The organism is Streptomyces sp. NPDC090045 (assembly GCF_044747975.1).
GTDB lineage: Bacteria > Actinomycetota > Actinomycetes > Streptomycetales > Streptomycetaceae > Streptomyces.
This window is the reverse complement of the sequence record NZ_JBIVFA010000012.1, coordinates 225325-282727: the sequence shown is the minus strand read 5'-3', so window position 1 is coordinate 282727 and position 57403 is coordinate 225325. Positions and strand designations below refer to the sequence as shown.

The 57403-nt window shown below is 73.0% G+C and carries 46 protein-coding genes and 1 pseudogene (1 of these 47 cut by a window edge); 27 read left to right on the top strand and 20 right to left on the bottom strand.

The genetic code is table 11. The annotated features are described in order from the left end of the window. The 4 genes from ACIPYQ_RS29110 to ACIPYQ_RS29095 all read right to left on the bottom strand — a co-directional run. A protein-coding gene (locus ACIPYQ_RS29110; protein ID WP_401256681.1) for an SDR family NAD(P)-dependent oxidoreductase crosses the window boundary here: on the bottom strand, positions 1-548 show its 5' portion. The gene continues 223 nt to the left of window position 1, outside the view; only the first 548 of its 771 coding nucleotides appear in the window; its start codon is at positions 546-548; the stop codon falls past the left edge of the window. A gap of 64 nt (positions 549-612) precedes the next feature. After that, positions 613-1407 carry an Fpg/Nei family DNA glycosylase gene (locus ACIPYQ_RS29105; protein WP_401256679.1) on the bottom strand — a complete coding sequence of 265 codons (795 nt, stop codon included), beginning with the start codon at positions 1405-1407 and terminating at the stop codon, positions 613-615. A 195-nt stretch (positions 1408-1602) separates the two neighbouring features. Next, positions 1603-2283: a hypothetical protein gene (locus ACIPYQ_RS29100; protein ID WP_401256677.1), complete on the bottom strand. Its 681-nt coding sequence runs from the start codon at positions 2281-2283 to the stop codon at positions 1603-1605. A 157-nt stretch (positions 2284-2440) separates the two neighbouring features. Beyond that, positions 2441-7030 carry an ATP-dependent helicase gene (locus tag ACIPYQ_RS29095; protein WP_401256675.1) on the bottom strand — a complete coding sequence of 1530 codons (4590 nt, stop codon included), beginning with the start codon at positions 7028-7030 and terminating at the stop codon, positions 2441-2443. A gap of 80 nt (positions 7031-7110) precedes the next feature. Here ACIPYQ_RS29095 and ACIPYQ_RS29090 point away from each other — a divergent pair, with 80 nt between their 5' ends. The 3 genes from ACIPYQ_RS29090 (at position 7111) to ACIPYQ_RS29080 (ending at position 9068) form a co-directional block, all read left to right on the top strand. Beyond that, positions 7111-7944 (top strand): AraC family transcriptional regulator, encoded by an 834-nt coding sequence (locus ACIPYQ_RS29090; RefSeq protein WP_401256673.1) that lies wholly within the window; start codon positions 7111-7113, stop codon positions 7942-7944. A gap of 111 nt (positions 7945-8055) precedes the next feature. Further along, the gene (locus tag ACIPYQ_RS29085; RefSeq protein WP_401256712.1) at positions 8056-8763 is read left to right on the top strand and encodes an AzlC family ABC transporter permease; all 708 of its coding nucleotides are present in this window, start codon (positions 8056-8058) and stop codon (positions 8761-8763) included. Beyond that, positions 8760-9068 carry an AzlD domain-containing protein gene (locus ACIPYQ_RS29080; RefSeq protein WP_030010743.1) on the top strand — a complete coding sequence of 103 codons (309 nt, stop codon included), beginning with the start codon at positions 8760-8762 and terminating at the stop codon, positions 9066-9068. The genes ACIPYQ_RS29085 and ACIPYQ_RS29080 overlap by 4 nt, the downstream gene beginning before the upstream one ends. Here ACIPYQ_RS29080 and ACIPYQ_RS29075 read toward each other — a convergent pair. Continuing rightward, on the bottom strand, positions 9037-10002 hold the full coding sequence (locus ACIPYQ_RS29075; RefSeq protein ID WP_401256670.1) for a hypothetical protein: 966 nt from the start codon (positions 10000-10002) through the stop codon (positions 9037-9039). The two genes, ACIPYQ_RS29080 and ACIPYQ_RS29075, sit on opposite strands and share 32 nt — an antisense overlap. A gap of 81 nt (positions 10003-10083) precedes the next feature. Here ACIPYQ_RS29075 and ACIPYQ_RS29070 point away from each other — a divergent pair, with 81 nt between their 5' ends. Together ACIPYQ_RS29070 and ACIPYQ_RS29065 are read left to right on the top strand one after the other, a co-directional pair. Then, entirely contained in the window at positions 10084-10278 is a 195-nt protein-coding gene (locus tag ACIPYQ_RS29070; RefSeq protein WP_030154244.1) for a DUF3046 domain-containing protein, read from the top strand. Between the two features lie 258 nt (positions 10279-10536). Next, a complete protein-coding gene (locus ACIPYQ_RS29065; RefSeq protein WP_361765529.1) occupies positions 10537-11655 on the top strand; it encodes an AI-2E family transporter in 1119 nt (372 codons plus the stop codon). Here ACIPYQ_RS29065 and ACIPYQ_RS29060 read toward each other — a convergent pair. Next, a complete protein-coding gene (locus ACIPYQ_RS29060; protein ID WP_401256668.1) occupies positions 11606-12364 on the bottom strand; it encodes a Clp protease N-terminal domain-containing protein in 759 nt (252 codons plus the stop codon). The two genes, ACIPYQ_RS29065 and ACIPYQ_RS29060, sit on opposite strands and share 50 nt — an antisense overlap. Positions 12365-12516: 152 nt before the next feature. On the opposite strand from ACIPYQ_RS29060, the gene ACIPYQ_RS29055 reads away from it, so the two are divergent. The 8 genes and pseudogenes from ACIPYQ_RS29055 to ACIPYQ_RS29020 all read left to right on the top strand — a co-directional run bounded on the left by ACIPYQ_RS29055 (position 12517) and on the right by ACIPYQ_RS29020 (position 21295). Beyond that, a complete protein-coding gene (locus ACIPYQ_RS29055; protein WP_401256666.1) occupies positions 12517-12975 on the top strand; it encodes a hypothetical protein in 459 nt (152 codons plus the stop codon). A gap of 141 nt (positions 12976-13116) precedes the next feature. Beyond that, on the top strand, positions 13117-13569 hold the full coding sequence (locus ACIPYQ_RS29050; protein WP_401256664.1) for an iron chaperone: 453 nt from the start codon (positions 13117-13119) through the stop codon (positions 13567-13569). A gap of 239 nt (positions 13570-13808) precedes the next feature. Beyond that, positions 13809-14918: a recombinase RecA gene (gene recA, locus ACIPYQ_RS29045; protein ID WP_401256662.1), complete on the top strand. Its 1110-nt coding sequence runs from the start codon at positions 13809-13811 to the stop codon at positions 14916-14918. Between the two features lie 3 nt (positions 14919-14921). Then, a complete protein-coding gene (recX, locus tag ACIPYQ_RS29040; RefSeq protein WP_361765498.1) occupies positions 14922-15488 on the top strand; it encodes a recombination regulator RecX in 567 nt (188 codons plus the stop codon). Between the two features lie 90 nt (positions 15489-15578). Continuing rightward, positions 15579-18143, top strand: coding sequence for an FtsX-like permease family protein (locus ACIPYQ_RS29035; RefSeq protein WP_401256710.1), 2565 nt, complete (start codon positions 15579-15581; stop codon positions 18141-18143). Between the two features lie 203 nt (positions 18144-18346). Beyond that, positions 18347-18565, top strand: coding sequence for a ferredoxin (locus ACIPYQ_RS29030; RefSeq protein ID WP_401256660.1), 219 nt, complete (start codon positions 18347-18349; stop codon positions 18563-18565). Next, positions 18562-19963: pseudogene (locus ACIPYQ_RS29025) on the top strand (NAD(P)/FAD-dependent oxidoreductase). The gene ACIPYQ_RS29030 and the pseudogene ACIPYQ_RS29025 overlap by 4 nt, the downstream one beginning before the upstream one ends. A gap of 60 nt (positions 19964-20023) precedes the next feature. Beyond that, the gene (locus ACIPYQ_RS29020; protein WP_401256658.1) at positions 20024-21295 is read left to right on the top strand and encodes a cytochrome P450; all 1272 of its coding nucleotides are present in this window, start codon (positions 20024-20026) and stop codon (positions 21293-21295) included. 10 nt (positions 21296-21305) lie between these two features. Here the strand turns inward: ACIPYQ_RS29020 and ACIPYQ_RS29015 are convergent, their stop codons facing one another. The 8 genes from ACIPYQ_RS29015 to ACIPYQ_RS28980 form a co-directional block, all read right to left on the bottom strand. Next, entirely contained in the window at positions 21306-21698 is a 393-nt protein-coding gene (locus tag ACIPYQ_RS29015) for a rhodanese-like domain-containing protein (RefSeq protein ID WP_401256708.1), read from the bottom strand. Beyond that, on the bottom strand, positions 21689-22237 hold the full coding sequence (locus ACIPYQ_RS29010; protein WP_362238017.1) for a cysteine dioxygenase: 549 nt from the start codon (positions 22235-22237) through the stop codon (positions 21689-21691). Before ACIPYQ_RS29010 ends, ACIPYQ_RS29015 begins: the two co-directional genes overlap by 10 nt. Before the next feature lie 78 nt (positions 22238-22315). Further along, the gene (locus tag ACIPYQ_RS29005) at positions 22316-22402 is read right to left on the bottom strand and encodes a putative leader peptide (protein WP_311318651.1); all 87 of its coding nucleotides are present in this window, start codon (positions 22400-22402) and stop codon (positions 22316-22318) included. Positions 22403-22434: 32 nt separating this feature from the next. Further along, positions 22435-24009 carry an FAD-dependent monooxygenase gene (locus tag ACIPYQ_RS29000; RefSeq protein WP_401256656.1) on the bottom strand — a complete coding sequence of 525 codons (1575 nt, stop codon included), beginning with the start codon at positions 24007-24009 and terminating at the stop codon, positions 22435-22437. A gap of 1910 nt (positions 24010-25919) precedes the next feature. Beyond that, the gene (locus tag ACIPYQ_RS28995; protein ID WP_401256654.1) at positions 25920-26816 is read right to left on the bottom strand and encodes an amino acid ABC transporter permease; all 897 of its coding nucleotides are present in this window, start codon (positions 26814-26816) and stop codon (positions 25920-25922) included. Further along, positions 26813-27487, bottom strand: coding sequence for an amino acid ABC transporter permease (locus ACIPYQ_RS28990; RefSeq protein ID WP_401256653.1), 675 nt, complete (start codon positions 27485-27487; stop codon positions 26813-26815). The genes ACIPYQ_RS28995 and ACIPYQ_RS28990 overlap by 4 nt, the downstream gene beginning before the upstream one ends. 83 nt (positions 27488-27570) lie before the next feature. After that, the gene (locus ACIPYQ_RS28985) at positions 27571-28422 is read right to left on the bottom strand and encodes a glutamate ABC transporter substrate-binding protein (protein ID WP_401256651.1); all 852 of its coding nucleotides are present in this window, start codon (positions 28420-28422) and stop codon (positions 27571-27573) included. Between the two features lie 118 nt (positions 28423-28540). Beyond that, positions 28541-29326, bottom strand: a complete 786-nt coding sequence (locus tag ACIPYQ_RS28980) for an amino acid ABC transporter ATP-binding protein (RefSeq protein ID WP_361761206.1) — start codon at positions 29324-29326, stop codon at positions 28541-28543. Between the two features lie 271 nt (positions 29327-29597). Between ACIPYQ_RS28980 and ACIPYQ_RS28975 the strand changes: the two genes are divergently transcribed. Continuing rightward, complete coding sequence (locus ACIPYQ_RS28975; protein ID WP_401256648.1) at positions 29598-30332, top strand: response regulator transcription factor; 735 nt, start codon at positions 29598-29600, stop codon at positions 30330-30332. Positions 30333-30344: 12 nt separating this feature from the next. Continuing rightward, positions 30345-31757: a HAMP domain-containing sensor histidine kinase gene (locus ACIPYQ_RS28970; RefSeq protein ID WP_361761200.1), complete on the top strand. Its 1413-nt coding sequence runs from the start codon at positions 30345-30347 to the stop codon at positions 31755-31757. A 22-nt stretch (positions 31758-31779) separates the two neighbouring features. Here ACIPYQ_RS28970 and ACIPYQ_RS28965 read toward each other — a convergent pair whose 3' ends face one another. Further along, on the bottom strand, positions 31780-33990 hold the full coding sequence (locus ACIPYQ_RS28965; protein ID WP_401256646.1) for an endo-beta-N-acetylglucosaminidase: 2211 nt from the start codon (positions 33988-33990) through the stop codon (positions 31780-31782). Between the two features lie 25 nt (positions 33991-34015). Then, a complete protein-coding gene (locus tag ACIPYQ_RS28960; protein WP_401256644.1) occupies positions 34016-35269 on the bottom strand; it encodes a glycosyl hydrolase in 1254 nt (417 codons plus the stop codon). 190 nt (positions 35270-35459) lie between these two features. Here ACIPYQ_RS28960 and ACIPYQ_RS28955 point away from each other — a divergent pair, with 190 nt between their 5' ends. Genes ACIPYQ_RS28955 through ACIPYQ_RS28945 form a run of 3 tightly spaced genes read left to right on the top strand, consistent with a single transcriptional unit; the run spans position 35460 to position 41857 of the window. Further along, positions 35460-39719 (top strand): NEW3 domain-containing protein, encoded by a 4260-nt coding sequence (locus tag ACIPYQ_RS28955; RefSeq protein ID WP_401256642.1) that lies wholly within the window; start codon positions 35460-35462, stop codon positions 39717-39719. An 8-nt stretch (positions 39720-39727) separates the two neighbouring features. Beyond that, positions 39728-40801 (top strand): LacI family DNA-binding transcriptional regulator, encoded by a 1074-nt coding sequence (locus tag ACIPYQ_RS28950; RefSeq protein ID WP_401256641.1) that lies wholly within the window; start codon positions 39728-39730, stop codon positions 40799-40801. A 21-nt stretch (positions 40802-40822) separates the two neighbouring features. Then, positions 40823-41857: an ROK family protein gene (locus tag ACIPYQ_RS28945; RefSeq protein WP_401256639.1), complete on the top strand. Its 1035-nt coding sequence runs from the start codon at positions 40823-40825 to the stop codon at positions 41855-41857. Between the two features lie 39 nt (positions 41858-41896). Here the strand turns inward: ACIPYQ_RS28945 and ACIPYQ_RS28940 are convergent, their stop codons facing one another. Continuing rightward, a complete protein-coding gene (locus ACIPYQ_RS28940) occupies positions 41897-42892 on the bottom strand; it encodes a TAXI family TRAP transporter solute-binding subunit (protein ID WP_401256637.1) in 996 nt (331 codons plus the stop codon). A gap of 141 nt (positions 42893-43033) precedes the next feature. On the opposite strand from ACIPYQ_RS28940, the gene miaB reads away from it, so the two are divergent. Together miaB and ACIPYQ_RS28930 are read left to right on the top strand one after the other, a co-directional pair. Then, on the top strand, positions 43034-44569 hold the full coding sequence (gene miaB / locus ACIPYQ_RS28935; protein WP_401256635.1) for a tRNA (N6-isopentenyl adenosine(37)-C2)-methylthiotransferase MiaB: 1536 nt from the start codon (positions 43034-43036) through the stop codon (positions 44567-44569). Positions 44570-44674: 105 nt separating this feature from the next. Next, positions 44675-45397, top strand: a complete 723-nt coding sequence (locus tag ACIPYQ_RS28930) for a hypothetical protein (RefSeq protein ID WP_361761179.1) — start codon at positions 44675-44677, stop codon at positions 45395-45397. Positions 45398-45483: 86 nt separating this feature from the next. Here the strand turns inward: ACIPYQ_RS28930 and ACIPYQ_RS28925 are convergent, their stop codons facing one another. Continuing rightward, positions 45484-45729 carry an antitoxin gene (locus ACIPYQ_RS28925; protein WP_327416787.1) on the bottom strand — a complete coding sequence of 82 codons (246 nt, stop codon included), beginning with the start codon at positions 45727-45729 and terminating at the stop codon, positions 45484-45486. Between the two features lie 23 nt (positions 45730-45752). Continuing rightward, positions 45753-45968, bottom strand: a complete 216-nt coding sequence (locus ACIPYQ_RS28920) for a gliding motility protein (protein ID WP_362234990.1) — start codon at positions 45966-45968, stop codon at positions 45753-45755. Between the two features lie 175 nt (positions 45969-46143). Here ACIPYQ_RS28920 and miaA point away from each other — a divergent pair, with 175 nt between their 5' ends. The 6 genes from miaA to hflX all read left to right on the top strand — a co-directional run bounded on the left by miaA (position 46144) and on the right by hflX (position 54090). Next, on the top strand, positions 46144-47082 hold the full coding sequence (gene miaA, locus ACIPYQ_RS28915; protein ID WP_401256632.1) for a tRNA (adenosine(37)-N6)-dimethylallyltransferase MiaA: 939 nt from the start codon (positions 46144-46146) through the stop codon (positions 47080-47082). Between the two features lie 126 nt (positions 47083-47208). Beyond that, on the top strand, positions 47209-47727 hold the full coding sequence (locus ACIPYQ_RS28910) for a hypothetical protein (protein WP_401256630.1): 519 nt from the start codon (positions 47209-47211) through the stop codon (positions 47725-47727). 72 nt (positions 47728-47799) lie between these two features. Continuing rightward, positions 47800-48675 (top strand): diaminopimelate epimerase, encoded by an 876-nt coding sequence (gene dapF / locus ACIPYQ_RS28905; protein WP_401256628.1) that lies wholly within the window; start codon positions 47800-47802, stop codon positions 48673-48675. A gap of 140 nt (positions 48676-48815) precedes the next feature. Beyond that, the gene (locus ACIPYQ_RS28900; protein WP_361761164.1) at positions 48816-50897 is read left to right on the top strand and encodes an HD domain-containing protein; all 2082 of its coding nucleotides are present in this window, start codon (positions 48816-48818) and stop codon (positions 50895-50897) included. Between the two features lie 99 nt (positions 50898-50996). Then, positions 50997-52445, top strand: a complete 1449-nt coding sequence (locus ACIPYQ_RS28895; protein WP_401256625.1) for a M1 family metallopeptidase — start codon at positions 50997-50999, stop codon at positions 52443-52445. 139 nt (positions 52446-52584) lie between these two features. Further along, positions 52585-54090, top strand: coding sequence for a GTPase HflX (gene hflX, locus ACIPYQ_RS28890; protein WP_401256624.1), 1506 nt, complete (start codon positions 52585-52587; stop codon positions 54088-54090). A gap of 140 nt (positions 54091-54230) precedes the next feature. Here the strand turns inward: hflX and ACIPYQ_RS28885 are convergent, their stop codons facing one another. Beyond that, positions 54231-55400: a trypsin-like serine peptidase gene (locus ACIPYQ_RS28885; RefSeq protein ID WP_401256622.1), complete on the bottom strand. Its 1170-nt coding sequence runs from the start codon at positions 55398-55400 to the stop codon at positions 54231-54233. A gap of 307 nt (positions 55401-55707) precedes the next feature. On the opposite strand from ACIPYQ_RS28885, the gene ACIPYQ_RS28880 reads away from it, so the two are divergent. Beyond that, a complete protein-coding gene (locus ACIPYQ_RS28880; protein WP_401256706.1) occupies positions 55708-57051 on the top strand; it encodes a diaminobutyrate--2-oxoglutarate transaminase family protein in 1344 nt (447 codons plus the stop codon). Positions 57052-57403 lie beyond the last annotated feature (352 nt).

Genomic DNA, 57403 nt, shown 5'->3' with positions numbered 1-57403 from the left:
ACCCGTATGCCGTGCGGGCCGGCCTCGGTGGCGAGGGTCTTGGTCAGCTGCACCACGGCGGCCTTGGCGGCGCTGTAGCAGAGCAGGCCGGGCTGGGCGGCGTCCACGGCCCCGGAGGCCATGGTGACGATGGAGCCGGGCCGGCTCGCCGCGATCATGCTGCGGGCGGCCTCCTGGCAGGTGCGCAGCACCCCCTTGAAATTGACGTCCAGGATCCGGTCGAGGTCCTCGTCGGTCGTCTCCAGGACGCTGCTGGTGTGCATGACCCCGGCGATGGCGGCCGTGATGTCGAGCGGGCCCGCCGCGGTGACGGCCGCCCGGAGCGCCGCCCGGTCGGTGACGTCGAGGGGATGGACGGTGGCGGCGCCGCCGGCCTTGGTGACGAGGGCGGCCGTCTCGGTGAGGCCCTGCTCGTCGCGGTCCGCGCAGTGGACGTGCGCGCCCGCCTCGGCGAGGAGGACGGCGGTGGCGCGGCCGATGCCGCTGGCCGCGCCGGTGACCAGGGCGGTGCGGCCGGTGAGGTCGTACGAGGCTGTGGGTGTGGGCATGCGGGGACGGTACGACCGGATCTGACGGAGCGTCAACCGGTGCGTCCTGTCGCCTGGACACCGCCTACGGCGTCGGGCCCGGCTGGCAGCGGGGGCACCAGTAGGTGGGGCGGTCGTCCTGGGGGGCTTCGCGGACGGGGGTGCCGCAGCGCAGGCACGGCCGGTGGGAGCGGCCGTAGACGAAGAGGTTCTGGCCCGGGCGGTGGCTGCCGGTGGTGTTGCGGGGGCCCGGCCGCTCGCCGGTGTTCGCGGACAGCAGCCGGTGGGCGGCGGCGGCCAGGCGGGGCAGGGTCGCCTCGGGGAGCGCGCCCACCGGTGTCCACGGGGTGACCCCGGCGAGGAAGCAGAGCTCGGCCTTGTAGATGTTGCCGACGCCGGCGAGGTTGCGCTGGTCGAGCAGGGCCTCGCCGAGGGGGCGCTCGGGGGCGGCGAGCAGGTTGGCGGCGGCTCGCGCGGCATCCCAGTCCGGGCCGAGGAGATCGGGGCCGAGATGGCCCACGGCCCGGTCCTCGTCCGCGGTGCGGAGCAGCTCCAGGACGGGGAGGCGGTAGCCGACGGCGGTGTGCTCGGCGGTGCCGAGGACGGCCCGGATCTCGTGGGCGGGGCCGCCGCGCCACTTCTCGCCTGCGGCGAAGACGTGCCAGGCACCGTCCATGCGGAGGTGGCTGTGCAGGGTGAGTCCGCCCTCGAAGCGGGTGAGGAGGTGTTTGCCGCGGGGGGTGACGTCGAGGGTCACGCGGCCGGTGAGGTCGGCGGTGGCGAAGCGGGGGACGCGGAGGTCGCTGCGGGTGAGTTCGCGGCCTGCCAGGGCGGCGTGGAGACGGGTCGCCGCGCGCCGGATGCTGTCGCCTTCGGGCATGGGGCCATTGTCGCCCGCCGCGGCCTGTGGGGGCCGGGGTTCGGGGAGGCCCGGGGCCCGGCGGGCCCGCAGGGCCGGGCGAACGGCGCGAGCCCCTGCGGCGAGGTGCATGCGGCCACAGGGGCTCTTCGGGTCAGGAGGGGCCCGAGGGGGTCGAGAGGTCAGAGGGGCCGGTCGGGCCGGCCGGGCCGCTCATCACTTCCAGACGAGACCCTTGTTCGGGTAGTTGTACGGGTTGCCCCAGTACTCGGCCGCGGAGACCTTCGTCTGGGCCGACGGGGCGAGGGCCACCACGCAGGTGGTCTGCGTCTGGCCGTTGACGAAGCCCTTCGGCAGCGACTCGGTCGGGCACTTCTCGAACTTTCCTATGACCGACAGGCGCTGGGCCTCGGTGCCGTCCCCGAGCAGGCCCTTGACCTGGGTCACGGACGAGTGAGACAGGTCCGTGGTGCCGGTGTTCTTGACCGAGTAGCGGATGTAGTACGGGATCATCCCCTTCACCTTGTCGCCGAGCTTGAGCACGTCCAGGTCGGCGGGGTCGCCCTGCTCGATCGCGGTGACCGTGAGGGCGATCTGGCCGCCCTTGTTGCTCCCGTAGCTGAACGGGATCTCCGCGGCCTCGCCGATCTTGAAGGTCTGGCCGGACTTCGCCGTGCCGTTCGCTCCGGCGGGGGCCTCGCTGCCGCCCGTGGTGGGGCTCGCCGATCCGGACGGGGCGGCGGGAGAAGCGGACGGGGCGCCGGCCGAGGCGGAACCGCTCGGCTGCGCGGGAGGCAGCTCCTCGTTGCCGTTCTTGCAGCCGGTCAGGGCCAGGGTGCCGGCGACCGCCAGAACGACCGCGCCGAGGGTGGTGGTACGCATGCTGATGGTGCTCACTCTTCTACTCCCCCATGACTGTGCATCGCCAATGCAATGCCTGTGATCATCTTGATAAAGGATGAGTAAGCGGCCGTGCCAGCCCAGGGGGCGGCCCACAACGGTTCTGTGACATGTCCAGGACGTAAGCGGAACAGTCGGTGACGATTTGCAATCGTCAGGAACGCAAGCGCAAACCCCTCGGAGTGGCGTGGAACCCGGCCGCCTCCAGGGCCCGGCCCAGCGGGGAGGTCAGGGCGGCGGCCGCGTTGATGCGTTCCACCGTGAGGGCCGGGAGGGTGCCCGCGCGTGAGGCCGCGGCCAGGGCGGCCGTGGCGGCCGCGAGCCGGGGATCCTCCGGCGGGGGCCAGGCCAGCAGGGTCTTGCCGCCGCGCTCCAGGTACAGGGTGAGCTCGCCGTCCACCAGGACCACCAGGGAGCCCGCCTTGCGGCCCGGCTTGTGGGTGGCCCCGGCGGGGGGCTCGGGCCAGGGCAGGGCCGCGCCGTACGCGTTCGCCGGGTCGGCGGCCGCCAGGACCACCGCGGCCAGCGGGGGCGGGGTCCGCTCCGCGGCCCGGAGGCGGTCCACCGCGCCGTCCATCGCGAACTGGGCGGCGCCCAGCCCCTCGACCACATAGCCCCGACGGGCCTGGCCGCTGTCCTCGAAGGCCGACAGGACGCGGTACACGGCGCTGAAGCCCCCTTCGACGCCCTCCGCCGCCACCGCGCCCCTGGTGACGACGCCGTGCCGGTCCAGCAGGGTGCGGGCCAGGGCGTGGGCCCGGCGGGTCGGGTCGGGAGCCTGGGACGGCAGCAGCGACCAGCGCCCGGAGACCGTGGGCGGGCCGGTACGGGACACGGTCGCGCTGAGCGTGCCGTACCGGCCGCGGGGGACCGTGCGCCGGGCCCGGTGGGCCGTCGCGCCCGCCGTGCGGCCCGACCCCAGCAGCGAGCGCAGCGGGGCCAGGGTGTCGTTGGTGAGCCGGCCCGACCAGGCCAGGTCCCACACCGCCTCGGAGAGGGCGATGTCGGAGACCTCGGGGAACTCGGCGCGGATCGACTGCGCGATCTGGCGGAAGAACAGGCCGTACCCGCCGCTCAGGGAGGCCAGGACCGCTTGGTGCAGCGGGCTCGGATCCAGCGGGTGCGGCGGCGGCAGGAGCAGCGGGGCCGCGTCCGCCAGATACAGGGAGATCCAGCCGTCCTTGCCCGGAAGCGCTCCCGCGCCCGCCCAGACCACTTCCCCGGCCGTGGTCAGCTCGTCCAGCAGGCCGGGGGAGTAGCCCGCCACCCGCGACGGGAGGATCAGCCGTTCCAGCGCCGAGGCCGGGACCGGGGCGCCCTGGAGCTGCTCGACCGCCCGGGCCAGGCCGTCGAGGCCGCGCAGGGCTCCGCCCAGGTGCTGCCACTGCGGCAGGAACGTGGCCAGCGAGGCCGGAGGCACGGGCTCCAGCTCCTGGCGGAGCGCGGCGAGGGAGCGGCGGCGGAGCCGGCGCAGCACCGTCGCGTCACACCATTCCTGGCCGATGCCCGCAGGGTGGAACTCGCCCTGGACCACCCGGCCGGCCGCCGCGAGCCGGTGCAGCGCGCCCTCGGTCACCGCGGTGCCCAGGCCGAAGCGGACGGCGACGGAGGCCGTGGTGAACGGACCGTGGGTGCGGGCGTACCGGGCGAGCAGGTCCCCGAGCGGGTCCTTGACCGGCTCGGTGAAGGCCTCCGGAACACCGACGGGGAGCGCCGTGCCGAGCGCGTCCCGCAGCCGGCCCGCGTCCTCGATCGCCGCCCAATGGTCCGCGCCGCCGATCCGGACCCGGATGGCGCGGCGGGCCGCGGCGAGCTCCTCGGCCCAGGCCGGCTCCGCCCCGCGCTCGGTCAGCTGGTCCTGCGTCAGCGGACCCAGCATGCGCAGCAGGTCGGCCACCGACTCGGGACCCTTGGCCCGCCGGTCCTCGGTCAGCCACTGGAGCTCCCGCTCCAGCTCCTCCAGCACCTGCGCGTCGAGGAGCTCGCGCAGCTCCGCCTGGCCGAGCAGCTCGGCCAGCAGCCGGGAGTCCAGCGACAGCGCGGCCGCCCTGCGCTCGGCGAGCGGGGAGTCGCCCTCGTAGAGGAACTGGGCGACGTACCCGAAGAGGAGGGAACGGGCGAAGGGGGAGGGCTCCGGGGTGGTGACCTCGACCAGCCGCACGCGGCGCGCCTCGATGTCCCCCATCAGCTCGGTCAGGCCGGGCACGTCGAAGACGTCCTGGAGGCATTCGCGTACGGCCTCCAGCACGATCGGGAAGGACCCGAACTCCGAAGCCACCTGGAGCAGTTGGGAGGCGCGCTGGCGCTGCTGCCACAGCGGGGTGCGCTTGCCCGGACTGCGCCTCGGCAGCAGCAGGGCGCGGGCCGCGCACTCGCGGAAGCGGGATGCGAAGAGCGCGGAGCCGCCGACCTGGTCGGTGACGATCTGCTGGACGTCGCCGTGGTCGAAGGCGACGTCGGCCGCGCCCAGCGGGGCCTGTTCGTCGTCGAACTCGAACGGCTGCGGAGCCGCCGGGTCGTGGTCCAGCAGGTCCATGGACAGCAGGTCCGCGTCCGGGAGGCGGAGCACGATGCCGTCGTCGGCGTGCATCACCTGGGCGTCCATGCCGTACTTCTCGGCGAGGCGGGCGCCCAGCGCGAGCGCCCACGGGGCGTGCACCTGGGCGCCGAAGGGGGAGTGGACCACGACCCGCCAGTCGCCCAGCTCGTCGCGGAAGCGCTCCACCACGATGGTCCGGTCGTCCGGGACGTGACCGCAGGCCTCCCGCTGTTCCGCGAGGTAGGCCAGCACGTTCTCCGCGGCCCAGGCGTCCAGGCCGGCGGCCAGCAGCCGCAGCCGGGCGTCCTCGTCGGTGAGGCCGCCGAGCTCGCGGAGGAACGCGCCGACCGCGCGCCCCAGTTCGAGCGGGCGGCCGAGCTGGTCGCCCTTCCAGAACGGCAGCCGGCCCGGCACCCCGGGGGCCGGGGTGACCAGGACGCGGTCGCGGGTGATGTCCTCGATCCGCCACGAGGTCGTGCCCAGCGTGAAGACGTCCCCGACGCGGGACTCGTAGACCATCTCCTCGTCGAGCTCGCCGACCCGGCCGCCGCCCTTCTTCGGGTCCGAGCCGGCCAGGAATACGCCGAAGAGACCACGGTCCGGGATGGTGCCGCCGGAGGTCACCGCGAGGCGCTGGGCCCCCGGCCGCCCGGTGACCGTCCCCGCCACCCGGTCCCAGACCACGCGCGGCCTCAGCTCGGCGAACGCGTCCGACGGGTAGCGGCCCGCCAGCATGTCCAGCACCGCCGTGAACGCCGACTCCGGCAGCGCGGCGAAGGGCGCCGCCCGCCGCACCAGGGCGAGCAGGTCGTCCAGCTGCCAGGTGTCCATCGCGACCATCGCGACCAGCTGCTGCGCCAGTACGTCCAGGGGGTTGGAGGGGACGCGGAGGGACTCGATCGCCCCCGTGCGCATCCGCTCGGTGACCACGGCCGCCTGCACCAGGTCGCCGCGGTACTTGGGGAAGACCACACCGGTGGAGACCGCGCCCACCTGGTGGCCGGCCCGGCCCACCCGCTGGAGCCCGGAGGCCACCGACGGCGGTGACTCCACCTGCACCACCAGGTCCACCGCGCCCATGTCGATGCCGAGCTCCAGGCTGGAGGTGGCGACCACGGCCGGCAGCCGGCCCGCCTTCAGGTCCTCCTCCACGATCGCCCGCTGCTCCTTGGACACCGAGCCGTGGTGCGCGCGGGCCAGCAGGGGCGGGGCGCCCAGGGCGGCGCCCGACTGGGCCATGATCTCGGCCGGGGGCGAACCCTCCGGCAGCCGCTCGCCCATCGCGCGCTCGTACGCGATCTCGTTGAGCCGGTTGCACAGACGCTCGGCGAGACGGCGGGAGTTGGCGAACACGATCGTCGAGCGGTGGGCCTGCACCAGGTCCGCGATCCGCTCCTCCACATGCGGCCAGATCGACGGCTTGTCCCCGCCCTCCCTGCCCTCGGTCGCCGGAGAGCCCCCCAACTCGCCCATGTCCTGCACCGGGACGACCACCGACAGGTCGAACTCCTTCGCGGACGGCGGCTGGACGATCTCCACCTTGCCGCGCGGCGCGAGGTACCGGGCCACCTCGTCCACCGGCCGGACCGTCGCCGACAGCCCGATCCGGCGCGCCGGGCGCGGCAGCAGCTCGTCCAGCCGCTCCAGGGAGAGGGCGAGGTGGGCGCCGCGCTTGGTCCCGGCGACCGCGTGCACCTCGTCCAGGATCACCGTCTCGATCCCGGCGAGGGCGTCCCGGGCGGCCGAGGTCAGCATCAGGAACAGCGACTCGGGCGTGGTGATCAGGATGTCCGGCGGCCGGGTGGCCAGCGCCCGCCGCTCCGCTGGCGGGGTGTCGCCGGAGCGGATCCCGACCCGGATGTCCGGCTCGGGCAGGCCGAGCCGGACGGACTCCTGGCGGATTCCCGTCAGCGGGCTGCGGAGATTGCGCTCCACGTCCACGGCCAGGGCCTTCAAGGGGGATACGTACAGGACGCGGCAGCGCTTCTTCGACTCGGCGGGCGGCGGGGTCGAGGCGAGCCGGTCGAGGGCGGCGAGGAACGCGGCCAGCGTCTTGCCGGAGCCGGTCGGCGCCACGACCAGCACGTCCGAACCCTCCCCGATCGCCCGCCAGGCACCCTCCTGGGCGGAGGTGGGCGTACGGAAGGCCCCCGTGAACCACGAGCGGGTCGCGGGGGAGAACGAGTCGAGCGCAGCGCCTGCCATGCCCCCATCGTGCACCCGGCCACTGACAACGTCCCGGACCTGGGGAAACGCCCGTCACGGGCGGAGCGCAGAATGGGGGGATGGGGACGGAAGAGGGCGGCCGGGAGTGGGCGCGGCACTGGCAGTACGCGGAACTGCCCGGGCTGGACCTGCTGCGCGCCCACTACGTACGCCACACCTTCCCGCGCCACGCGCACGACGGGTACGTCATCGCGGCCGTCACCGGCGGCATCGAGGAGGTCGGTCTGCCCGGCCACGTGGTGCGCGCCGGACCGGGCAGCGTGGTCCTGATCAACCCCGAGGTGCCGCACACCGCGCGCGCCGGGGTCCCCGAGGGCTGGGCGTACGCCACCCTCTACCCCTCCCGCGAGCTGATCACCGAGGTCGCCGAAGAGATCGGCACCCTGCGCGGCACCCTGGCCTTCACGGCCGACATGGTCACCGACCCGCACGGATCGCGGACCATCACCGAGGTGCACCGGGCCGCCGAGTCCGGGAACGCACTGGCCGCCGACACGCTGCTGCGGGGAGTCGTGGCCCGGATGCTCACCCGGCACGCGGGCCCGCTGCCGGCCCGTACGGTACGGCGCGCGGGCGCCGCCGACGCCGAACGGGCCCGGGCGGTGCTGGCGGAGCGGATGGCCGCCCCGCCGTCGCTGGAGCAGCTGGCGGCCGACCTCGGAACCAGCCCCTTCGCGCTGCTGCGGGCCTTCCGCGAGCAGTACGGGATGCCGCCGCACACCTGGCTGACCGACGCCCGGGTCCGCCAGGCCCGCCGGCTGCTCGACGCGGGCACCCCGCCGGCGGAGGCGGCCGTCACCGTCGGCTTCACCGACCAGCCGCACCTGAACCGGCACTTCACCCGCATCGTGGGGGTCCCCCCGGGCGCGTACCGGCGCGAACGGGCCGTCTAGCCTTCCGATCCTGCCGCGCCGGGGCCGACTGGGGGCCGACGGGTGCGCGCAAGAACGTACAAGACCATCCGTCCCGGCCCCGCGTAGTTTCGGGGCGTGGGAGAGAAGCAGCTGGTCACAGAGCCAGAGATACGAGAGACCGCAATACCCGACGGGCGGCCGCGGGCCGCCGTCATCCGCGACGCGCTCGGGGTCGGGGTGGCCGTCGGGCTGTCCGGGTTCGCCTTCGGGGTGACCGCCGCCGGGGCCGGCATCAGCACGCTCCAGGCCTGCGTGCTGAGCCTGCTGGTCTTCACCGGCGCCTCGCAGTTCGCCCTGGTCGGAGCGCTCGCGGCGGGCGGCAATCCGTTCACCGCCGCCGCCGGGGCCTTCTTCCTCGGCACCCGCAACGCCTTCTACGGGCTGCGCCTGTCACAGCTGCTCGCGCTGCCCCGCGCCGTACGGCCCTTCGCCGCCCACTGGGTGATCGACGAGACCACCGCCGTGGCGCTGGCCCAGCCCGACCGGAAGGCGGCCCGGCTCGGCTTCACCGTCACCGGGCTCACCCTCTACGCGCTGTGGAACCTGACCACCCTGCTCGGCGCGCTCGGCGCCGAGGCCATCGGGGACACCAGGGCGTGGGGGCTGGACGCCGCCGGGCCCGCCGTGTTCCTGGCCCTGCTCGCGCCGATGCTGAAGACCGGCACCGAGCGGGCCGTCGCCGCCCTCGCGCTCGTCCTCGGGCTCGGATTCCTGCCCGTGCTGCCCGCCGGGGTCCCCGTGCTGATCGCGGCCCTGGCCGCCCCCGTCGTGCTGTGGATGAAGGGACGCCGTCCGTGAACGTCTGGATCGCCATCGGACTGACCGTCGTCGGCTGCTACGCCGTCAAGCTCGCCGGGCTGCTCGTCCCCGCCGGGGCCCTGGAGCGGCCGCTGGTACGCCGGCTGGCCGCCCTGCTGCCGGTCGCGCTGCTCGCGGCGCTCACCGCCCAGCAGACCTTCAGCACCGGCTCCGCCCTCGTGGTCGACGCCCGCGCCGCCGGCCTCGCCGCCGCCGGGCTGGCGCTGCTGCTGCGGGCCCCGTTCCTCGTCGTGGTCGCGGCCGCCGTCGTCGTCACCGCGGGGGTACGGGCCCTGGGCGGCTGATCCCGGCCTGCAGGCGCCCGTACGCGCGCAGGGTCAGCAGGGCCTCCAGCGTCGTGATGGGCCGCCGCTCCAGCGAGCTCCCCGGCGCCCAGGCCTCGCGGCGGACCGGCCAGCCGCCGTCCCCCTGCTGCGCGGCGGCCAGGTGGTCCAGCGAGCGGCGCATCTCGTCGTCCGTGAACCAGCCGCGGGCCAGCGATTCGGGCCGCCGCGCGAAGTCGTGCGGGAAGAGGAGCTCGCCCGGTGCGTAGCCCGGGGCGGGCGGGTACTCCCCGCGCCGCCCCGGATCGAGCACCGCGAGCTTCTGCGCGCGCACCAGCCGGCCCAGCCGGTCCGCGGCCGCCGCCGCGCGCGCCCGGTCCGGGACGCCGTCGAGGAAGGCCACCGCGCTCTGGACCTCGTACGGATGCGAGTGGCGCAGGCTCTCGACCCGGTCCCAGCAGAAGTCGGTGGCCCTGAAGAGCCAGGCGTGCCAGACCCGGTTGCGGTGCAGCAGGCCGACGACCGGGCCCGTGGTCAGCAGCTCGCCGGGCGGGGCGTCGTACAGCGGGTGGTACGGGGCCGCCGGGTAGGCCCGCGGGGCCGGGGAGACCACCGGAAGGGCGCCGTCCGGGGTGGAGACCGAGGTCAGGTGGCGGCAGAGCCGCTCGATGCGCTGACCGGCACAGCGGCCCAGGCCGTCCAGCACGCGCAGCGCGTGCGCGGTGTGCAGGGGCTGGCTGAGCGGACCGCGCAGATCCGGATCGAGGGCGTGACCGTAGCCGCCGTCGCCGTTGAGGTACGAACCGAGGGCGGTGTCCACCGGGTCGGCGTCCCCGCCGAGGAAGTGGAACGCGAACCGCCGCTGCTCCAGCACGCGGGCCGTGAGCCAGATGAACTGCTCGGCGCGGGCCAGCGGGGTCTGCGACGTCTGCGAGGAAGCTTCGTCTCCGGGCATGCGTGCAACCTAGGACGCGGCGGTGCGGCCAGGAGGGGCGAACGCGGCCGGTGCACTCTCCCGGGGCGGGATACTGGGGGCATGCGGTTGACGATTTTCTGGGAGCGGATGGCCGAGCACTTCGGCGCGGGCTACGCCGACTCCTTCGCGCGGGACCACGTCATGACGGAGCTGGGCGGGCGGACCGTCCACCAGGCGCTGGACGCGGGCTGGGAGGCCAAGGACGTGTGGCGCGCGGTGTGTTCGGCGATGGACGTGCCGGCCTCGCTGCGCTGACCCCGGCGGGCACCGCTTCGTGGTTCGGGCGGGCCGTGGGACAGACTGGGCGGCGTGGCAGCCAGTGATGAGACGACGACCGACGACCAGACCGCCGACGTCCGGGGCGAGCGGCCGGGCAGCCGGTCGACGGCCCCCGATCCGGCTTCCGATGCGGCTTCCGATCGGGGTGCTGAAGACCCCGGGGGTGCGCAAGGTCCGGTAGCCCCGCAGGCCGGCCCCGGCGGTGCGGGGAGCCCCCCGGCCGGTGCGGCCCCGGTGGCCCCCGGCGGGGCGGAGGCACGGATGCCGCGCTGGCTGCCGCGCGCCGTGATCCTCGTCCTGGCCCTCGTCGCCTGCTTCCAGCTCGGCAGCTGGGCCTTCCACCAGCTCATCGGGCTGCTCGTCAACATCCTGATCGCGTTCTTCCTCGCGCTCGCGATCGAGCCGGCGGTGTCCGGGATGGCGGCCCGCGGGGTGCGCCGCGGGCTCGCCACCTTCGTGACGTTCCTTGCGGTGTTCGTCGTGACGGCCGGCTTCCTCGCGCTGCTCGGCTCGCTGCTCGCCGGGCAGATCGTCGCCATGGTCGAGGGCTTCCCGGGCTATCTCGACTCGGTGATCAAAGCGATCAACTCCACCTTCCACACCGAACTGTCCCGGCTGGAGATCCAGCAGAGCGTGCTGCGCTCCGACTGGCTGCGCAAGTACGTGCAGAACAGCGCGTCCGGCGTGCTCGACGTCTCCGCCACGGTGCTCGGCGGACTCTTCAAGCTGCTGACGATCGGGCTGTTCTCCTTCTACTTCGCCGCCGACGGACCGCGGCTGCGGCGCGCGCTGTGCTCCGTACTGCCGCCCGCGAAGCAGGCGGAGGTGCTGCGCGCCTGGGAGATCGCCGTCGCCAAGACGGGCGGCTACCTCTACTCGCGCGGGCTGATGGCGCTGATCTCCGGCATCGCCACCTACATCCTGCTGGCGGTGCTCGAGGTGCCGTACGCGCCCGCCCTCGCGATGTGGGTGGGGCTGGTCTCGCAGTTCGTCCCCACCATCGGCACCTACCTCGCGGGCGCGCTGCCGGTTCTGATCGCCTTCACCGTCGACCCCTGGTACGCGCTGTACGTCCTCGGTTTCGTGGTGGTCTACCAGCAGTTCGAGAACTACGTCCTGCAGCCCAAGCTGACCTCGAAGACCGTGGACATCCATCCGGCGGTCGCCTTCGGATCGGTCATCGCGGGCACCGCCCTGCTCGGCGCGGTCGGGGCGCTCATCGCGATCCCGGCCGTCGCCACGCTGCAGGCCTTCCTAGGCGCGTACGTGAAGCGCTACGCGCTGACGGAGGAGGCGGATTCCTCTACGGCGCATCCCCGGCGCCGCCGAGTACGTTGGCCACGGCTTCGGTGACGGTCGCCTCGGCGGCGGCCTTGGTCACGCCGAGGCCGCTCAGCAGGCCCTCGCCGTTCTCCAGTTCCAGGAGCGCGAGCAGGATGTGCTCGGTGCCGACGTAGTCGTGCCCCAGGCGCAGGGCCTCGCGGAAGGTGAGCTCCAGCGCCTTCTTCGCGGACGCGTCGAAGGGGATGAGGTCGGGGATCTCCGTCTGCGGCGGGGGCAGTACGGCGGCCGCGGCGGCGCGCACCTCGTCCGCCGTGACCCCCTGGGCGCCCAGGGCGAGTCCGGCGAAGCTCTCGGGCTCGGCCAGCAGGCCCAGCACCAGGTGGTCCGTGCGGATCTCGGTGCCGCCGGCGGCGCGGGCCTCGCTCTGCGCGGTCACGACGACGTTGCGGGCGCGGGCGGTGAAGCGGCCGAAGCCGGCGTTCGGGTCGAGCGCGGCGGCGCCCTCCTTGTCCGCCTTGGGGACGAAGCGCTTCTGGGCCGCCTGGCGAGTGACGCCCATGCTGCGGCCGATGTCGGTCCAGGAGGCGCCGGAGCGGCGGGCCTGGTCGACGAAGTGGCCGATGAGGTGGTCCGCGACGTCCCCGAGGGCCTCGGCGGCGACGACGGCGCCGCTGAGCTGCTCCAGGGGGTCGGTGTGCACCTTGTTGATGGCCTCGATCAGGTCGTCGAGGCGTACCGGATTGGTCATGCGAACGGGTTCCACGGATGGGTTCGTCATGAGCGCAACCGTAGGTTGACAGTCGCGCGAGTGTCAACCCTGGGTTGTCAGTCGCTGGGGGATTCGGTCGCGATCCGTCACGAAAGCGTCACGAGACGTACGGGACCGGGGCGGCCCCTGGCAGCATCGGCCGGACCGACTCAGGGGGTTCCATGCCGTTACCTGTGCGCGTCCTCGCGCCGACCGCCGTCACCGTTGCCGTCGCGGCCGCCGCCGCGCTGCTCGCGGGCTGCTCCCGGACCCCGGCCGAGGAGCTGGAGGACTGGTACTCCTCGGGAGGCGAGTCCCGGATCGAGAAGCTCAACGAGAGCGCGGGCCGGGTCAACGACGTGAGCATGCGCACGATCGACGTCCAAGGGCCCGCCTGTCAGGACCTGCTGAAAGCCGTCGCCGCGGCCGAGAAGCTCGGACCGGTCCCGCGCGAGGCCGCCCAGGGCTATTGGAAGGAGTCCCTGGACGGATTCAGGCGCGGCGCGGAGGAGTGCGTCGCCGGGGCCTCGAAGGGGGGCGAGCTCCAGACCTCCCGGGGCATCGTGGTGGTCCAGACCGAAGGCCTCCGCAAGCTGGTGAGCGCCGTGTCGATGATCAGGGCCGGGCTGTCGCAGAAGTGAGCGCCCCGCGGCAACCAGGCCTCGGGCGAACGCTGTTGAGCGATCTCTGCTTGTGGCGCTTCGGCAGGTGCCGTGTCGGTGGGCGGGGTTAGGGTCCCTCTCAAGGCGCGCGCATCGAGAACCTCACGGAGGAGATCCGGCATGAGCAAGACCGGCGGCAGCACGCACGAGGGATTCACGGCCGAGGAGCGGGCCGCGATGAAGGACCACGCCCAGGAGCTGAAGACGGCCGCGCGCCGCGGCTCGCGCGCGGACAAGGCGGCGGAGGCGGAGCGGGAGGTCCTCGCGAAGATCGCCGAGATGCAGGACTCGGACCGGATCATGGCCGAGCGCGTGCACGCCGTCATCACGGCCGCCGCCCCGGTCCTCGCGCCGAAGCTCTGGTACGGGATGCCCTCCTACGCCCTGGACGGCAAGGTCGTCTGTTTCTTCCAGAGCGCGGAGAAGTTCAAGGCGCGCTATGCGACCCTCGGCTTCAGCGACCTGGCCAAGCTGGACGAGGGCACGATGTGGGCGGCCGGCTTCGCCCTGACCGAGGTCACGGCCGAGGTGGAGGAGCGGATCACCGCGCTCGTCGAGCAGGCCGTGAGCTGACCCACTCGCCCCGAAGGATCCCGGGCCCGCGAAGCCCCCGCCCGGTCACCGGGCGGGGGCTTCGGCCCGCCCGCCGCGCCCCTGAGCGGTGGGGCGGGCGTGGCGCGCTTGACACGGAAATCGAACATCCATTCTGATGAGTTATCCACAGCCGAACCGGTCGTGGAGGCGCATTGTCAGTGGCAGGCATTAGCGTCAATGGCGTGAAGCGATCGACTCAAGCAAACCGGGTGGAACCCATGGCAGGCACCGACCGCGAGAAGGCTCTCGACGCCGCTCTCGCACAGATTGAACGGCAATTCGGCAAGGGTGCGGTCATGCGCCTCGGCGACAAGCCGAACGACCCCATCGAGGTCATCCCCACCGGGTCGACCGCGCTGGACATCGCGCTCGGCGTCGGCGGGCTGCCCCGCGGCCGCGTGATCGAGGTGTACGGGCCGGAGTCCTCCGGTAAGACGACCCTGACCCTGCACGCCGTGGCCAATGCGCAGAAGGCCGGCGGCACCGTCGCCTTCGTGGACGCCGAGCACGCGCTCGACCCCGAGTACGCCAAGGCCCTCGGCGTGGACACCGACAACCTCATCCTGTCGCAGCCGGACACCGGCGAGCAGGCGCTGGAGATCGTGGACATGCTCGTCCGCTCCGGTGCCCTCGACCTGATCGTCATCGACTCCGTGGCGGCCCTGGTGCCGCGCGCGGAGATCGAGGGTGAGATGGGCGACTCGCACGTCGGTCTCCAGGCCCGTCTGATGAGCCAGGCGCTCCGGAAGATCACCGGTGCGCTGAACCAGTCCAAGACCACCGCGATCTTCATCAACCAGCTCCGCGAGAAGATCGGTGTGATGTTCGGCTCGCCGGAGACCACCACCGGTGGCCGCGCGCTGAAGTTCTACGCCTCCGTACGCCTCGACATCCGCCGCATCGAGACCCTGAAGGACGGCACGGACGCGGTCGGTAACCGCACCCGCGTCAAGGTGGTCAAGAACAAGGTCGCGCCCCCGTTCAAGCAGGCCGAGTTCGACATCCTCTACGGCCAGGGCATCAGCCGCGAGGGCGGACTGATCGACATGGGCGTGGAGCACGGCTTCGTGCGCAAGGCCGGTGCCTGGTACACGTACGAGGGCGACCAGCTCGGCCAGGGCAAGGAGAACGCCCGTAACTTCCTGAAGGACAACCCGGATCTCGCCAACGAGATCGAGCGGAAGATCAAGGAGAAGCTGGGCGTGGGTGTCCGCAAGGACGCCGCCGCCGACGCCGCCGCCGCTGCCGCGCCCGCCGAGGCCACGGCCGTGCCCGCGCCCGCGTCGAAGGCCAAGACGACGGCCAAGGCCGCCGTGGCCAAGAGCTGACCCGTGCAGGAGCAGGAAGGGGGCGGCAGGAGCAGGCGCGGTCGTGAGGACCGCCAGGAACTGCCGCCCCAGAGCCCCGAGGAGCAGGCGCGGGCGATCTGCCTGCGCCTGCTCACGGGGAGCCCGCGCACCCGGCGCCAGCTCGCGGACGCCCTGCACAAGCGGGGCATCCCCGAGGAGGTGTCGCAGCAGGTCCTCTCCCGGTACGAGGAGGTGGGCCTGATCGACGACGCCGCCTTCGCCGGAGCCTGGGTCGAGTCCCGGCACCGCGGCCGGGGCCTGGCCCGCCGGGCGCTCGCCCAGGAGCTCCGGACCAAGGGGGTGCACGCGACCCTCGTGGAGGAGGCCCTGGAGCTGCTCGACTCCGAGCAGGAGGAGCAGACCGCCCGGGAGCTCGTGGAGCGCAAGCTCCGCGCCACCCGGGGCCTGGAGCGCGACAAGCGGATCCGGCGCCTCGCCGGAATGCTCGCCCGCAAGGGATACCCGGAGGGCATGGCCCTGCGGGTGGTCCGCCGTGCGCTGGAGGCGGAGGGCGAGGACGCCGACGAGCTCGGGTATCCGGGGGAGTGAGCCGCCGGGCCCGGGGTGGGGGTAGCCCCCGGGTACGGATGCCGGGGTACGCCAGTGTCAGGAGGCGTGCCCGCCAGCAGAGTTGACGGCATGATGCTGCGCTACGCCCTTCAGACGCTCCGGTACCGCAAAGCCGGTTTCCTCGGCGCCTTCGTCGCACTGCTGTGTGCGGCCGCCCTCGTCACCGCGTGCGGGACCCTCCTGGAAACGGGACTCCGCGGAAAGATCGGCACCGAGCGCTACGCATCCGCGCCGGTCCTCGTCTCCGCCGACCAGAACGTCCACGAGACGACGGTCAAGAAGAAGGGCGAGGGCGAGAAGGCCAGGACCAAGACCAAGCACAAGGCGAAGCCCGTCGCCGAGCGGGCCTGGCTCCCGGCCGCCACCGTGGACGCGGTCCGCGCCGTGCCCGGCGTCGAGCGGGCCGTGCCCGAGCTCACGTTCCAGGCCGTCCCGCTGGTCAAGGCCGCCGGCGAGCCCAAGCCCTCGTACGGACACGCCTGGGCCTCCGCCGCGCTGACCCCCTTCACGATCGCCGAGGGCCGTGCGCCCCGGAGCGGCGGCGAGATCGTCCTCGACCGGGCGCTGGCCGCCCGCGCGGGGCTGCGGCCCGGCTCCGAGCTCACCGTCCAGTCCACTGGCGAGCCCAGGACGTACCAGGTCACCGGCATCGCGACCACGCCCCGCGGCGACCTCGCCCAGCAGAGCGCGCTGTTCTTCAGCGACGACGAGGCCCGGCGGCTCGCAGCCCGCGACGGGCAGGTCAGCGCGATCGGGGTGCTGCCCGCGCCGGGCGTCGACGCCGGTGAACTCGCCGACCGGGTCGCGCAGGCGCTGAAGGGCACCACGGCGCAGGTCGGCACGGGGGACGAGCGCGGGCCGGTGGAATTCCTCGACGCCGCCGGCGCCCGGATCAAGCTGGTCTCCATGGGCGGCGCGATGGGCGGCACCTCGCTCCTCGTCGCGATCCTCGTGGTCGTCGGCACCTTCGCGCTCTCCGTCCAGCAGCGCCACCGCGAACTCGCCCTGCTGCGGGCCATCGCCGCCACCCCCGGGCAACTGCGGCGGATGATCGGGCGGGAAGCGCTGCTCGTCGGCCTGGCCGCCGGCCTCACGGGGGCGTTCGCGGGCCTGCCGCTCGCCGCCTGGCTGCACGGCCGGTTCGTCGACGCAGGCGTCGTCCCCGTGACCCTGGAGCGCACCGCCGGCATCTTCCCGATGTGCGCGGCCGTCGCGGCCAGCCTGCTCGGAGCCTGGGCCGCCGCGCGGATCACCGGGCGGCGGATCGCCCGGATCCGCCCGGCCGAGGCGCTCGCCGAAGCCGCCGCCGAGCGGCGCCGGCCCGGCTGGATCCGCAGCGTGGCCGGGGTGCTGCTGCTGGCCGGCGGTGCGGTCCTGATCGTCGTACTCGGCTCGCTGCGCACCGAGCCGGCGTCGACCCCCGTCACCTTCCTGGCCGTCGTGGTCCTCGCCGGGGCGGTCTCGCTGCTCGGCCCACTGCTCGTACGGGGCGCCGCCGCCCTGCTCGCCGGACCGCTGCGGCTGGCCGGTCCGGGCGGCCACCTGGCCACCGCCAACCTGCGCGGGAACGCCACCCGGATGGCCTCCGCCGTCACCCCGCTCGCCCTGCTGGTCGGTATGACCTGCACCGTCCTCTTCGTCACCCCGACCCTCGGAAACGCCGCCCGGGCGCAGGCCCGCGACGGGATCCGGGCCGACTGGGTGCTGGCCGCGCAGGGTCCCGGCATCACGCGGGAGGCCGCCGAGCGGATCCGGCGGACGCCGGGGGTCAGCGCGGCCACCGAGATCGTGCACACGTCGGTACGGGTGGGGCTGGCGAAGTACGCCGCGCAGGGCGTGACCCCGGCCGGTCTGACCCGGACCTGGGACCCCGAGGTCACCGGCGGGAGCCTTGACGGGTTCGGTGAGGGTGCCGTGGCGGTGAGCGAACTCGCCGCCGACCGGCTGGGGCTGAAGCCCGGGAGCCCGCTGAGCCTGACGCTGGGGGACGGGACGCCGGTCACGCTGACGGTCTCGGCCGTGTACGCGCGGGGGCTGGGCTTCGGGGATCTGACGCTGCCGCACGGGCTGGTGGCCGCGCACGCGGACAATCCGCTGGCGAGCAGTGTGCTGGTGGCGGCGGAGCCGGGGCCCGGGCCGGCGGCCGGGCGGGAGCGGCTGGCCGATGCCGTGCGGGGGTTCCCGGGGGTACGGGTGCTGTCCGCGGCGGAAGCCGACGAGGCGCTGGCGCAGCGGCAGGACGCGGGAGCGGAGATCAACCTGCTGGCCATGGGGCTGGTCCTGGCCTTCACCGCGATCGCCGTGGTGAACACGCTCGCGATGTCGACCGCCGAGCGGTTCCGGGAGTTCGCGATGCTGCGGCTGGCCGGGGCGAAGCGGCGGCAGGTGCTGCGGATGCTCCGGGCGGAGGCGCTCGCGGTGGTCCTGATCGGGGTGGTGCTCGGGTCGGGGATCGCGCTGGCCGTGCTGACCGCGTTCAGCGTGGGCATGACGGGGGCGGCGCCGGCGGTCCTGCCGGTGGCGTACGCGGTGGTGGTGGGGGCGGCCGGGCTGCTGGCCCTCCCGGCCACTTCCCTCCCGGGGAGGGTGGCGTTGCGGGTGGCTCCGGTGGAGGTGGCCACGGCCAAGGGCTAGGCGCACTCCGCCGAGGTGCGGGTTTGCGCTCGTCGGAAGGCGGGACGAGGATTTTTTTAGGGCGCGATGACCGGGGCAGGCCTCTCGCAGCCGACAGGCGTCACCGTCGAGGCAGCGAGGACGAGGGGCTTGAGAACCGCCGCACAGCTGCATGCCCGCGTCGCTGGTCGTCGTGGGGGAGGCGGAGCGGAAGGAGTCTGCCCATGCGGATCGTCGTGGACCTGAACCGATGCCAGGGATACGCACAGTGCGTCTACCTGGCTCACGAGGTCTTCAGGCTGAGTGGCCAGGAGGCACTCACCTATGAGCCGAACCCCGATGACGAGCGGCGCCTGCAGGTGGAGCGAGCTGCTGTGGCATGCCCGGTGCAGGCGATCGTGATCGACCGCCTGGACGGCGGGGAGCGGGGCGAGACGCCATGACCTTGCTGGCGACGGTGGCGGAGTTGGCGCGCGAGTTCAGGGCCAACGGCCGGATCGTCATCGTGGGGGCCTCGCTGGCCGGGCTGCGGGCCGCGGAAGCCCTGCGCGAGGAGGGCTTCACCGGTTCTCTGACCATCGTCGGGGACGAGCCGTACGAGCCCTACGACCGTCCCCCGCTGTCCAAGCAAGTACTCAAAGGCTGGGTGCCGGCCGACCACACCAAGCTGCCCCGCATGCGAGAAGTGGACGCGGACTGGCGCCTCGGGGTGGCTGCCACCGGGCTGGACCGGGTCACGAAGCAGGTGAGCCTGGCCGACGGCGGGCAGGTCGGGTACGACCGGTTGCTGATCGCCACGGGCACCCGCGCGCGACAGTGGCCGAACCCGACCGAGGCCGCCCTTCAGGGGGTCCACACGATCCGCTCGCGCGATGATGCCGCACAGCTGCAGAAGGCGCTGGCCGAGCCGCCGTCGCGGGTCCTGGTCATCGGCGCCGGGTTCATCGGCTCGGAGGTGGCCTCCGTCTGCCGGGAGCTCGACATTCCGGTCACCGTCGTCGAACGGGGTTCGGCGCCGTTGAGCGGCGCTCGGCGGGGTGATCGGGGAGATCGCCGCGCAGATGCAGCGCGATCACGGCGTGGACCTGCGCTGCGGGCTGGGCGTGTCATCGCTGGAGGGCGACTCCGGCGGACACGTGCGGCGTGCTCGGCTCTCGGACGCAGCCGTCGTCGACGCCGACGTGGTGGTGGCCTCGCTGGGGTCGATCCGCAACGTGGAATGGCTGGAGGGCTCCGGGCTGGCGGCAGGTTTCTGGGGCGTCGGGTGCGACGCCGGTGGCCGTGCCTTCGACATCAACGGCGTGGTCACCGACAGCATCTACGTGGCGGGGGACGTGGCGCGTGCGCCGCACGTACTGTACGAGTACCAGTTCCTCGCGATGGAGCACTGGGACAACGCGGTTCTCGGCGCCGAGGTGGCGGCGCACAACATGGTGAACCTCGAGCCCCACTATCGCCCGCATCTGCTGGTTCCCGGCTTCTGGTCCGGTCAGTTCGGCGTCAACATCAAGTCCGTCGGGGTGCCGTCCTTCGGTGACGAGATCGTCTTCACGCAGGGGTCCGTCGCGGAGCGCCGTTTCGCCGCCGCCTACGGTCACCGCGGCCGCATCGTCGCGGCCGTCACGTTCGATCACGGCAAGTGGCTCTCGTACTACGAGAAGCTGATCGAGCGATCCGGTCCGTTCCCGCCCCCGCCGCCGGGATGGGACCGGCCGCCCGACACGAAGCCGATGCCGGCCGAGTTCCCGGAACCCGGCGTCCCGACGGAGGTCCCCGACGTCGTCCTGACCGGCCACGCCCCGAGCGGGCGGACGGCCGAGTTCCGGCCTCGACAGCACTGACGCGCCCGCCGGCCGGGCGGGCGGGCGGACAGTACCGACAGGAAGAAGGAGGGGAGCCTCGTGGTCGAGGAAACCCCCTGGCAGCAGGCCCTCCGCTACGCCAACCGCGCCGATCCGTACCCCTTCTACGAAGAACTGCGCAAGACGCCGGTGGCGCGGCAGCCGGACGGAACCTACGTCGTCAGCACCTACCGGGAGATCGTCACGCTGCTGCACGACCCCCGGGTCAGTTCGGATCCGCGCAAGGGCCCCGCCGCCCCGGCCTCGGCCCAGGCGCAGGGCTCGGCGCAGGGCTCGGGCGACGGCTCGGGGGAGCCGGAGGCCGAGCCGAGCATCATCACCTGCGATCCACCCGAGCACGATCGCGATCGCCGGATGATGACGCCGCATTTCGTCGGCCCGCCCGATTCGCCCGACCGGATCTCCGACCTGGAGCCCGAGATCCGCCGCATCGTCGACGGCCTCCTGGAGCACATGCGGGGCAAGACCCGGATCGATGCCGTCGACGACTTCGCCTATCCCCTGCCGGTGACGGTGATCTGCAAGGTTCTGGGCGTGCCGCTGGAGGACGAGCCCCGCTTCCACCACTGGATCGAGACCGCCCTGGACGCCTGGGAGTACGGCCCCGAGACCGCCTCGGAGGATTTCCAGAGCCGGCTGGCCGGGGGCAATCAGGCCGTGCAGGAGTTCGGACGGTTCGCCGCCGAGCTGTACGACCGGTACGCCCGGCAGCCCGGCCCGGGCATGCTCTCGGCGATGGTGAACGAGGACGGACCGGAGGGACGGATGCCCAAGGGCCTGCTCACGAGCAATGCCCTGCTCCTGATCTTCGCCGGGCACGAGACCACGGTCAATCTCATCGCCCACGGCGTGCTCACCCTGCTGCGGCACCCCGACGCGCTCGAGCAGCTGCGCCGCCGGCCCGAGCTGATCGTGCCCGGGGTGGAGGAGCTGCTGCGCTTCGAGTCGTCGGTGCAGTTCTGGCCCACCCGCTCCGCCGTGGAGGACATCGACATCGCCGGCACCACCATCCCGAAGGGGGCGCCGATCTTCCTGGCGTACGGCTCGGCGAACCGCGACCCGGAACAGTTCACCGACCCCGACGAACTCGACCTCGAGCGCCGCGACAACCAGCACCTCGGCTTCAGCCAGGGCATCCACTTCTGCTTCGGCGCTCCGCTCGCGCGGCTCGAGGTCCAGAACGCGCTCGGCGAGTTCGTCCGCCGGGTGGAAAACCCTCGGCTCGTCGAGGATCCGCCGCCGTACCGGCGCAACCAGATCTTCCGCGGACCGCGGCACGTCCCGGTCGACATCGACGGCATCCGCGACTGAGGCCCGGGGGCTATTCGGCGACCGGGAGGCCCGCCGATCTCCAGGCCTGGAAGCCGCCGGTCAGGTCCGTCGCGCGGTGGAGGCCCAGGGCGTGGAGGGAGGCCGCGGCGAGGCTGGAGGCGTAGCCCTCGTTGCAGATCACCACCACCTGGAGGTCGTGGCTCGTGGCCTCGGGGGCGCGGTGGCTGCCGCGGGGGTCCAGGCGCCATTCCAGTTCATTGCGCTCGACCACCAGCGCCCCCGGGATCAGGCCGTCGCGCTCGCGCAGGGCCTGGTAGCGGATGTCCACCAGCAGGGCGCCGGCGCGGGAGGCGGCGTACGCCTCCTCCGGGCCGACGCGCGTGTAGCCCGCGCGGACCTGCTCCAGCAGCTCGTCGATGCCGACCGGGGCGCTCACTGCCAGTCCGCCGGACGCTCGACGTGCTCGAGGTGGAGCACCGGGCCGCTGCGGCTGTAGCGGCGGATCAGCGGGAGCGGCGGGTAGTACGCGTGCACCGAGACCGCGTGCTCGGTCGGGGACTCGTTGAGGACCTCGTGCACGTGGTGCTCCAGGAAGGCCCGCCCGGTGCCCGTGTCCAGCGTGCGGCGGCGGTCGACGTCGGGGGCCAGCTCCAGCGACCGCCAGCCCTCGGAGGGCAGCCGTACGGTCAGCGAGTGTTCGGTGAGCCGGCCGCGCGCGGTGGCGAACGCGCCCCGCGATTCGGCGTGGTCGTGCCAGCCCGTGCCGGTGCCCGGCGGCCAGCCGATCAACCAGGCCTCGCTGCCGCCCGGCCCCTCCAGCCGGATCCAGGTGCGCCCCTCGGGATCGAGCGGCAGCGAAGCCACGACGGCGGGGTCGGCGGCCGTGCGGAGGGCGAAGTCGAGGAGTTCGGCGGCCGTGGGGCCCCCGGCCGTCACGGGCTCAGGGGCGTACGGGCGTGCGGTGGACGCGGGTGCAGACATGAAGGGGGACCGTTCCTGGGTTCGCGGAGGTGCGCGCAGGCCGGTGGACGGCACGGGGCGCGCGGAGGGAAGGGCGAATCAACAGGAAGGGCGACACACGCAGCCCGCGTAGCGGAGCAGGTCCATATGGACCCTCCGCCACAGGCGTACGTCGTTGCCGGTCATTCGGCGAGTGAACCACGAGTCCGGGAGGACGGTCAATCGATCACCACGGTCGGTGTCGTCGAGGGCGCGGTCCGCCGGGGCGCGGGCGCACCCGCCCGGACCGAGTCCGCCGCCTCGTACAGTTCCGCCGGACGGACCCCCGCGAAGGTCGCCGCCAGGTGCCCGTCCGGCCGCACGAGCAGCACGGTGTGGGCCGGCGTCCCCGGGTACGAGTCCGCGACCAGCAGGTCGGTGCGGACCGGGAGGGCGCTGACCGCCGCGGCGAGCCGGGGCATCAGCCCGGCGCCGAGCCAGTGCCGCCGGTCCCAGACCCCGGTGCCAGGGGCGACCAGGACCACGAGCAGCCGGCCCTGCCCCAGCAGGTCCCGCAGCGGCACGGTCGACCCGTCGGGCGCGGTCACCGGCACGTTCGCCACGGGACCGCCCGGTTCGGTGGCCGTCGGCACCTCGCGTACGGCGACAGGCGGGGCGTACGTCGGCTCCGCGCCCAGCGGCCCGCGCCCCAGGTGGCCGTCGGTGAGGAGGGATTCGGCGGAGCGCGAGGCCCCGGGCAGATAGGTGCGCAGACCGCCGCCGGCCCGCAGCGTAGGCATCGCCTGGTCGGCCGCGCGCAGCCGGGAGGCGACCGCGGTGCGCCGCTCGCCCTCGTAGCTGTCGAGCAGCGCCTCGGACGCTCCCTGGTGCCAGGCCAGGGACAGCTTCCACGCGAGGTTCTCGGCGTCCCGGAGCCCTTCCTCGACTCCCTGGGTGCCGAGCGCGCCCAGCAGGTGCGCGGCGTCGCCGGCGAGGAAGGCGCGGCCGTCGCGCCAGCGCCGGGCGAGGCGGTGGTGCAGGGTGTGGACCCCGGTGTCGATGAGGTCGTACGGGGGAGTCCTGCCCCCGCACCACACCGCGAGGGTGTCCCGGATCAGGGTCACCAGCAGGTCGGGGGTCACCAGCTCCCCGCGGGCGGGGAGCAGCCAGTCCAGCCGCCACACCCCGTCGGGCAGCGGCCGCGAGGTGACCTCCTGCGGCGGGCTGCGGTGCAGCAGGGCCTCGCCCGGCCAGGGGAGTTCGGTGCGCAGTGCGGCCACGGCGTGCCGTTCCACGGCGGTGCGGCCCGGGAAGCGGATGCCGAGCAGTTTGCGCACCGTGGAGCGGGCGCCGTCGCAGCCGACCAGGTAACTCCCGCGCCACCAGGTGGTCTCGGCGCCCCGGGTGTGGGCGGTGACCCCGTTGCCGTCCTGTTCGACGGAGTCCACGCGGCTCTCGGTGACCAGCTGGACCAGCGGGTGCGCCGAGGCGGCGTCGCGCAGCCCGCGCGTCAGCGCGTGCTGCGGCACGTGCAGGGGGGCCGGGTGGTCCTCGAAGGTGATCCGCTGGGCGTCACGGCCGCGCCGCATGGTGCGCCAGGCGGCGAAGTACGCCCCCTCGTCGCGCAGCGTCGTACAGCCCAGCCGGTGGACCATGGCCGCCGTGTCGGCGTGCAGGACGACGGTACGGGCCGGGCGCGGTTCCTCCTTGCCGGGCCCTTCGTCGAGCACGACGGAGGGCACGCCCTGGCCGGCCAGGGCGAGGGCAAGGGACAGCCCGACGGGCCCGGCGCCGACGACGATCACCGGGTCCATGATGTGGCTCCCGATGTCCGGTATGTGATCACAGAACGTATGCAACCCACTGTAGGTGCCCGCGTCAAGTGACACTGGTCGCTGGAGTGGTAACTGGAATCGTAGACTCCGACAAGGGTGTTCTTCCATGCAGACCCGCACTCACGCGGACCGCCTGGCTACCGACGGGCCGGCTGCCCCGCATCGCTGGGGTTGCCGCCACTGGATGTGCCCTCCCCGTGATCTGCATGTTGGTGAGGTGCCCGCAGGCGCACCAGGTGCCGGATTGCCGCCGGGGCGAGCGTGGCCACGGTATGCGGCTCGATTGATTTCAGTCATCGAGCGGCTCGAATTCATGCGTTAAGCATTCCGGTCTCAATGTGGCTCGAATTCTCTAACTCGAAATCAGGCCATTTCGGCCGGAATTAATCCTTTCGTTTGTTTGTGTTGGGTGATTATGCCGCGTTTTGCCTCCTAATCTTGTTCACCCTGGGTGGTTTGAGGCTCAAGTAACCCTCAGAAGGTTGTTATCTCGCTTGCCCTGCTCCGGTGGGCGTGAAATTGTCGTGGTCATGCGGGGGGCGGGAAGTGCCCACCGCATGCAGGGGGAGTTCAAGGCTTCAGAAATGTCAGCCCCCTGCCGTCTGTCGGATGGAATATTGGGCGCTTGCCGCTCAAGGTGAAGGGTGAAGGAATTTGTTGAAGAGCACTCGCATTCGGCGGATCGCTGCCGCTCCGGCGCTTGGAGTCATGCTGGCTGGTCTCTTATCGCTCAGCGGTGGGGCGACGGCATCGGCTTCCGAGTCTGGCGCCACGGCACACCCCACTGGTTGCCTTGCGGAGAAGCCTGATGGGGATTGGGGGGCAGTCGCCAGGTGCAAGAACGCTAATGGCGGCTCCTATCAGGCTGTCGCCAACTGCAGGAGCACCGATACCGGAGAGGTGGAGCAGTTCTACGGCGATTGGAGGCAGGTCGGGTTCTCCTATGCTTACTGCCAGGGATCCTATCGTGCCATTTCTGCGGGACTTGTGTCCTCCCCGAGGAATAACACCTGAGAACGTCCGCGTCCAGATCGTTCACGAAAGGGTCAACGAAAATGAAGAAGGTTTACACGGCGCTGCTTGCCGGCGCGGCTATGGCATTTCTCGGACTTCAAGGCACGGCGACCGCGGCTCCCATGGGCTGGCCGGAAGGCTGTAGTAGCCTCCGGACTCCGGGTGGCGGCTGGATGGCAACGTGCGAACATCCCAATGGCGGACGTTTCAAGGCGACCATTACATGTGAGCGTTGGGATGGTAAGGGCATCGTCGAGCACGATGCGGCAGATTGGTCCACCAGCGGGTACTCCTTCGCTTTCTGCCCGCCGAACACCTCTGTCAAGACCGGCTCCGTCTGGACAAGGTCCTACTAGCAGGACGACAACCCGACGGTCTCCTGTGTTCGCGTAGCGTCCCACGGTGTGAACGGCCGACGTGGTCCGGCGCATGCGGCGTGGCTTCCCTCGCACTGTTCACGATCTGAGGCGTCGACGTACGTGTCGCGGAGGAGCCTGAGGCTCGATCGGAGCGCTGCTGCTGGGGGGCCTGGGACATAGACGGCCTGGCCGTCCCTCAGGGCCAACGGTGCAGCGGGTGGGCCGACCACTGCAGGCATGGTCATCAAGCAGCTTGCCGCGGCTCCCGCCGGGCGGAGAGTGTTTCTGGGTCGGTGTGTTCGACACCATGCATATCCCTCCTGGGGTGCGGCCCCGGCTGTCCAGATGTCCGACAGCGTGACCCCGGTCGGCACAACGCCAAGTGGTGCGGCGGATGAGATCCGCCGCACCACATGTGCCGTGCCTGTGTACTGACCGAGTGCTGGCGGCCTGGTGGCCCGGCGTGTCGCTTCTGCGCAACACGGTAGTGCCGGCCCCGCTCGTCGGTCCCTCGGGTCAGGGGGCCTTGCCCACGCCGGCCGCACCGCCTGCGTCGACCTCGGCCACGTCGCCCTCGAGGACGGCGCCGGTGCCCTTCTTCGACTTCCGCAGCCGGCCTTCCAGCTGCGAGGCGAAGGTGGTGAGGACGAAGTTCACCACGATGTAGATCAGCGCGATCACGAAGAGGGTCGCGATGGTGTTGCTGTAGTTGGCCGAGATCTGCCGGTACGTGGAGAGCAGTTCCGCGAAGCCGAGCAGGGCGCCGCCGATCGCGGTGTCCTTGAGGATCACCACGAGCTGGCTGACCAGGGCCGGCAGCATCGCCGTGACGGCCTGCGGGATCAGCACGTAGGTCATGGTCTGACCCTTCCGCATGCCGATCGCCTTGGCCGCGTCGGTCTGGCCCCGGGGCAGGGAGAGTACGCCGGCCCGGACGATCTCGGCGATGACGGCCGAGTTGTAGAGGACCAGGCCCGTGACGACGGCCCAGAACGGCCGGGTGTCGGACGGGACGTCCATGAACTGCGGCGCGTACAGCGCGCTGCTGAACAGCATCAGCATCAGGACCGGGATGGCACGGAAGAACTCCACCCACGAACTGACCGCCGCCCGCACCCAGGCGTGGTCGGACAGCCGGCCGATGCCCAGAGCCGCACCCAGCGGGAGGGCGATCACCATGGCGAGCGCGCCGGCCTTGAGGGTCTCCAGCAGGCCGGGAATCAGGAAGGTGGTCCAGACCTGGCTGTCGGTGACGAACGGGGTCCACTTGTCGGCGTCGAGCTGGTTTTTCTCGCCCATGAGGGACAGCACCCACCACAGGACCAGCCCGAACAGTACGACGAAGATCCCGCTGTAGATCCAGTTGCGCGCCTTGGCCTTGGGGCCGGGGGCGTCGTACAGCACGGAGGTCATCGCTTCACCGCCACTCGCTTGGCGACCCAGCCCAGCAGAAGGCCGGTGGGCAGGGTCAGCAGGACGAAACCGAGGGCGAAGACCGCGAAGACCGCGAAGAGCGCGTCCGCCTCGTTCTCGATCATTTCCTTCATCAGCAGGGCCGCTTCGGCCACGCCGATGGTCGCCGCCACCGTGGTGTTCTTGGTGAGGGCGATCAGTACGTTGGCGAGCGGCGCGATGACCGCCCGGAAGGCCTGGGGGAGCACGATCAGGCGGAGTACCTGGAAGAAGCTCAGCCCCAGTGCGCGGGCCGCCTCGGCCTGGCCCACGGGCACGGTGTTGATGCCGGAGCGCAGGGCCTCGCAGACGAAGGTGCCGGTGTAGGCGATCAGTCCGAGGACCGCGAGCCGGAAGCCGGTCTCCTTGGACGTATCGCCGCCCAGGTTGATGCCGAGGGTCTGGTACAGGCCCAGCGAGCAGGCGAGGATCAGCACGGTCAGCGGCGTGTTGCGTACCAGGTGGACGTACGCGGTGCCGAAGCCCCGCAGCAGCGGGACCGGGCTGACCCGCATCCCGGCCAGGACGGTGCCCCAGATCAGAGATCCGACCGCCGAATAGAGGGTGAGCTGAACCGTCACCCAGAAGGCTCCGAGCACGTCGTACTGCCCGGAATCAAGAAAATCGAACACGATGCCCTGCGCTCTCCCCAGGATGGCCGGCGAGGTGCGCCGCCGCCCGCGGCAGGCGGGCGGCGACGCTCCTCACCGATGAATCAGCTGCCTTCGGTGATCTGCGGGGCAGGCTCGTTCTTGTAGTTGGCCGGGCCGAGGTTCTTGTCCACGGCCTTCTGCCAGCTGCCGTCCTCGACCATCTTCTTGAGCGCGGCGTTGATCTTGGTCTGGAGCTCCTTGTCGCCCTTCTTCAGACCGATGCCGTAGTTCTCGTTGCTCATGCTCAGGCCGACGAGCTTGAACTTGCCCTTGTTCTTCTCCTGCGCGGCGTAGCCGGCCAGGATCGAGTTGTCCGTGGTCAGCGCGTCCACGGCCTTGTTCTCCAGGCCGGTGAGGCAGTCGGAGTAGCCGGGGTACTCCTGCAGGTCGGCCTCGGGGGCCAGGGTCTTCTTGATGTTCTGCGCCGAGGTGGAGCCGGTGACCGAGCAGAGCTTCTTCTTGTTCAGGTCCTCGACCTTGGTGATGCTCGTGTCGTCGGCGCGGACCAGCAGGTCCTGGTGCGCGAGGAAGTACGGGCCGGCGAAGTCGACCTTCTCCTTGCGCTTGTCGTTGATCGAGTACGTCGCGACGATGAACTTCACGTCGCCGTTGGCGATCAGGTTCTCGCGCTCGGCGCTGACCGCCTGCTTGAACTCGATCTGGTTCGGCTCGTAGCCGAGCTCCTTGGCCACGTACGTGGCGACGTCGACGTCGAAGCCCGTGTACTTGCCGTCCGGGGTCTTCAGGCCCAGACCGGGCTGGTCGTACTTGATGCCGACGACGAGCTTGTCCTTGGCACCACCGGACGCACCGCCGTCACTGGCGGCGTCCTTCTCGCTGCCGCCACACGCGGTCGCGGTCAGGGAAAGGGCGACGGCGACGGCCGCGGCCGCAGCGGCCTTGGAGATCTTCATGGTGAACTTCCCTCGGATGAGACGTTGTTGAACGACGAGCGACGCTTACGGCGCACGCACGGCCGACAGGAACCGTTCCGGGAGTGATCCGCATACGGATGCCTACCAGACGGAAACCTCAGTGGTGCAGGATCTTCGACAGGAAGTCCTTCGCCCGATCACTGCGCGGGTTGCTGAAGAACTGCTCGGGGGTGGCCTCTTCGACGATCTTTCCGTCGGCCATGAAGACGACCCGGTTGGCCGCAGAGCGGGCGAAGCCCATCTCGTGCGTGACGACCACCATGGTCATCCCCTCGCGGGCGAGCTGCTGCATGACCTCCAGCACCTCGTTGATCATCTCCGGGTCGAGAGCCGAGGTCGGCTCGTCGAACAGCATGACCTTCGGCTCCATGGCCAGCGCCCGGGCGATCGCCACGCGCTGCTGCTGGCCGCCGGAGAGCTGCGCCGGGTACTTGTCGGCCTGCGTGCCGACGCCCACCCGGTCCAGCAGGGCCACCGCCTTCTCGCGCGCCGCGGCCCCGTCCGTCTTGCGGACCTTGACCTGGCCCAGCATGACGTTCTCCAGCACCGTCTTGTGCGCGAAGAGATTGAACGACTGGAAGACCATGCCGACGTCGGCGCGCAGCCGGGCCAGTTCCCTGCCCTCCGAGGGCAGTTCCTTGCCGTCGAGCGTGATGGTGCCCGAGTCGATGGTCTCCAGACGGTTGATCGTCCGGCACAGCGTGGACTTGCCCGATCCCGAGGGACCGATCACGACGACTACCTCACCGCGGGCAATGCTCAGATCGATGTCCTGAAGCACGTGCAGCGCGCCGAAGTGCTTGTTGACGTTGCTCAGTACGACCAGGTCGTCCGCGGCACCGGCCGCGTCCTGCACGTCCTTGGTCACTGATACTCCGCTCATCGGCTTCTTGCTCCGTCCTCCTCGGTTGGGAGGACAGTAGTGAGGTCGCGTCCACAACGTCATCACATCTGAGGGAGAATTGAGCATAACGATCCGGCTTCCCCCGGATACGCTCCGTGCGCGGCACCGGCGCGGCCGGACGTGGCGCGTACCGGGTGCATAACGGAAGGCGCGCCGCGGCGGAACCCCCTTGACGTGGGACTCCGTATCGGCGTGTATGCATGATGGCCACCCTTTGGCCATCCGAGTGAGAAAAGGAGAGGGGGACGACATGAGACTGCTGCTCGTCGAGGACGACGATCACGTCGCCGCCGCCCTGTCCGCGATCCTCGCCCGGCACGGCTTCCAGGTCACCCACGCCCGCAGCGGCGAGGAGGCCCTGCAGGCGCTGCTGCCCGCAGGGGCCCTGCCCGGAGCGTCTCCCTACGGGGTGATCCTGCTCGACCTCGGCCTGCCCGACCAGGACGGCTACGAGGTGTGCGGAAAGATCCGCAAGCGCACGGCCACCCCCGTCATCATGGTGACCGCACGCGCCGACGTGCGCTCCCGCATCCACGGGCTGAACATGGGCGCCGACGACTACGTCGTGAAGCCCTACGACACCGGCGAGCTCCTCGCCCGCATCCACGCCGTCGCCCGGCGCACGGGTGCCTCCGAGGAGGCCGCGGCCACCGGGACCGGTACGCCCGCCACGGTCCGGCTCGGCCCCGTCAGCATCGAGCTGCCCAACCGCAGGGTCAGCGTGGACGGCGCCGACGTACCGCTCACCCGCAAGGAGTTCGACCTGCTGGCCCTGCTCGCGCAGCGGCCCGGCGTCGTCTTCCGCCGCGAGCAGATCATCAGCGAGGTGTGGCGCACCAGCTGGGAGGGGACCGGGCGCACCCTGGAGGTCCACGTCGCCTCGCTGCGCTCCAAGCTGCGCATGCCCGCCCTCATCGAGACCGTCCGCGGGGTGGGCTACCGGCTCGTCACGCCGACCGCCCCGACCGCTCCGACCGCCCCCTAGGGGTCCTCTGCCGTGCGCGCCCGATTGCTCCCGCTGCTCGTCATCCTGATGGCGGGCACGCTGCTCGCGCTGGGCTTCCCGCTCGCGGTGAGCCTGGCCGCCGGACAGCAGCAGCGGGTGGTGGTCGACCGCATCGACGACAGCGCCCGGTTCGCCGCCCTCGCCCAGCTCGTCATCGACGCCCAGGGCTCCGGATCCACCGGAGCCGACACGCGCCGGGAGACCCTCCAGGCCGAACTCGCCCGGTACCAGGAGCTGTACGGCATCCGCGTCGGCATCTTCTACCGCGACGACAACGACATGGCCCGCTCACCCAGCTGGTGGCAGATCCCGGAGTCCGGCGAGGGACGGCGTGCCTTCGAGGAGGCCCTGGCCGGCCGGCGCAGCCACGATCCGCCGCAGGTGTGGCCCTGGCAGACGCACGGCCGACTGCTCGTCGTCTCCCCGGTCGTCCTCGACGGCGACGTGGTCGCGGTCGTCGCCACCGACTCGCCGACCGACCTGATGCGCGGCCGGATCCTGCAGGGCTGGCTGCTCATCGCGGGCGGCCTCGCCGCCGCCATGCTGGTCGCCTTCGGCGCCGCGCTGAGGCTCACCAGCTGGGTGCTCAAGCCCGTGCAGACCCTGGACGCGGCCGCCCACGGCATCGCCACCGGACGGATGAACTCGCGCGTCGCGGCCGCCGGCGGGCCTCCGGAACTCCAACGCCTGGCCCGTTCGTTCAACGAGATGGCCGACAACGTCGAAGAGGTACTGGAGCAGCAGCGGGCGTTCGTCGCCGACGCCTCCCACCAGCTGCGCAACCCGCTCGCGGCGCTGCTCCTGCGGATCGAGCTGCTCGCCCTCGAACTGCCCGAGGGAAACGAGGAGATCGCCTCCGTGCGCACCGAGGGCAAACGCCTGACCCAGGTGCTGGACGACCTCCTGGACCTGGCGCTGGCCGAGCACGCCTCCGCCGAGATCAGCCTCACCGACATCGGCGCGCTGACGGCCGAGCGGGTCGCCGCGTGGCGCCCGTACGCGGAGGAGAAGGGCGTCCGGCTCACCGAGTCGGGCCGGACCGCCGTCACCGGCTGGGCCGACCCCATCGCCCTGTCCAGCGCGCTCGACGCCGTCATCGACAACGCCCTCAAGTTCACCCCTGAGGGTGAGGAGGTCGAGGTTTCGGTCGCCGCCGAGGGGCGCGTCGCCCGCGTGGTCGTCGCCGACCGCGGACCCGGCCTCACCGAGGAGGAGCTGCTCCGGGTGGGCGACCGCTTCTGGCGCAGCGGCCGCCACCAGAACATCAAGGGCTCCGGGCTTGGCCTGTCGATCTCCCGTGCGCTGCTCGCCGCGGGCGGCGGGTCCCTCTCGTACGAGACGAACCCGCCGCACGGCCTGCGGGTGACCGTGTCCGTGCCACGCACCGGCCCCCACGGGGCCTAGGCCGTCCCCTTCCAGCCGATACCTACCAGACGAGGGTGGTGCGGGCCGGGGCCGAGGCCGTGTACAGCTCGTCCACGGCCCGGACCTCGAAGGCGGTCGCCCGCTCCCGTCCGGCCCGCGGGACGGCCGGGAGGTAGAGGGCGGTGCCGCAGGTGCCGCCGAGGAAACGGCGGGTCCCGTCGGGCAGGACACGCGACACCTCGTAGTGGCGCGGCTGCCCGTGCGGGCCGGCCGCGCCGCGCCAGGACAGGCGGAGCCAGGCCTTTCCGTCCTGCCGGGCCGAGGCGGTGACGGCCGGTGCGGTGGGCGGGGCCGGGCGCCCCGGGCGCGGGGTGTCGTGGACCGAGAGGGCGCCGAGCCGCCACACCACCGGCTCCTTCCCGAGCGCGGTGATCCGTACGGCCAGGGCGTACGCGGTCCTCCCCGCCAGCGACGCGAGCCCGGCCCGCGCCGTGCGCCAGCCCTGCCCGCCGTCCGTGCTTCCCGCCGGCAGCCACGTGTACGGGACCGGCCCGCCGGGGGCGGCGGGCTCGCGGGTGGCCACGCCGACCTCCACCGCGACCGGCCCCGTCCCGCCGGCGTGCACCAGCTCCAGGACGCTCCCGCGGGTCAGCGGAAGCCGCGTGGAGTGCAGCCCGATGACCGCCGGAGCGGTCAGGGCGCCCGCGACCAGCAGGCTGGAGCCGCCGCGCCAGGCGTCCGCGAAGTCCAGGGTGACGGAGGGGCGTTCGCCGGGCGTGTCCACCACCCAGCGGCGGCCCGGGAGCCGGTCCTGGAGCCCGAGGTGGTTCCAAGGCGTGTCGGAGACGGCCTTGCCGTTCTCGTACCAGCGCAGCCCGTGCCCGGTGTTGAAGGAGCAGGCGAAGGGGAGCCCGGTGACCGTGGACCGGTCGGCGACGGCCGTCGCGGGGGCTCTCCACAGGGCCTCGGGCGCGGGGCGGGCCGGGTCCAGGGACTCGCCCGTCCAGAACCGGTCGTCGGCGCGGTGGAACGCGCCGGGGGAGCGGTCGGTGAGGTGGTTGCGGGTCCACTCGGGCCGGTAGAAGCCGTAGCTGACGACGTGCTCGCGGTCGCGCGGGATGATCGCGTCCCAGGGAACGGCGGAGTCCCAGCCCCGGGACTCCGTGTCCACGGCCGCCCACAGCTCGTGGCGGGAACGCCCCAGCCGGTCGGCGAGCGCGCCCGACGCGGCCAGGGTCTGCGCGGTCCAGCGGAAGTCCACGAACATCGTGTCCGCGACCTTCCCGGCCCGGTCCTCGAAGAACTCCTGGTTGAGCGGGTTGAGGGCGCCCTGCCAGCCCACCCGGCCCGTGGTGTTCATGGCGTCGTACCAGGTGATGCGCAACCCGTGCGGGGCGCCCGCGGCCCGCAGGGCGCGCAGGAACTCCCGCATCCGGGCGGCCAGCGCGCTGTCGCCGCCGTCCGTCTCGGCGTTCACGAACCAGCCGTCGAAGCCGTACGTCCGCGCCACCTGGACGAGCTTGTCCGCGAGCGGGAACCGGCCGAGGGCGTCCCGCTGCAGCAGGTCGCGGGTCCACTGCAGGTCGCCGCCGTAGGCGACGGGCGGCAGGAACACGTTGCCCAGCACCCGGACCCCGTTGCGGTGGGCGGCGTCGACCACGGGCGCGTTCGGGGCGAGCACGATGCCCTCGCCGGCGGAGCCGCCCCAGAAGACCAGCTCGTCGATGTACGCCCAGTGCGTGAGCGCGTAGTAGTCGGCGGTCGGGGAGCCCTGGGAGGGGTTCCCGGCGGTGGGCCCGAAGGAGACGAGGGAGGCGATGCGGGCCTGGCCGGCCCGGGCGTCCCGGTGCGCCGGGACCGGGGTGAACCGCTGCGCCAGGGGCACGGTCGCGGTGTTGTGGGCCAGGTCGGGGTCCCGATCCGGGCTCCACTGGAGGAGCGAGCGCCACACGATCCCGGGGCCGGGGGTCCCCGCCGGGAGGGAGTCCGGGAACCAGTACGAGGCGTACGGGGCCAGGTCGGCCGGGGCCTGCGGGGCGGGCGGTACCGGGGCGTCCGGTGCGGCGGGCACCGGCGCGGCATGGGCGTACGGGGCCTGGCCCGCCGCGCCCAGCAGCGCGGCGGCCCCGGCCCCGGCGGCCAGCACCGCGCGCCGGGACGGCCGTACGGGCGCGGCGGGCGGCGTACGCGGGCCGATGCGGCCGCCCGTCTCGCTGATCTCGCTGATCTTGCCGGTCTCGCGGGTCGCGTCGGTCTCGCCGGTCTCGGCCATGCGGGGCTCCTCACGAAGGGATCGGTCAGGTCACGTCGTGCACGCGCAGCACCTCGGTGATGCCGCGCGCCGCCAGATGGGCCGGGTCCTCGGCCAGCTCCGCCAGGACCACCGAGGGGCGCACCCCCTGGGCCGTCAGCGCGGCCCACGCTTCGAAGAACGTGCCGCCGGGGGCGCACACCGACCGGCCCGGGGCCTCCTGCGCCCCGCCGACGTCCACGGCGAGCGCGGTGGAGCGCACCGCCGGGCGGTGCGCACGGCCGCGCCACTCCGCGGCGATCCGGGCCACGGCGGCGCCGGCCGGCTTGGTCCGGCGGTCGTTGGTGAGCAGGCCTAGGCCGTACTCCAGCTCCGGGAAGTCCGCGAGCTCCCGCGACACGTCGTGCGAGCACCACCAGGTCACGCCCCACAGGTCCGGGCAGTCGAGGGCGTTCGCGACGGTGGCCTCCGTGAACCGCGCCGCGTGCTCGGGCCGGATCAGCGGCGCCGGGGCGCCGACCTCCTGCAGCCACACCGGGCGGTGCGGGTCGAGGGCCCAGGCCTTGGAGAGCTCGACGAGGTACGCGGCGTGGTGCTCGGTCGCGGTCCCGCGCGGGCCGTGGCGCTGCGCGGTGCCGTTGAACACCCAGGAGTGCACGGCGGTGGCCGATCCCAGCCGGGCCGCCTGGGCCGGCGTGAAGGGGTGCCCGTCCTGGTACCAGGCGGCGTCGTACTCCGCGTGCAGGTGCAGCCGCCCCGGCGCACCCCGCTCGCAGGCGGCGAGCATCCGCTCCAGCCAGCGGGAGGCCTGGTCCCGGGTGATCCGGTCGGGGTCGGGGTGCGGGGCGTCGGAGAACTGGTTGATCTCGTTGCCGACGGTCATGCCCAGGAAGTTCGGCCGGTCGGCGAGCGCGGCGGCCAGCGTGCGCAGGTACTCCTGCTGCCCGGCGACCACCGCAGGGTCGGTGAAGAGGTTGCGCCGGTGCCAGGTCCGGGTCCAGGCGGGCAGGAAGTCGAAGCTCGACAAGTGGCCCTGCAGCCCGTCCACGTTGACGTCGAGCCCGCGGTCGGCGGCCGCGTCCGCGAGGGCGACGAGCTGTTCGACGGCGCGCGGCCGGATCAGCGTCCGGTTCGGCTGGAAGACCGGCCACAGCGGGAACACGCGGACGTGGTCCAGCCCGAGCGCGGCGATCGAGTCGAGGTCGGCCCTGACCTCGTCGAGGTCGAAGTCCAGCCAGTGGTGGAACCAGCCGCGGGCCGGCGTGTAGTTGGCGCCGAAGCGGAGCGCGTCATCGTGCACAGGGCGTCCTGGAGTTCTGGAGGAATTCACCGGATGGGCCACAACCTGCCGGTGTGGATGAGGAAAGTCAACAGGGCCTCCGGCCTGGCTACTTATGCGCTTCAGTCCAGTCAGCGCAAGGGTTCTGTTCCCTGGAACCTTGGCAACTAATGCGGTTTAGCTATGCCCGGCCACAGGGAAGCATGTGGAAATGGACAGCGGTATTTCGGTCGTGGCGGTCACCACTCCGGCTCTCTTCACGGGGCCGCCGGAGACGCCCTCGCAGGTGGTCCGCGTGCGCATCCGAAGGGAGCGTCCGGCCGGCCCGCTGTATGTCGCCGTGCACGGCGAAGGCCTCACCACTGCGCACCCGCGCATCCTGCGCGCGGACACAAGCGCGGACACGGACACGGACGCGGACACGGACGTGGAAACGAAATCGGCCGCGGACGGGACGGAGCGCGAAGTCACCGTCGAGGTCACCGTCCGCACCGGATCCGCCGCGCCCGGCGAGCTGCTGGCCGCCACCGCCCGGGTCGCCACCCCCGACGGGCACCCCCTCGCCGAGCTGCCGTTCGGGCTGACCGTCGCCGAGCCCGGCTGGACCGTCCGGCTCGTCCCGCACTTCCACTACGACCCGATGTGGTGGAACACCCAGGCCGCCTACACCGCCCTGTGGGACGCCCCGCCACGGCCCGGCGCGGCCGATCGGGGCTGGGAGTACGCGGGCGTGCCCGCCTTCACCCTGGTCCCCCTCCACCTCCAACAGGCCCGCGAGGACCCGGCGTACCGCTTCGTGCTCTCCGAGGTCGACTACCTCAAGCCGTACTGGGACGCCCACCCCTCGGACCGGGCCGAGCTGCGCGCGCTGATCGCCGAGGGACGCGTCGAGATCGTCGGCGGCACCTACAACGAGCCGTCCACCACGCTCACTTCCGCCGAGACCACCGTCCGCGGCGCCCTCCACGGCCTCGCCCTGCACCGCGGCACCCTCGCCGCCGACCCCCGCACCGCCTGGCAGCTCGACGTCTTCGGCCACGACCCGTCCTTCCCCGCCCTGATGTCCGGCTGCGGACTCGACTCCGCCGTCCTCGCCCGCGGCCCGCACCACCAGTGGGGCCCGATGGCGGACCGGTGGGGCGACCCGCTGCGGGCGCCCACCGCCATGCAGCTGCCCGCCGAGTTCGAGTGGATCGCACCCGGCGACGACGGCGGGCAGGGGCTGCTGCTCCACTACCTGCCCGCCCACTACTCGGCCGGCTGGCCCTCCCACCGCGCGCCCGACGCCGAGAGCGCCGCCGAGCAGCTGCTGGACCTGTACGAACTGCTGCGCACCCGCGCCGCCACCCGCAACGTCCTGATCCCCATGGGCACGGACTTCTCCTGGCCCCACCGCTGGGGCCTGGACGTGCAGCACGCCTGGAACCGCCGCTACTGCTGGCCGCGCATGGAGCATTCCGGCCCGCGCGCCCACTTCGACGTCGTCCGGTCCGAGTTCGCCGCGCGCGGGGAGCGGCCGCTCCCGGTGACCCGGGAGATGGGCCCGGTCTACACCGGCAAGGACGTCACCTACATCGACGTGAAGCAGGCCCACCGGGCCGCCGAGAACCTCCTCGAACAGGCCGAGACGTTCGCCGGACTGGCCTGCGCCGAGGGGCTGCTCGACTACCCGGCACAGACGCTGGCCAAGGCCTGGCGGCACCTGCTCCACGCGGCCCACCACGACGCGGTGACCGGGACCTTCTCCGATCAGGTGTACCTGGACCTGCTCCCGACCTGGCGGGAGGCGCACGGACTGGCCGCCGCCGTACGGGAGGAGGCGCTCGCCGCGCTCACCGGCGCGGCCGACACCCGCGGGCCGTCGCCCCTCGCGGTGACCGTGCACAACCCGGTGTCCTGGACGCGGACCGACCTGGTCCGCACATCGGTCGACCTGGCCGCGCTGGGGCTGACGGCCGCCGAGGCGCACCGGATCACCGTCCGCGACGCCGAGGGCCGCCGCGCGCCCGTCCACATCGAGGCGGCGGCCGGTGCCGTGGCCGAGGTGGTGTTCCTCGCCGAGGCCGTGCCCTCGCTCGGACACCGCACCTGGTGGCTGGGGGCGGCCGACCCGCCGTTCCCGCGGTCGGCCGCCCCGGGCGGCTGGGAACCGGCGGACGGCCTCACCGTGCAGAACGAGTTCTTCCGCGCCGAGGCCGATCCGGCGCGCGGCGGCGGCCTCGCCCGGCTGCTGGACCGGCGCACCGGGCGGGAACTCCTGCGCGCCGGGGAGGTGGACGAGCTGCTCGTGCAGGACGAGTACCCCCGGCACCCCTACTTCGAGGAGGGCCCCTGGCACCTGCTGCCGAAGGGACCGGGCACCGGCTCGGGCTCCGCGCCCGCCGACTCCTGCCGGGTGGAGAAGGGGCCGCTCGGGGCGCGGATCGTGGCGACCGGGCGCACCGGGCCGGTCCGCTGGACCCGCACCACCACCCTGTGGGACGGCCTCGACCGGGTGGAACTGACGACGCGGATCGACGCGTTCGACGGCTCCGACCAGCTGGTGCGGCTGCGGATCCCGGCGGACGTGCCGGGCGCGGTCCCGGTCGCGGAGACGGCCGCCGCCGCGGTGGGGCGCGGCTTCGCCTTCCCGGAGGCGGACGTGGGGGCCGACCACCGCCGGGCTCCGTGGACCCTGGACAGCCCGTGCCTGAACTGGTTCGCGCTCTCGGCGCCGCTGGCCGGGCCGGACCGGGCGCTGGCCGCGGTGGAGATCGTGCTGCCGGACGCCGGAACTCCGGACGGCCTGCGGGAGTTGGTCACCGCGCTCGGCCGGTACGGGGTCACCGCCACCCCGACCCGGCCCGCCGGCCCGCGCTGGGGCGACCTGGCGGTGGACAGCAGCCTCCCGGACTTCCGCATCGCCCTCGGCGGCCCCGGGACCAACGCCTTCACGGCGGCGGTGCTGGAGGGGGCCGACCCCGCGTACGCACGGGCCGTACGGGACCACGCGCCGACGTGGATCCCGGCCCGGGCCCCGCTCCGCGCACTGTGGCGCCCCGGCTGCGACCTGACCGGCGTCCGGGACCTGCCGGTCCTGGTGCACACCGGGTCACCGGCGGAACTCGCCCGGACCGTCGCCGCCTCGGGCCGCCTGCCGGGCGCCGGGCAGCCGGCCGGGGAGGCCGCGCACGAAGTCCCGTACGCGAACCGGACCGTCGGGATCCTGGTCAGGGGCACGCCCGGCTTCGCCGTGGACACGGCGGGCCGGCTGCACAGCAGCCTGATGCGTTCGTGCACCGGCCGTCCCAGCGGCGCGTGGATGGACCCTCCCCGGCGCACCGCCCCGGACGGCAGTTCCTTCCAGCTCCAGCACTGGACGCACGTCTTCGAGCACGCGCTGGTGGCGGGGGAGGGGGACTGGCGGGAGGTGGACCTGACGCGCCGTGGGCGGGAGTTCAACAAGCCCCTCACCGCGGTGACGGGGGCGCCGACGGGCGGCCCGCGCCCGCCGGCCCGTTCCCTCCTCGGCGTGGAACCGGCCGGCCGGGTGCTGATCGAGGCCGTGAAACGCGGCGAGCAGGGCGGCCTGGCGGTCCGGCTCCGCGAGACGCACGGCCGCCCGGCGGCGCCCGAGGTGCTCTGGCCCACCGGGGTCAGCGCCGCAGCGGACCTGCTGGACCGCCCGCTCGGACCCTTCGGGGCGGGCATCGGAGGCGCGGCCACCACCACCGTGCTGCTGCGCACACCCTCCGGCATGCCGCTGAGGGACGGCGAACGGGAGGCGCACCAGCCCGTGTTCAGCCGGTACTGGCTGCACAACACGGGGACGGCCCCGCTGGGGGACGCGCCGTACACGGTGACATGTGACGGCCCGGCATCCGCCGCGACGGTGACGCTCGCCTCCCACGCCGGCGCGGGAGGCCCGGTCGCGCTGGAGGTCCGCGCCCCCGACGGCTGGCACACCTCCTGGACCCGGCGGACCGCGGTCCTCGCGCCCGGCGGGTACGAGCGGATCCCGCTGAGCGTGACGCCCGCCGCCGCGGCCGAGCCCGGCGAACACCTGGTGCGGATCCTCGCCGCCACCCCCGGGGGCGAGTTCGAGGACGCGCTGACCGTGACCGTCCCCGGCGGCCCCGTCCCCGCCGGGCTGTGGGTCGAGGCGCCCGACCGGGAGGTCGTCGTCGCCCCCGGCGCACAGGGCCTCGTACGGGCCAGGATCGGCAGCACCGGCGTCCGCAGCGCGCTGACGGGCCGCGCCTACGCCGTCTCCCCGTACGGGACCTGGCAGTTGACCAGCCCGGCCGCCCTGCCCCTGTACGTACCGGCGGACGGGCCGGCCGAGGTGGAGTTCGAGGTGCGGCCACCGCTCGACACCCCTCCCGGGGAGTACTGGTTCGCGGTCAAGGCCGCCTGCCAGGGCAGGATCGCGTACGGTCCGGCCATTGCCCTCCGTATTCCGCCGCGCGTGACGCACCCGAAGGACGAATGAGACAGGCCATGGCCCGCAGACCCACGATCAAGGACATCGCCCGGCAGGCCGGGGTGTCGGAGAGCGCCGTGTCGTTCGCGCTCAACGACCGGCCCGGCGTCTCGCAGGACACCCGGGCCCGGATCCGCCGCGTCGCCGAGGAACTCGGCTGGCAGCCCAACAGTGCCGCCCGCGCCCTGTCCGGCGAACGGTCCGGAGCCGTCGGACTGGTCCTCGCCCGGCCCGCGCACACGCTCGGCGTCGAGTCCTTCTTCCTCCAGCTCGTCTCCGGCATCCAGGAGGTCCTCTCCGCCGCCCGGACCGCGCTGCTGTTCCAGGTCGTCGAGGACATCGACGCCGAATGCGCGGTCTACCGGCGCTGGTGGGCCGAACGGCGGGTCGACGGGGTCCTCGTCGTCGACCCGCGCATGCGGGACCCGCGACCGGCACTCCTCGGGCAGCTGGGCCTGCCCGCGGTCACCATCGGCGAGCCCGAGCCCGTCGGGGGTGCCTCCCCGGCCCCGCAGGCCCCCGGGGCCGAGGTCGTCTCCTCGGTACGGGCCGACGACGCCGGGGCCATGGCCCAGGTCCTGGACCACCTCCACGGGCTGGGCCACCGCCGGATCGTCCACATCGCCGGGCTCCCCGGCCTCGCCCACACCGTCCGCCGGATGGACTCCCTGCGCACCGAGGCCGCGCGGCGCGGACTCGGCCCGGACCAGGTGCGCTCGGTGGTCACCGACTACTCCGACGCCGAGGGCGCGGCCGCCACCCGCCGGGTCCTCGCCGAGCCGCAGCCGCCCACCGCACTCGTCTACGACAACGACGTGATGGCCGTCGCCGGGAGTGCGGTCGCCGCCGAGCTGGGCATCCCCGTACCGGGCCGGCTCTCGGTCGTGGCCTGGGACGACTCCGCGCTCTGCCGGGTCACCCACCCCCGGCTCACCGCCCTCGTCCGCGACACCGCCGGTTTCGGCCGGCTCGCCGCCGAAGAGCTCCTCGCCGTCCTCGCGGGCGGGCCGCCCGGGGTCCGGATCAGCGAGCAGCCGCGCCTGGAGCCTCGCGAGAGCACGGCGCCGCCCCCGGCGCATACTGAATCCTGAACCCTTCCTGGAGCCGCCACCGTGATCACCCCCACCGCCCCCTTCCCCGCACCGCGCGCCGCCGCCGCGGCAACCGGCCCGACGGTGGCGATCGACATCGGCGGTACGAAGATCGCCGGTGCGCTGGTGCACCCCGACGGCACGATGACCGCCACCACCCGCCGGGCGACCCCGCGCGGAGCGGACGCGGAGGGCGTCATGGCGGCGGTGACCGAGGTCGTCGCCGACCTGTCCGGCTCCCCGCTCTGGGCCTCGGCGGTCCGCTGCGGGATCGGCAGCGCGGGCCCGGTGGACACCTCACGGGGCACGGTCAGCCCGGTGAACATCGGGGCGTGGCGGGAGTTCCCGGTCCAGGCCCGGGTGGCGGCGGAGCTCGCCGCGCACGGGGCCGAACTGCCGACCGTACTGGCCGGGGACGGCGTGGCGATGACCGCCGCCGAGCACTGGCTGGGGGCGGCCCGGGGGCATTCGAACGCGCTCTGCATGGTCGTCTCCACGGGCGTGGGCGGCGGACTCATCCTGAACAACCAGCTGCACCCCGGCCCCACGGGCAATGCGGGCCACATCGGCCACATGAGCGTGGCCTTCGACGGCGAACCGTGCGTCTGCGGCAGCCGCGGCTGCGTCGAGTCGATCGCCTCCGGCACGGCGATCGCCCGCTGGGCCCGGGACCAGGGCTGGACCCCGGAGGCCGGCGTGAGCAGCGGGAACGGCGCGGGGAGCACGCGGGACGCCTCGGCCGCCGGCGTGGCCGCGGCCGCCGCCGCGGGCGACCCGGTCGCCCTGGCCGCCTTCGACCGCGCGGGGCGTGCGCTGGCCGCGGCCATCGCCGCCACCGCGACCCTCGTCGAAACGGACATCGCCGTCATCGGCGGTGGGGTCGCCGCCTCCGGCGACATCCTCTTCGCCCCGATCCGCACCCACCTCGCGGCCTACGCCACGCTCTCCTTCGTCAAGGAGCTCCAGGTGGTCCCGGCGACCCTGGGCACCCACGCGGGCCTGATCGGCGCGGCCGCCGCGGCGACGATGCTGCTGCCGTCGCCCCCGTCCCCGTAGCGCTCCGTCCTCGTAGGACTCCGTCCGCGTAGGGGGACGTCAGGGCTTGACCGACCGGTAGTACCGGCCCGCGCCCTCGTGCAGCTCCAGGGGATCGGTGTAGATCGCCGTCCGCAGGTCCACCAGCTGGGCCGCGTGCACCTCGCGCCCGACCAGGTCGCGGCCGAGGATCACCGTCCGCGTCAGCTGCTCCGTCAGCTCGGGGTCCGTGTCCGCCGTGGTCACCAGCAGGTTCGGCACGGCCAGGGTCGTCACCGCGCTGGTGTTGCGCGCCCGCGCGTACGCGTCCTGCGGCATGACCGCCGTCCGGTAGTAGCGTGCCGGGCTGCCACTGCCCTGCAGCTCCTCCACCAGGTCGCCGAGCTGCACGAGCCGGATCTGGTACCGCTCGGACAGCTCGCGCACCGCGTTCGTCGGCAGGCCACCGGACCAGAAGAAGGCGTCGATCCGGCCGGCCTCCAGCTCGCCCGGCATCGTGTCGATGCCGATGGACACCGGAGTGATGTCCAGCACCGGGTCCAGCCCGGCCGCCCTGAGCAGCCGATCCGAGACGAGCCGCACCCCGGACCCCGGCTGGCCTATCGCGACCCGCTTGCCCCGCAGGTCCCGGGCCGACTGCACCGGGGAGTCGGCGGGCACGACCAGCTGCACGTAGTCGTCGTAGAGCCGGGCGACCCCGCGCAGCAGGTCCGCGCGCGGCTTCCCGTCGAGCTGGTACTTGGCGACCGCGTCCGCCGTCGCCACCGTGAAGTCCGCCTCACCGGAGGCCACCCGCTTCAGGTTCTCCTGCGAGCCCTCGCTGGTCTCCAGCCGGACGTCCACCCCGGGCACGTCCCGTCCGAGCGCCTGCTGCAGCAGCTGCCCGTACCGGTGGTAGACCCCGGTCCGCGCGCCCGTGCTGAAGGTCAGCTCGCCCTGCAGTTCCGGCTCCCCGAAGGGCTTGAGCCACCAGGTCAGGACGCCGAGCACGGCCAGTACGGCCACCAGGACCCGCAGGGCGTGGCGCCTGCTGATCCGGGGCGGTACGAGAGGCATGTCCGCGATCCTGCCACCCGTCCGCCGTCCTGTCACGGCGCGGGCCGCCCGGGCCCCCGCCCCGGTCCCCCCCCGGCCGCCTCCCCGCGGCCGGCCGCACGCGGGAGCGGAGGGCTCCCGGGTACCGCCTACCCTTGTTCCATGACCAGCAGCGACCGGAGCCAGGCAGTGGACGAGAAGCGAAGCTACGAGGTGCGCACCTACGGGTGCCAGATGAACGTGCACGACTCCGAGCGGCTCTCCGGTCTGCTGGAGGACGCCGGCTACGTCCGGGCGCCCGAGGGCTCCGACGGCGACGCCGACGTCGTGGTCTTCAACACCTGCGCGGTCCGCGAGAACGCCGACAACAAGCTGTACGGCAACCTGGGCCGGCTGGCCCCGATGAAGACGAAGCGCCCCGGCATGCAGATCGCCGTCGGCGGCTGCCTCGCCCAGAAGGACCGCGACACGATCGTCAAGAAGGCCCCCTGGGTCGACGTCGTCTTCGGTACGCACAACATCGGCAAGCTCCCCGTGCTGCTGGAGCGCGCCCGCATCCAGGAAGAGGCGCAGGTCGAGATCGCCGAGTCGCTGGAGGCCTTCCCCTCCACGCTCCCGACCCGCCGCGAGTCCGCGTACGCCGCCTGGGTCTCGATCTCCGTCGGCTGCAACAACACCTGCACCTTCTGCATCGTCCCGGCGCTGCGCGGCAAGGAGGAGGACCGCCGGCCCGGCGACATCCTCGCCGAGGTGGAGGCCCTGGTCGCCGAGGGCGTCTCGGAGATCACCCTGCTCGGCCAGAACGTGAACGCCTACGGCTCCGACCTGGGCGACCGCGAGGCCTTCTCCAAGCTGCTGCGCGCCTGCGGCCAGATCGAGGGCCTCGAGCGGGTCCGCTTCACCTCCCCGCACCCGCGCGACTTCACCGACGACGTGATCGCGGCCATGGCCGAGACCCCGAACGTGATGCCGCAGCTGCACATGCCGCTGCAGTCCGGCTCGGACCCGATCCTCAAGGCGATGCGCCGCTCGTACCGGCAGGAGCGCTTCCTCGGCATCATCGAGAAGGTCCGCGCCGCGATCCCGCACGCCGCGATCTCCACCGACATCATCGTGGGCTTCCCCGGTGAGACGGAGGAGGACTTCCAGCAGACGATGCACGCGGTGCGCGAGGCCCGCTTCGCGAACGCCTTCACCTTCCAGTACTCCAAGCGGCCCGGCACCCCCGCCGCCGACATGGAGGGGCAGATCCCCAAGGAGGTCGTCCAGGACCGCTACATGCGCCTGGTCGCCCTCCAGGAGGAGATCTCCTGGGAGGAGAACAAGAAGCAGGTCGGCCGCACCCTGGAGGTCATGGTCGCGGAGGGCGAGGGCCGCAAGGACGGCGCCACGCACCGCCTGTCGGGCCGCGCCCCCGACAACCGCCTGGTCCACTTCACGAAGCCGGAGGCGGAGGTCCGCCCGGGTGACGTGGTCACCGTGGACATCACCTACGCGGCCCCGCACCACCTCCTGGCCGAGGGCCCGACGCTGACCGTGCGCCGCACCCGCGCCGGCGACGCCTGGGAGAAGCGCAACGCCGCCCCGGCCCAGCCCGCGGGCGTCATGCTCGGCATCCCCACCCTCGGCGTCCCGTCCCCCCTCCCGGCCACCACATCGGGCTGCGCGGTGACCGACTCCAGCCCCGCCGGCGTTTGAGGCGTGGGGTCTGGGGCGGAGCCCCAGGTCTTGACGGCGCAGGCGGGCACGGCCAAGCGGCACCGCCCGCCCTGCCCAGGCCACGCTGGCGTTAGGCTGCGGATCATGCTCGTAGCCGCCGCCGTCTGTCCCGCCCCGCCCCTGCTCGTGCCGGAGGTCGCCGCGGGGGCCGCCGCCGAACTCGGCGACGCCCGCACCGCCTGCTCCGACGCGCTGGCGGTGCTCGCCGCCTCCCGGCCCGACCTGCTGGTCGTCGTCGGCGCCGCCGCCGAGGGCGGCGCGTACGACCAGGGCACCCCCGGCGGCTTCGCCGGGTTCGGCGTGGACCTGACCGTCACCCTGGGCCCCGACCTGGGCGAACCGCCGAGCGGCCACGCCACCGGGGACACCCTGCCGGCTTCCCTCGCGGTGGCCGGCTGGTTGCTCGGCCAGGCCCGCTGGGCGGCCGCCCCGGTCGCCGGTGTGGCCGTCGCCGCGGACCTCGCCCCGAGCGGCTGCGGCCTGCTCGGCGCGGACCTGGGCGGTTCCGCCGAACGCGTGGCCATGCTGGTCCTCGGGGACGGCAGCGCCTGCCGGACCCTCAAGGCCCCCGGCTACCTCGACGAGCGCGCCGCCGGCTTCGACGCGGCCGCGGCCCGCGCCCTGGGCGCCGCCGACACGGCCGCCCTCGCCGCGCTCGACGCCGAACTCGCGGCCGAACTCCAGGCCGCCGGCCGGGCCCCCTGGCAGGTGCTGGCGGGCGCAGCCGAGGGAGCGGGCCTCGAAGGCCGCCTGCTGTACGAGGACGCGCCGTACGGGGTCGGCTACTTCGTGGCCGCCTGGTCATAGCGCCGGGGCTTGGACAGCCCCCGGAGATGCCGAAGGGGCGCGGGACCGGCGGCAGCCGTTGGTCCCGCGCCCCTTCCGGAATCGCGTCAGGAGGTGGTCGGCGGCGTCGTACCGCCGGGGGCGTCCTTGTGCGCGATCTTGCCCAGGGCGTCCTTCGCCTTGCCCGTACCGCTCGTGATCCGGTCGCTGTACTTGCCGTGGGTCTTGGAGTCCACGGCCTTGGCCACCTTGTCCAGACCCTCGCCGATCTTGCCCTCGTGCTGCTGCGCGAGGCCCTCGACCTTCTCCTTCGCCGGAGCGAGCTTGGCCTTCAGATTGTCCAGCAGGCCCATGGGTCACCTTCCGTTGGCGGTCGCTACGTGCGGGCGCCCTCACCGGCTTCGCTGTCCGCGGCCACCTCGGCCGACTGCTGCTTCGGGATCTCCACGGCTTCCGCCGCCGGGGCCTCCGCAACAGCCGGCCCGGCCTCGGCCTCTTCGGCCGCACCGGACTCCGCCGTCAGGGCCTCGGCAGCGACCTCCTCGGTCGCAGCCTCTTCCTTACGACGAAAAAACCGATCAAAAACGCCCATGTCTACTCCCATAACGCTACTCGTGTGAGTGAAGTTCCGCCTTGGCCGGACCGGCCTCCGCCGGGCGTACGCAGGGCGCATGCCGGGCCGGAACCTCGCCAGGGCAACGACCCCGCCCGCACCCCGTCACGTAACTCGATCGGGTACATGCTGTGGTGTTTGCGAGACTGGGGCGGTGAGGAAAGCACCCCCCGCCCCGCGGGTCATCGCCGTCGTCGGTCCCACCGCGGCAGGAAAGTCCGACCTGGGCGTCGCCCTGGCCCGCCGATTCGACGGCGAAGTCGTCAACGCCGACTCCATGCAGCTGTACCGGGGGATGGACATCGGCACCGCCAAGCTGACGACCGAGGAGCGCGGCGGAGTCCCGCACCACCTCCTCGACATCTGGGACGTCACCGACACCGCCAACGTGGCCGAGTACCAGCGCCTGGCCCGCCTGGAGATCGACAAACTGCTCGCCGAGGGCCGCACGCCCGTCCTCGTCGGCGGCTCCGGCCTGTACGTCCGGGGCGCCCTGGACGTCATGGAGTTCCCCGGCACCGACCCCGAGGTCCGTGCCCGGCTGGAGGAAGAGCTCACGCTGCGCGGCTCCGGCGCCCTGCACGCCCGCCTCGCCGCCGCCGACCCGGCCGCGGCCCGGGCCATCCTGCCCAGCAACGGCCGCCGCATCGTCCGCGCGCTGGAGGTCATCGAGATCACCGGACGCCCCTTCACCGCCAATCTGCCCGGCCACGAGTCCGTCTACGACACCGTCCAGATCGGCGTCGACGTCGCCCGGCCGGAACTCGACGAGCGGATCGCGCTGCGCGTGGACCGGATGTGGGAGGCCGGGCTGGTGGACGAGGTCCGCGCGCTGGAAGCCCGCGGACTGCGCGACGGAATCACCGCTTCCAGGGCGCTCGGCTACCAGCAGGTGCTCGCCGCGCTCGCCGGCGACTGCACCGAGGACGAGGCCAGGGCGGAGACCGTCCGGGCGACCAAGCGGTTCGCCCGCCGCCAGGACTCCTGGTTCCGCCGCGACCCGCGCGTCCACTGGCTCAGCGGAGCCGCCGCCGACCGGGGGGAACTCCCCGGACTCGCGCAGTCGTTGGTCGAACGAGCGGTCACAGCCTGATCACGTGATGGCATCGGGACGCCCCGGGCGCCCGTTGCGGGGCCGGGAGCGTGCCATCATCAAACTTCTGCGGGTGCGGTCACCTGCGGTGAATGGCGGCGCACTGAGTCCGAGTGGGGAGGGCGCGTGGCGATGGAGGCCGGCCCTCGCGACACCGGGCGGGACGACACCCGGCGGGAAGCGGATCCGACGCTTCTCGACGGGACGGACGGGCCCGCAGGCCTCGGGCTGCCCGCGGATCCCGCGCGGCTGACCCCCGACGGCCCGGACACCCCGGACACGGCCGAGGCCGAGGCGGCCGCAGGCCCCGCGTTCGAGGTCGAGCTGCGCCCGCAGCGCCGCCTGCGCCTGTGGCAGATCGCCCCCATCGTCATGCTCGCCGCCGCCGGCTCCCTGATGTTCGCCTTCCCGCTCGCCTTCGAGTTCGGCGACGGCGGAGCCGTGGTCGCCATGCTCGGCTTCCTGATCAGCTGCTGCGCCGGAGGCTGGGGCATGATGGCCGCCCGCCGGGTCGGCTACACGTGGCCCGGGCTCCCGGCCCGGGGCAGCGGCCGCCGCCCGGACTGGCGCATGGCCGCGCTGTACGCCGTGATCGCGCTGGCCGTCGTGAGCCTGGCCGTGTACCGGGTCGCCCGGCTGCGCTGACCAGCCCTCCCGCAGTGGTCCGCGTACTGGACGGTGCGCCGCCGCTGAGCTGGGCCTCGGTACCATGAGCGGGTGACGCAGCGCACCCTCTCCTTCTTCAAGGGCCACGGGACCGAGAACGACTTCGTGATCATCCCGGACCCGGACAACGCCATCGAACTGCCCGCGTCAGCGGTCGCTAGGCTGTGCGACCGGCGGGCGGGCATCGGTGCGGACGGCGTCCTGCACGTCGTCCGGTCCGCTGCGCACCCGGAGGCGGCACACCTCGCCGGCGAGGCGGAGTGGTTCATGGACTACCGCAACAGCGACGGCTCCATCGCCGAGATGTGCGGCAACGGCGTGCGCGTCTTCGCCCGCTACCTCCACTTCGCCGGCCACGTCGAGCCCGGAGACCTGGCCGTCGCCACCCGCGGCGGGATCAAGCGGGTCCACCTCGACAAGGCCGGCGACGTCACCGTCTCCATGGGCCGCGCCGAACTCCCCGAGGGCGAGGTCACGGTCAGCGTCGGCTCCCGGAGCTGGCCCGCGCGCAACGTGAACATGGGGAACCCGCACGCCGTGGCCTTCGTTGAAAGCCTCGACGACGCCGGGAACCTCTACACCGCCCCGCCCTTCAGCCCGGCGTCCGCCTACCCGACGGGTGTCAACGTCGAGTTCGTCGTCGACCGCGGCCCCCGGCACGTCGCCATGCGCGTCCACGAGCGCGGCTCCGGCGAGACCCGCTCCTGCGGCACCGGCGCCTGCGCCGTCGCCGTGGCCACCATCCGCCGCGACGGCGTGGACCCCGCCGTCACCGGCGCACCGGTCACGTACACCGTCGACCTCCCCGGCGGCACCCTGCACATCACGGAACACCCCGACGGGCAGATCGACATGACCGGACCGGCCGTGATCGTGGCCGCGGGCGAGTTCGACGGGGCCTGGCTCACCGAAACGGCCTTCGCCTGAAGCTTCCCTCTAATGGGTGATCCGTTTCACGCTGAGCGAGAGGTGGACTGCGCCACGTGGTGGGGTCGGTAACATCAGGCACCGGCCCTGAGGGCTCACCCCATGCCCGCCACCGCCGGTCGAAGCCGCCGGAGGTGCCCATGAGTGCAGAGGCCACGAACCCCGAAGCACACCCCGAAGCGCGCCCTGAGCTCCGCAGACGGGGCCGGACCAGGCTCGATCTGCGCCGGCTCGGCCGCGCGGCCCTGCTCGGGCCCACGTCCCGGGACCGGCTTCCGGACGCCATCGGCCACGTTGCCGAGGCCCACCGCGCCCACCATCCGGACGCCGATCTGTCCCTTCTGCGAAGGGCGTACCTCCTCGCGGAGACCTCGCACCGCGGTCAGATGAGAAAAAGTGGTGAGCCGTACATCACACATCCGCTCGCCGTGACCCTGATCCTCGCCGAACTCGGGGCCGAGACCACCACCCTGACGGCCTCTCTGCTCCACGACACCGTCGAGGACACCGAGGTGACCCTCGATCAGGTCCGTGCGGAGTTCGGCGACGAGGTCTGCTTCATCGTCGACGGGGTCACCAAGGTCGAGAAGATCGACTACGGCGCCGCCGCCGAACCCGAGACCTTCCGCAAGATGCTCGTCGCCACCGGCAACGACGTCCGCGTCATGTCCATCAAACTCGCCGACCGGCTGCACAACATGCGCACCCTGGGCGTGATGCGCCCCGAGAAACAGGCCCGCATCGCCAAGGTCACCCGCGACGTCCTCATCCCGCTGGCCGAACGGCTCGGCGTCCAGGCCCTGAAGACCGAGCTGGAAGACCTCGTCTTCGCGATCCTGCACCCCGAGGAGTACGAGAGCACCCGCGCGCTCATCGCGGCCCACGCCGGGGAACGCGACCCGCTGCCCGCCATCGCCGACTCCGTACGGGCCGTCCTGCGCGACGCCGGCATCGCCGCCGAGGTACAGGTCCGGCCGCGGCACTTCGTCTCCGTGCACCGGATCGCCCGGACCCGCGGCGAGCTCCGCGGCTCCGACTTCGGCCGCATCCTCGTCCTCGTCGGCGAGAACGCCGACTGCTACGGGGTGCTCGGGGAGCTGCACACCTGCTTCACCCCGGTCGTCTCCGAGTTCAAGGACTTCATCGCCACCCCGAAGTTCAACCTCTACCAGTCGTTGCACACCGCCGTCGCCACGCCCGAGGGGTACGTGGCCGAGGTCATCGTGCGGACCCGGCAGATGCACCGCGTCGCGGAGGCCGGCGTGGTGGCGCTCGGCAACCCGTACGTCACCGCGACGCCCGACACCGCCGCCGACCCCGACGAGGAGCGGGTGGACCCCACCCGGCCCGGCTGGCTCTCCCGGCTGCTCGACTGGCAGCAGTCCGCACCCGACCCCGACACCTTCTGGAGCGTGCTCCGCGCGGAACTGGCCCAGGACCGGGAGATCACCGTGTTCCGGGCCGACGGGGGCACGCTGGGCCTGCCCGCCGGGGCCAGCTGTATCGACGCCGCCTACGCCCAGCACGGCGAGGCGGCCCACGGCTGTATCGGCGCCCGGGTCAACGGGCGCCTCACCTCCCTGTCCTCCCCGCTGTCCGACGGCGACACCGTGCAGCTGCTGCTCGCGCAGGACGCCTCCTCGGGGCCGGCCGCCGAATGGCTGGACCACGCGCGGACCCCGGCCGCCCGGATCGCCATCAGCAGCTGGCTCGAATCCCATCCCGACCGGGCGATGTCCACCACCTCCGCCGCGCGGGCGCCCCTGTCGGTGGTCGGCGCCCGGGGAGGCGGGGGCAACGCGGTCGCCGACCTGCCGGACGCCACCGTGCGGCTCGCCGGGTGCTGCACCCCGGTGCCGCCCGACGCCGTCGCCGGCTTCCTCGTCCGCGGCGGGGCCGTCACCGTCCACCGCATCCAGTGCGCGGCGGTCGCGCAGATGCGCGCCGTGGGGCGCACCTCCGTCGCCGTGCACTGGCGGGCCACGGCCGACTGCCGGGTCACCCTGCTCGCCGAATCGTTCGGCCGCCCGCACCTGCTGGCCGACCTCACCGAGGCCATCGCCCGCGAAGGGGTCGAGGTGGTCTCCGCGACCGTGGAACCCCCGGTCGAGCAGCGGGTCCGGCACACCTACACCCTGCAGCTGCCGGACGCGGCCGGACTGCCCGCGCTGATGCGCGCGATGCGGGACGTACCGGGCGTGTACGACGTACGCCGGGCGTAGGCCGCACCTACGCCCGGCGTAGGCCGGGACGGCCCCGTTCGGGTGGAATCGTCGCGCGCCGTACGCGGCCGTGTGGCGGGCGCTGGTAAGCGGTGGTGGATGCAGCTCTCCTCCCCCCGCCTGCGCGCCGCTCTGCTCGCCGCGGCCTCCCTGACCCTCGTCGCCGCCGTACTGCCCCCGCCGAAGGCGTTGGGCATCGGCGACACGCTGTTCCCCGAGCTCGGGAACCCCGGGTACGACGTGCTCTCGTACGACCTGTCCTTCGCGTACAAGGACAACCGGACCCCGCTCGACGCGGTCACCGTCATCGACGCCCGTGCGCTCGAGCCGCTGGAGCGGATCAACCTGGACTTCACCCACGGCAAGGTGGCGTCCGCCGAGGTCAACGGGGAGCCGGCCCGGTTCGAGAGCGTGGGGGAGGACCTCGTGCTGACCCCCGCGCGGACGGTGGCGGACAACGGGCCGCTGCACATCACCGTCCGCCACACCAGCGACCCGCGCGGACGCGGGGACGGCGGCTGGGTGCCCACCGAGGACGGCCTGGCCATGGCCAACCAGGCCGACGCCGCCCACCGCGTGTTCCCCTGCAACGACCACCCCGCCGACAAGGCCCTCTTCACCTTCCGGATCACCGCCCCGCCCGGGCTCACGGCCGTCGCCAACGGCGTGCAGGTGCTCCCCGCGATGCGCTTCGGCTCCTCGAAGACGTGGACGTACCGGACCCGGCACCCCATGGCCACCGAACTGGCCCAGGTCTCGGTGGGCAAGTCCGCCGTCGTGCACGGCACCGGCCCGCACGGGCTGCCGCTGCGCGACGTCGTCCCCGCGGCGGACCGGGAGCGGCTGGAGCCCTGGCTGAAGAAGACCGCGGGGCACATCGCGTGGATGGAGGAGCGGGTCGGCCGCTACCCCTTCGAGAACTACGGGGTCCTGATCGCGCGGGCGACGACCGGTTTCGAGCTGGAGACCCAGACCCTCTCCCTCTTCGAGCACAGCCTGTTCGCGGGCGAGGGCTACCCCGAGTGGTACGTCGAGTCCGTGATGGTCCACGAGCTCGCCCACCAGTGGTTCGGCGACAGCGTCACCCCGCTGACCTGGTCCGACCTGTGGCTCAATGAGGGACACGCCACCTGGTACGAGGCCCTGTACGCGGACGGGCTCGGCAAGTACTCCCTGGAGCGGCGCATGCGCGAGGCGTACCAGCGCTCCGACCAGTGGCGGGCGGCGGGCGGCCCCCCGGCCGCCCCGAAGCCCGCCGCGCCCGGCGAGAAGATCGGGCTTTTCCGGCCGGTGGTCTACGACGGGTCCGCGCTGATCCTCTATGCCCTGCGGCAGGAGATCGGCACCGAGGCCTTCGACCGGCTGGAGCGGCGCTGGGTGTCGCAGTACCGGGACGGGGTCGCGGGCACGGCCGACTTCGTACGCATGGCCTCGGAGGAGGCCGGCCGGGACCTCGGGGCCTTCCTGCAGCCCTGGCTGTACGGCAAGACCACCCCGGCGATGCCCGGGCACCCGGAGTGGAGCACCCCCGCCGCGTCCCGCAAATAAAGGGTGTGACCGGTGAGGAACGGGCATGTCACCATCGACGGGGCCGTTCGGGGAATCCCCCGGCGGTGTGACACGTTGGACGTGACAGTTAACGTGCCTGTTCACGTGCCAGTGCTATTCGAATCGACGTAAGGATCCAATGACCTCCTCTTCTTCCCCTTCCCAGGACGCGCGGGACGCACAGGACGTGCCGGACTCGCAGAGCTTCACCGAGAGCCTTCGGGCCGATGCCCTGATGGAAGAGGACGTCGCCTGGAGCCACAAGATCGACGGAGACCGGGACGGCGAGCAGTTCGAACGCTCCGAGCGCGCGGCGCTGCGCCGCGTGGCCGGCCTCTCCACCGAGCTCGAAGACGTCACCGAGGTCGAGTACCGGCAGCTGCGCCTCGAGCGCGTCGTTCTCGTCGGTGTCTGGACCTCCGGCACGGTGAACGACGCGGAGAACTCCCTCGCGGAGCTCGCCGCCCTCGCCGAGACCGCGGGTGCTCTCGTACTCGACGGCGTGATCCAGCGCCGCGACAAGCCGGACCCGGCCACCTTCATCGGTTCGGGCAAGGCGCGCGAGCTGCGTGACATCGTCATGGAGAGCGGGGCCGACACCGTCGTCTGCGACGGCGAGCTCAGCCCCGGCCAGCTCATCGCCCTCGAGGACGTCGTCAAGGTGAAGGTGGTCGACCGGACCGCCCTCATCCTCGACATCTTCGCCCAGCACGCCAAGTCCCGAGAGGGCAAGGCGCAGGTCGCCCTCGCGCAGATGCAGTACATGCTGCCGCGACTGCGCGGCTGGGGTGCCTCGCTGTCCCGTCAGATGGGTGGCGGCAGCGGTGGCGGCATGGCCACCCGAGGCCCCGGTGAGACCAAGATCGAGACCGACCGGCGACGGATTCGCGAGAAGATGGCGAAGATGCGCCGGGAGATCGCGGAGATGAAGACCGGCCGCGACATCAAGCGGCAGGAACGGCGCCGCAACAAGGTGCCCTCGGTCGCCATCGCCGGCTACACCAACGCGGGCAAGTCCTCGCTGCTCAACCGCCTCACGGGCGCGGGCGTCCTGGTGGAGAACGCACTGTTCGCCACCCTCGACCCGACCGTGCGCCGGGCCGAGACGCCCAGCGGCCGGGTCTACACCCTGGCCGACACGGTCGGCTTCGTCCGGCACCTGCCGCACCACCTCGTCGAGGCGTTCCGCTCCACGATGGAGGAGGTCGGCGACTCCGACCTCATCCTGCACATCGTGGACGGCTCGCACCCGGCGCCGGAGGAGCAGCTGGCGGCGGTGCGCGAGGTGATCCGCGAGGTCGGCGCGGTCAACGTGCCCGAGATCGTGGTGATCAACAAGGCCGACGCCGCGGATCCGCTCGTCCTGCAGCGGCTGCTGCGGATCGAGCGGCACTCGATCGCAGTATCGGCGCGGACGGGGCTGGGCATCGAGGAACTCCTCGCGCTCATCGACTCCGAGCTGCCGCGGCCCGAGGTCGAGGTGGAGGCCATGGTGCCGTACACGCGCGGCTCGCTGGTCGCCAAGGCGCACGCCGAGGGCGAGGTGATCTCCGAGGAGCACACCCCGGACGGCACCCTGCTCAGGGCGCGGGTCCACCAGGAGCTGGCGGCGGACCTGGCGCCGTACGCGCTCGCGAAGCGGTGAGCAGGCCGTAGGGCTTGATGCTGTGACGGCTTGACGGCTTGACGGCTTGACGGCTTGACGGGCGAGGGCCCCCTGCACTGTGCAGGGGGCCCTCGGTCGTTCGCCCCTGCCCAGCGGTGTGGGCAGGGGCGGAACAGGAACTACTTGAACTTGCGGCTCACGGCCTCGAAGACGCCCTTCGCCTCCGGACCCAGCCGGGGTCCGGCCAGCCAGCCCGCCTTGGCCGGGCCGATCGAGGTGTTCGACACCAGCGCAGGCTTGCCGTCGGCACCCGCCGCGACCCAGCCGCCACCGGAGGAACCACCGGTCATGGTGCAGCCGATGCGGTACATCGCCGGGTCGGTCGCGTTCAGCGACAGCCGGCCCGGCTTGTCCGTGCACTGGAAGGCCTTCTGGCCGTCGAACGGAGCCGCCGCCGGGTAGCCGGTCGCCGTGATGCTCGCGACCTTGGGCACGGCCGGCGCGGCGAACTCCACCGGGAGCGCGGAACCGACCGTCTCCTCCAGGGACTTGCCGCTGCCCTTCTCGGGCGTCACGTGCAGCACCGCGAAGTCGAACGGCGCACCCGCGCCGCCGGTCGGACCGCCGGTCGCGATCCACTGGTCCGAGGTCTGCGCCCAGTCGCTCCACCAGACGCCGTACGGGGCCACCTGCTCGCGGGGCGTGCCCTTGAGCTGCGCCGAGGGCTTGCCCGCGTTGTTGTAGGACGGGACGAAGGCGATGTTGCGGTACCAGCCGCCGGACTTGCCCGCGTGCACGCAGTGGCCCGCGGTCCAGACCATGTTCGACTTGCCGGGGTGAGCCGGGTCCTTGACCACGGTCGCGGAGCAGACCATCGAACCCTCGGGCCCGTCGAAGAAGACCTTTCCGGACTCCGGAACGCTCTGGTGGTAGGGCGCGCTCGCCGGCTTGGCCGTCACCGGGGCCGGGGTCGGGTCGGTGACGCCCTGGTCCTTGCCCGCGTCCGGGTCGACGGACGGGCGCTGCGGCTGCTCGGCGTCACGCATGCGGTCCGGGTCCCACAGGCCCTCGATGATCGGGTTGATGTAGTCGCCCGCCTCGCGGAGCCAGTCCTCCTGCTTCCAGTTCTTCCACTCACCCCCCTTCCACTTCTCCAGGTCGATGCCGCGCTCTTTGAGCTTCTCCTTGAGCTGGTCCGGGATCTTGATCCCGTCCGGGTTCGGAAGGCTCGCCGCCACGGTCGGCTTGGCGTCGCCGCCGGCCTCCTCGTCGCCGGGGCCGCAGGCAGCTGCGGTCAGCGCGAGCGCGGCCGCGCACAGGATCGCGGTGACCGGTCGGTTCGGTCGCATGTCGTTCGTCCCCCTGGTGGTTTCGAGGCGTGGAGTGCAGCCCCCCACTATGCCGCTGCCGCCGAGGACGACACAGCCCGGGGCCGTGGTTCCTGTCGCTCGCCCCGGGCCCGGCAAGGATCTTGGGGCCACCCGTGATCCGTCGCCGTCACCGTCGTTGGTACGTACGGGGGATGGGGGAGCAGCGTTGGTGTTCGAGGCGCAATCCGGAAGAGCGTTCAGTGCGGGAGGACCGACACTCGTGGCTTTGACCGAGCCGGCCGCGGCGGCGGCCGCGACACAGATCCCGCCGCAGGACGCACCCCAAGTGCCGCCACAGGGCGGCCGGGTACCGGGCCGGGGCGAACGCGGCGACTCCGTCGCCGCCGACGGGATCCTGCGCAGGCAGGCACAACGGGAGTCCGCCGCCCGTACGTACGCGCGCTCCCTGCCCATCGTCCCGGTGCGGGCCCGGGGACTGACCATCGAGGGCGCCGACGGCCGGCGCTACCTCGACTGCCTCTCCGGCGCGGGCACCCTCGCCCTCGGGCACAACCACCCGGTGGTGCTCGAAGCCGTCCGGGGGGTCCTCGACTCGGGGGCCCCGCTGCACGTGCTCGACCTCGCGACCCCGGTCAAGGACGCCTTCACCACCGAGCTGTTCACCAACCTGCCGCCGGCGCTGGCAGCCGACGCGCGCGTCCAGTTCTGCGGGCCGGCCGGTACGGACGCCGTGGAGGCCGCCCTCAAACTGGTGCGCACCGCGACCGGGCGGTCCGGGCTGCTCGCCTTCACCGGGGCCTACCACGGCATGACCGCCGGGGCGCTGGACGCCTCGGGCGGCGCTCCGGACGTACGGGTGACCCGGCTGCCGTACCCGCAGGACTTCCGCTGCCCGTTCGGTGTAGGCGGCGCCGCGGGCGCCGAACTCGCCGCACGCTGGACGGAGAACCTGCTGGACGACCCCAAGGGAGGGGTGCCCGCCCCGGCCGGCCTGATCGTCGAACCCGTCCAGGGCGAGGGCGGGGTCATTCCCGCCCCGGACGCCTGGCTGCGCCGGATGCGCGAGATCACCACGGCGAGGGGGATCCCGCTGATCGCCGACGAGGTGCAGACGGGCGTCGGCCGCACCGGTGCCTTCTGGGGCGTCGACCACGCCGGGGTGGTCCCGGACGTGATGGTCCTGTCCAAGGCGATCGGCGGCAGCCTGCCGCTCGCGGTGATCGTGTACCGGGCCGGCCTGGACGTCTGGACCCCCGGAGCCCATGCCGGAACCTTCCGCGGCAACCAGCTCGCCATGGCCGCCGGAACCGCCACGCTCGCCTTCGTACGCGAGAACCGCCTCGCCGAGCGCGCCGCCGTCCTCGGCGAGCGGATGCTGACGGCCCTGCGCGGTCTGGCCGCCGGCCAGCCCTGCATGGGGGACGTCCGGGGCCGGGGCTTGATGATCGGCGTCGAACTCGTCGATCCCGAGAGCGGGGCCGCCGCACCGGCCCTCGCCGCCGCCGTCCGCCAGGAGTGCCTGGACCGCGGCCTGATCGTCGAACTCGGCGGCCGCCACGGCGCCGTAGTCCGCCTGCTCCCTCCGCTGACCCTGACCGACGAGCAGGCCGCGGCGGTCCTGGACCGCCTGGCCGACGCCATCCCGGCCGCCGCCCGCCGGACCCACTGACCCGCGAGGACCCGCGATGCCAGAGCCGCACCAGTCCACCCCCACCACCCCGAACCCCCTCCCGGAACCCCCGCCTGCCCACTCATCGCCCCTGGCTCCCACCCACCAGCAGTCGCCGCCGGCCCCCGCCCCGGTACGCGACACCCCCGCCTCCCCGCCCCCAACGCCGACCCCCCATCCCCACCCACCCACCCCGGCCTCCGCGACGAGCCCGTCACCCCGCCCGACCGAGCACCACCACCCCCGGCTGGCCTCGGCCGTGTCTCCCGACGCGGCCACCCCAGGTCCCGCGGTGAGCCCGTCACCTCGCCCGACTGAGGACCGCGACCCCCGGCTGGCCTCGGCCGTGTCT

Coding starts and splice junctions, on each gene's coding strand:
- ACIPYQ_RS29075 (WP_401256670.1), bottom strand. CDS start 10,002: ATGCCCGGAGACGAAGCTTCCTCGCAGACGTCGCAGACCCCGCTGGCC.
- ACIPYQ_RS29055 (WP_401256666.1), top strand. CDS start 12,517: ATGCCGTTACCTGTGCGCGTCCTCGCGCCGACCGCCGTCACCGTTGCC.
- recA (WP_401256662.1), top strand. CDS start 13,809: ATGGCAGGCACCGACCGCGAGAAGGCTCTCGACGCCGCTCTCGCACAG.
- ACIPYQ_RS29000 (WP_401256656.1), bottom strand. CDS start 24,009: ATGGACCCGGTGATCGTCGTCGGCGCCGGGCCCGTCGGGCTGTCCCTT.
- ACIPYQ_RS29010 (WP_362238017.1), bottom strand. CDS start 22,237: ATGTCTGCACCCGCGTCCACCGCACGCCCGTACGCCCCTGAGCCCGTG.
- miaB (WP_401256635.1), top strand. CDS start 43,034: ATGACCAGCAGCGACCGGAGCCAGGCAGTGGACGAGAAGCGAAGCTAC.
- ACIPYQ_RS28895 (WP_401256625.1), top strand. CDS start 50,997: ATGCAGCTCTCCTCCCCCCGCCTGCGCGCCGCTCTGCTCGCCGCGGCC.
- ACIPYQ_RS28965 (WP_401256646.1), bottom strand. CDS start 33,990: ATGGCCGAGACCGGCGAGACCGACGCGACCCGCGAGACCGGCAAGATC.
- ACIPYQ_RS28885 (WP_401256622.1), bottom strand. CDS start 55,400: ATGCGACCGAACCGACCGGTCACCGCGATCCTGTGCGCGGCCGCGCTC.
- ACIPYQ_RS28975 (WP_401256648.1), top strand. CDS start 29,598: ATGAGACTGCTGCTCGTCGAGGACGACGATCACGTCGCCGCCGCCCTG.
- ACIPYQ_RS29090 (WP_401256673.1), top strand. CDS start 7,111: ATGGGGACGGAAGAGGGCGGCCGGGAGTGGGCGCGGCACTGGCAGTAC.
- ACIPYQ_RS29060 (WP_401256668.1), bottom strand. CDS start 12,364: ATGACGAACCCATCCGTGGAACCCGTTCGCATGACCAATCCGGTACGC.
- ACIPYQ_RS29095 (WP_401256675.1), bottom strand. CDS start 7,030: ATGGCAGGCGCTGCGCTCGACTCGTTCTCCCCCGCGACCCGCTCGTGG.
- ACIPYQ_RS29035 (WP_401256710.1), top strand. CDS start 15,579: ATGATGCTGCGCTACGCCCTTCAGACGCTCCGGTACCGCAAAGCCGGT.
- ACIPYQ_RS28940 (WP_401256637.1), bottom strand. CDS start 42,892: ATGCCTCTCGTACCGCCCCGGATCAGCAGGCGCCACGCCCTGCGGGTC.
- ACIPYQ_RS28920 (WP_362234990.1), bottom strand. CDS start 45,968: ATGGGCGTTTTTGATCGGTTTTTTCGTCGTAAGGAAGAGGCTGCGACC.
- ACIPYQ_RS29005 (WP_311318651.1), bottom strand. CDS start 22,402: ATGACCGGCAACGACGTACGCCTGTGGCGGAGGGTCCATATGGACCTG.
- ACIPYQ_RS28900 (WP_361761164.1), top strand. CDS start 48,816: ATGAGTGCAGAGGCCACGAACCCCGAAGCACACCCCGAAGCGCGCCCT.
- ACIPYQ_RS29070 (WP_030154244.1), top strand. CDS start 10,084: ATGCGGTTGACGATTTTCTGGGAGCGGATGGCCGAGCACTTCGGCGCG.
- ACIPYQ_RS29050 (WP_401256664.1), top strand. CDS start 13,117: ATGAGCAAGACCGGCGGCAGCACGCACGAGGGATTCACGGCCGAGGAG.
- ACIPYQ_RS28985 (WP_401256651.1), bottom strand. CDS start 28,422: ATGAAGATCTCCAAGGCCGCTGCGGCCGCGGCCGTCGCCGTCGCCCTT.
- ACIPYQ_RS28995 (WP_401256654.1), bottom strand. CDS start 26,816: ATGACCTCCGTGCTGTACGACGCCCCCGGCCCCAAGGCCAAGGCGCGC.
- ACIPYQ_RS28930 (WP_361761179.1), top strand. CDS start 44,675: ATGCTCGTAGCCGCCGCCGTCTGTCCCGCCCCGCCCCTGCTCGTGCCG.
- ACIPYQ_RS28980 (WP_361761206.1), bottom strand. CDS start 29,326: ATGAGCGGAGTATCAGTGACCAAGGACGTGCAGGACGCGGCCGGTGCC.
- ACIPYQ_RS28925 (WP_327416787.1), bottom strand. CDS start 45,729: ATGGGCCTGCTGGACAATCTGAAGGCCAAGCTCGCTCCGGCGAAGGAG.
- hflX (WP_401256624.1), top strand. CDS start 52,585: ATGACCTCCTCTTCTTCCCCTTCCCAGGACGCGCGGGACGCACAGGAC.
- ACIPYQ_RS29105 (WP_401256679.1), bottom strand. CDS start 1,407: ATGCCCGAAGGCGACAGCATCCGGCGCGCGGCGACCCGTCTCCACGCC.
- ACIPYQ_RS28955 (WP_401256642.1), top strand. CDS start 35,460: ATGGACAGCGGTATTTCGGTCGTGGCGGTCACCACTCCGGCTCTCTTC.
- ACIPYQ_RS28950 (WP_401256641.1), top strand. CDS start 39,728: ATGGCCCGCAGACCCACGATCAAGGACATCGCCCGGCAGGCCGGGGTG.
- ACIPYQ_RS29030 (WP_401256660.1), top strand. CDS start 18,347: ATGCGGATCGTCGTGGACCTGAACCGATGCCAGGGATACGCACAGTGC.